Annotated in this window: 47 protein-coding genes and 4 pseudogenes (1 of these 51 only partly in view); 20 read left to right on the forward strand and 31 right to left on the reverse strand. The window is 72.3% G+C overall.

Going from position 1 to position 57,671, the window contains the following annotated elements; all coding sequences use genetic code 11:
• Positions 1–677, forward strand: a 677-nt coding sequence (locus ACFW22_RS06870) for a DUF2087 domain-containing protein (RefSeq protein ID WP_386400028.1), incomplete at its 5' end; no start/stop codon positions are given.
• 131 nt (positions 678–808) lie between these two features.
• On the opposite strand, the gene ACFW22_RS06875 is transcribed toward ACFW22_RS06870, so the two are convergent.
• The 9 genes from ACFW22_RS06875 to ACFW22_RS06915 all read right to left on the reverse strand — a co-directional run bounded on the left by ACFW22_RS06875 (position 809) and on the right by ACFW22_RS06915 (position 14,410).
• Complete coding sequence (locus tag ACFW22_RS06875; protein WP_386400031.1) at positions 809–2,158, reverse strand: acyltransferase domain-containing protein; 1,350 nt, start codon at positions 2,156–2,158, stop codon at positions 809–811.
• 34 nt (positions 2,159–2,192) lie between these two features.
• Positions 2,193–3,152, reverse strand: coding sequence for a class I SAM-dependent methyltransferase (locus tag ACFW22_RS06880; RefSeq protein WP_386400033.1), 960 nt, complete (start codon positions 3,150–3,152; stop codon positions 2,193–2,195).
• 28 nt (positions 3,153–3,180) lie between these two features.
• A complete protein-coding gene (gene panD, locus ACFW22_RS06885; RefSeq protein ID WP_386400271.1) occupies positions 3,181–3,597 on the reverse strand; it encodes an aspartate 1-decarboxylase in 417 nt (138 codons plus the stop codon).
• Positions 3,598–3,611: 14 nt separating this feature from the next.
• Complete coding sequence (locus tag ACFW22_RS06890) at positions 3,612–4,817, reverse strand: cytochrome P450 (RefSeq protein WP_386400036.1); 1,206 nt, start codon at positions 4,815–4,817, stop codon at positions 3,612–3,614.
• Entirely contained in the window at positions 4,814–6,076 is a 1,263-nt protein-coding gene (locus ACFW22_RS06895; protein ID WP_386400039.1) for a cytochrome P450, read from the reverse strand. Before ACFW22_RS06895 ends, ACFW22_RS06890 begins: the two co-directional genes overlap by 4 nt.
• A gap of 79 nt (positions 6,077–6,155) precedes the next feature.
• Complete coding sequence (gene fabD / locus ACFW22_RS06900) at positions 6,156–9,494, reverse strand: ACP S-malonyltransferase (RefSeq protein WP_386400041.1); 3,339 nt, start codon at positions 9,492–9,494, stop codon at positions 6,156–6,158.
• Positions 9,494–10,495, reverse strand: a complete 1,002-nt coding sequence (locus ACFW22_RS06905) for a methyltransferase (RefSeq protein WP_386400043.1) — start codon at positions 10,493–10,495, stop codon at positions 9,494–9,496. Before ACFW22_RS06905 ends, fabD begins: the two co-directional genes overlap by 1 nt.
• A gap of 22 nt (positions 10,496–10,517) precedes the next feature.
• Positions 10,518–13,643: an amino acid adenylation domain-containing protein gene (locus ACFW22_RS06910; protein WP_386400046.1), complete on the reverse strand. Its 3,126-nt coding sequence runs from the start codon at positions 13,641–13,643 to the stop codon at positions 10,518–10,520.
• A complete protein-coding gene (locus ACFW22_RS06915) occupies positions 13,640–14,410 on the reverse strand; it encodes a hypothetical protein (protein ID WP_386400049.1) in 771 nt (256 codons plus the stop codon). Before ACFW22_RS06915 ends, ACFW22_RS06910 begins: the two co-directional genes overlap by 4 nt.
• A gap of 1,109 nt (positions 14,411–15,519) precedes the next feature.
• On the opposite strand from ACFW22_RS06915, the pseudogene ACFW22_RS06920 reads away from it, so the two are divergent.
• Positions 15,520–15,578, forward strand: a pseudogene (locus ACFW22_RS06920) (hypothetical protein); the annotation flags it as partial.
• Entirely contained in the window at positions 15,561–15,998 is a 438-nt protein-coding gene (locus tag ACFW22_RS06925; protein WP_386400273.1) for a transposase, read from the forward strand. The pseudogene ACFW22_RS06920 and the gene ACFW22_RS06925, both read left to right, overlap by 18 nt.
• Here ACFW22_RS06925 and ACFW22_RS06930 read toward each other — a convergent pair.
• The 5 genes and pseudogenes from ACFW22_RS06930 to ACFW22_RS06950 form a co-directional block, all read right to left on the reverse strand.
• Positions 15,996–16,355: pseudogene (locus tag ACFW22_RS06930) on the reverse strand (transposase); the annotation flags it as partial. The gene ACFW22_RS06925 and the pseudogene ACFW22_RS06930 overlap by 3 nt on opposite strands.
• A 262-nt stretch (positions 16,356–16,617) precedes the next feature.
• The gene (locus tag ACFW22_RS06935) at positions 16,618–16,821 is read right to left on the reverse strand and encodes a hypothetical protein (RefSeq protein WP_386400052.1); all 204 of its coding nucleotides are present in this window, start codon (positions 16,819–16,821) and stop codon (positions 16,618–16,620) included.
• A 1-nt stretch (position 16,822) separates the two neighbouring features.
• Positions 16,823–18,241 carry a hypothetical protein gene (locus tag ACFW22_RS06940; protein ID WP_386400054.1) on the reverse strand — a complete coding sequence of 473 codons (1,419 nt, stop codon included), beginning with the start codon at positions 18,239–18,241 and terminating at the stop codon, positions 16,823–16,825.
• A 12-nt stretch (positions 18,242–18,253) separates the two neighbouring features.
• Entirely contained in the window at positions 18,254–20,410 is a 2,157-nt protein-coding gene (locus tag ACFW22_RS06945; RefSeq protein WP_386400056.1) for a CHAT domain-containing protein, read from the reverse strand.
• A 52-nt stretch (positions 20,411–20,462) separates the two neighbouring features.
• Entirely contained in the window at positions 20,463–21,842 is a 1,380-nt protein-coding gene (locus tag ACFW22_RS06950) for a M6 family metalloprotease domain-containing protein (RefSeq protein WP_386400058.1), read from the reverse strand.
• A gap of 222 nt (positions 21,843–22,064) precedes the next feature.
• Between ACFW22_RS06950 and ACFW22_RS06955 the strand changes: the two genes are divergently transcribed.
• The gene (locus ACFW22_RS06955; protein ID WP_386400061.1) at positions 22,065–22,739 is read left to right on the forward strand and encodes a TetR/AcrR family transcriptional regulator; all 675 of its coding nucleotides are present in this window, start codon (positions 22,065–22,067) and stop codon (positions 22,737–22,739) included.
• Positions 22,740–23,330: 591 nt separating this feature from the next.
• On the opposite strand, the gene ACFW22_RS06960 is transcribed toward ACFW22_RS06955, so the two are convergent.
• The 6 genes from ACFW22_RS06960 to sigK form a co-directional block, all read right to left on the reverse strand.
• Entirely contained in the window at positions 23,331–24,002 is a 672-nt protein-coding gene (locus tag ACFW22_RS06960) for an alpha/beta fold hydrolase (RefSeq protein WP_386400275.1), read from the reverse strand.
• 6 nt (positions 24,003–24,008) lie between these two features.
• A complete protein-coding gene (locus ACFW22_RS06965; protein ID WP_386400277.1) occupies positions 24,009–25,274 on the reverse strand; it encodes a class I SAM-dependent methyltransferase in 1,266 nt (421 codons plus the stop codon).
• Positions 25,275–25,345: 71 nt separating this feature from the next.
• On the reverse strand, positions 25,346–25,708 hold the full coding sequence (locus ACFW22_RS06970) for an NAD(P)-binding protein (RefSeq protein WP_386400064.1): 363 nt from the start codon (positions 25,706–25,708) through the stop codon (positions 25,346–25,348).
• Between the two features lie 146 nt (positions 25,709–25,854).
• Complete coding sequence (locus ACFW22_RS06975; protein WP_386400066.1) at positions 25,855–26,337, reverse strand: peroxiredoxin; 483 nt, start codon at positions 26,335–26,337, stop codon at positions 25,855–25,857.
• A 65-nt stretch (positions 26,338–26,402) separates the two neighbouring features.
• The gene (locus ACFW22_RS06980; protein WP_386400068.1) at positions 26,403–27,161 is read right to left on the reverse strand and encodes an anti-sigma factor; all 759 of its coding nucleotides are present in this window, start codon (positions 27,159–27,161) and stop codon (positions 26,403–26,405) included.
• Positions 27,158–27,751, reverse strand: a complete 594-nt coding sequence (gene sigK / locus ACFW22_RS06985; protein WP_386400070.1) for an ECF RNA polymerase sigma factor SigK — start codon at positions 27,749–27,751, stop codon at positions 27,158–27,160. Before sigK ends, ACFW22_RS06980 begins: the two co-directional genes overlap by 4 nt.
• A gap of 381 nt (positions 27,752–28,132) precedes the next feature.
• Here sigK and ACFW22_RS06990 point away from each other — a divergent pair, with 381 nt between their 5' ends.
• The 3 genes from ACFW22_RS06990 to ACFW22_RS07000 all read left to right on the forward strand — a co-directional run bounded on the left by ACFW22_RS06990 (position 28,133) and on the right by ACFW22_RS07000 (position 31,439).
• Positions 28,133–28,372: a chaplin gene (locus ACFW22_RS06990; protein WP_386400073.1), complete on the forward strand. Its 240-nt coding sequence runs from the start codon at positions 28,133–28,135 to the stop codon at positions 28,370–28,372.
• 734 nt (positions 28,373–29,106) lie between these two features.
• Positions 29,107–30,699 carry a molybdopterin-dependent oxidoreductase gene (locus tag ACFW22_RS06995; protein WP_386400076.1) on the forward strand — a complete coding sequence of 531 codons (1,593 nt, stop codon included), beginning with the start codon at positions 29,107–29,109 and terminating at the stop codon, positions 30,697–30,699.
• 89 nt (positions 30,700–30,788) lie between these two features.
• The gene (locus ACFW22_RS07000) at positions 30,789–31,439 is read left to right on the forward strand and encodes a fasciclin domain-containing protein (RefSeq protein ID WP_386400079.1); all 651 of its coding nucleotides are present in this window, start codon (positions 30,789–30,791) and stop codon (positions 31,437–31,439) included.
• A gap of 27 nt (positions 31,440–31,466) precedes the next feature.
• On the opposite strand, the pseudogene ACFW22_RS07005 reads toward ACFW22_RS07000, so the two are convergent.
• Positions 31,467–32,109: pseudogene (locus ACFW22_RS07005) on the reverse strand (DUF4394 domain-containing protein); the annotation flags it as partial.
• A 656-nt stretch (positions 32,110–32,765) separates the two neighbouring features.
• On the opposite strand from ACFW22_RS07005, the gene ACFW22_RS07010 reads away from it, so the two are divergent.
• The 3 genes from ACFW22_RS07010 to ACFW22_RS07020 all read left to right on the forward strand — a co-directional run bounded on the left by ACFW22_RS07010 (position 32,766) and on the right by ACFW22_RS07020 (position 37,380).
• A complete protein-coding gene (locus tag ACFW22_RS07010; RefSeq protein WP_386400082.1) occupies positions 32,766–34,316 on the forward strand; it encodes a DUF4331 domain-containing protein in 1,551 nt (516 codons plus the stop codon).
• A gap of 140 nt (positions 34,317–34,456) precedes the next feature.
• Entirely contained in the window at positions 34,457–35,734 is a 1,278-nt protein-coding gene (locus ACFW22_RS07015; protein ID WP_386400084.1) for a tetratricopeptide repeat protein, read from the forward strand.
• Positions 35,731–37,380, forward strand: a complete 1,650-nt coding sequence (locus ACFW22_RS07020) for a sulfite exporter TauE/SafE family protein (RefSeq protein WP_386400087.1) — start codon at positions 35,731–35,733, stop codon at positions 37,378–37,380. The genes ACFW22_RS07015 and ACFW22_RS07020 overlap by 4 nt, the downstream gene beginning before the upstream one ends.
• A gap of 75 nt (positions 37,381–37,455) precedes the next feature.
• Here the strand turns inward: ACFW22_RS07020 and ACFW22_RS07025 are convergent, their stop codons facing one another.
• Positions 37,456–37,833 carry a SpoIIE family protein phosphatase gene (locus tag ACFW22_RS07025; RefSeq protein ID WP_386400091.1) on the reverse strand — a complete coding sequence of 126 codons (378 nt, stop codon included), beginning with the start codon at positions 37,831–37,833 and terminating at the stop codon, positions 37,456–37,458.
• Positions 37,834–37,858: 25 nt separating this feature from the next.
• Here ACFW22_RS07025 and ACFW22_RS07030 point away from each other — a divergent pair, with 25 nt between their 5' ends.
• Genes ACFW22_RS07030 through ACFW22_RS07040 form a run of 3 tightly spaced genes read left to right on the forward strand, consistent with a single transcriptional unit; the run spans position 37,859 to position 39,428 of the window.
• Positions 37,859–38,257 (forward strand): flavin monoamine oxidase family protein, encoded by a 399-nt coding sequence (locus ACFW22_RS07030; protein ID WP_386400094.1) that lies wholly within the window; start codon positions 37,859–37,861, stop codon positions 38,255–38,257.
• A 55-nt stretch (positions 38,258–38,312) separates the two neighbouring features.
• Positions 38,313–38,543 carry a transposase gene (locus ACFW22_RS07035; RefSeq protein WP_386400097.1) on the forward strand — a complete coding sequence of 77 codons (231 nt, stop codon included), beginning with the start codon at positions 38,313–38,315 and terminating at the stop codon, positions 38,541–38,543.
• A 42-nt stretch (positions 38,544–38,585) separates the two neighbouring features.
• Positions 38,586–39,428 (forward strand): IS3 family transposase, encoded by an 843-nt coding sequence (locus ACFW22_RS07040; protein WP_386400100.1) that lies wholly within the window; start codon positions 38,586–38,588, stop codon positions 39,426–39,428.
• A gap of 24 nt (positions 39,429–39,452) precedes the next feature.
• Here ACFW22_RS07040 and ACFW22_RS07045 read toward each other — a convergent pair.
• A pseudogene (locus ACFW22_RS07045) lies at positions 39,453–39,560 on the reverse strand (potassium transporter TrkA); the annotation flags it as partial.
• 157 nt (positions 39,561–39,717) lie between these two features.
• Between ACFW22_RS07045 and ACFW22_RS07050 the strand changes: the two are divergent.
• Positions 39,718–40,383, forward strand: coding sequence for a 4'-phosphopantetheinyl transferase (locus ACFW22_RS07050; protein ID WP_386400103.1), 666 nt, complete (start codon positions 39,718–39,720; stop codon positions 40,381–40,383).
• 228 nt (positions 40,384–40,611) lie between these two features.
• Here the strand turns inward: ACFW22_RS07050 and ACFW22_RS07055 are convergent, their stop codons facing one another.
• From ACFW22_RS07055 to ACFW22_RS07065, 3 genes are read right to left on the reverse strand one after another with little or no spacing between them, the layout of a single operon-like run.
• A complete protein-coding gene (locus ACFW22_RS07055) occupies positions 40,612–41,544 on the reverse strand; it encodes an ATP-binding cassette domain-containing protein (protein WP_386400106.1) in 933 nt (310 codons plus the stop codon).
• A gap of 20 nt (positions 41,545–41,564) precedes the next feature.
• On the reverse strand, positions 41,565–41,783 hold the full coding sequence (locus ACFW22_RS07060; protein ID WP_032768750.1) for an MbtH family protein: 219 nt from the start codon (positions 41,781–41,783) through the stop codon (positions 41,565–41,567).
• Between the two features lie 4 nt (positions 41,784–41,787).
• Positions 41,788–43,119, reverse strand: coding sequence for a cytochrome P450 (locus ACFW22_RS07065; protein WP_386400110.1), 1,332 nt, complete (start codon positions 43,117–43,119; stop codon positions 41,788–41,790).
• 778 nt (positions 43,120–43,897) lie between these two features.
• Here ACFW22_RS07065 and ACFW22_RS07070 point away from each other — a divergent pair.
• Both ACFW22_RS07070 and ACFW22_RS07075 read left to right on the forward strand, forming a co-directional pair.
• The gene (locus ACFW22_RS07070) at positions 43,898–44,869 is read left to right on the forward strand and encodes a BTAD domain-containing putative transcriptional regulator (RefSeq protein WP_386400113.1); all 972 of its coding nucleotides are present in this window, start codon (positions 43,898–43,900) and stop codon (positions 44,867–44,869) included.
• 145 nt (positions 44,870–45,014) lie between these two features.
• On the forward strand, positions 45,015–47,054 hold the full coding sequence (locus ACFW22_RS07075) for a helix-turn-helix domain-containing protein (protein WP_386400115.1): 2,040 nt from the start codon (positions 45,015–45,017) through the stop codon (positions 47,052–47,054).
• A 186-nt stretch (positions 47,055–47,240) separates the two neighbouring features.
• Here the strand turns inward: ACFW22_RS07075 and ACFW22_RS07080 are convergent, their stop codons facing one another.
• Positions 47,241–48,503: an IS701 family transposase gene (locus ACFW22_RS07080; RefSeq protein ID WP_386400117.1), complete on the reverse strand. Its 1,263-nt coding sequence runs from the start codon at positions 48,501–48,503 to the stop codon at positions 47,241–47,243.
• Positions 48,504–48,946: 443 nt separating this feature from the next.
• Between ACFW22_RS07080 and ACFW22_RS07085 the strand changes: the two genes are divergently transcribed.
• Positions 48,947–49,363 (forward strand): fluoride efflux transporter FluC, encoded by a 417-nt coding sequence (locus tag ACFW22_RS07085; protein ID WP_386400120.1) that lies wholly within the window; start codon positions 48,947–48,949, stop codon positions 49,361–49,363.
• The gene (gene crcB / locus ACFW22_RS07090; protein WP_386400122.1) at positions 49,360–49,716 is read left to right on the forward strand and encodes a fluoride efflux transporter CrcB; all 357 of its coding nucleotides are present in this window, start codon (positions 49,360–49,362) and stop codon (positions 49,714–49,716) included. The genes ACFW22_RS07085 and crcB overlap by 4 nt, the downstream gene beginning before the upstream one ends.
• Before the next feature lie 15 nt (positions 49,717–49,731).
• Here the strand turns inward: crcB and pucL are convergent, their stop codons facing one another.
• The 3 genes from pucL to ACFW22_RS07105 form a co-directional block, all read right to left on the reverse strand.
• Entirely contained in the window at positions 49,732–50,649 is a 918-nt protein-coding gene (gene pucL, locus ACFW22_RS07095; RefSeq protein ID WP_386400125.1) for a factor-independent urate hydroxylase, read from the reverse strand.
• 225 nt (positions 50,650–50,874) lie between these two features.
• Positions 50,875–52,029, reverse strand: coding sequence for a winged helix DNA-binding domain-containing protein (locus tag ACFW22_RS07100; protein WP_386400128.1), 1,155 nt, complete (start codon positions 52,027–52,029; stop codon positions 50,875–50,877).
• Between the two features lie 72 nt (positions 52,030–52,101).
• Positions 52,102–53,697 carry an IucA/IucC family protein gene (locus tag ACFW22_RS07105; RefSeq protein WP_386400130.1) on the reverse strand — a complete coding sequence of 532 codons (1,596 nt, stop codon included), beginning with the start codon at positions 53,695–53,697 and terminating at the stop codon, positions 52,102–52,104.
• Between the two features lie 100 nt (positions 53,698–53,797).
• Between ACFW22_RS07105 and ACFW22_RS07110 the strand changes: the two genes are divergently transcribed.
• Complete coding sequence (locus tag ACFW22_RS07110) at positions 53,798–55,534, forward strand: IucA/IucC family protein (protein WP_386400132.1); 1,737 nt, start codon at positions 53,798–53,800, stop codon at positions 55,532–55,534.
• A 136-nt stretch (positions 55,535–55,670) separates the two neighbouring features.
• Here ACFW22_RS07110 and ACFW22_RS07115 read toward each other — a convergent pair whose 3' ends face one another.
• Entirely contained in the window at positions 55,671–56,660 is a 990-nt protein-coding gene (locus ACFW22_RS07115; RefSeq protein WP_386400135.1) for a PhzF family phenazine biosynthesis protein, read from the reverse strand.
• 414 nt (positions 56,661–57,074) lie between these two features.
• On the opposite strand from ACFW22_RS07115, the gene ACFW22_RS07120 reads away from it, so the two are divergent.
• Positions 57,075–57,671 carry the 5' portion of a helix-turn-helix domain-containing protein gene (locus ACFW22_RS07120; RefSeq protein WP_386400138.1) on the forward strand. 147 nt of this gene lie beyond the right edge of the window, so only the first 597 of its 744 coding nucleotides appear in the window; its start codon is at positions 57,075–57,077; its stop codon lies off the right edge, out of view.

The following is a 57,671-nucleotide window of genomic DNA, read 5'->3' on the forward strand; positions in this document are numbered from 1 at the left end:
CGGTCTCCACCGACCTGGCCAGCAACAAGATCACGCGGATGGGGCGCTCACCCGACGGTTCCGGCCGGCGCGGCGCCCGGGCGCCGCGCCGGTCCGTACCGGCAGGAACGCGGAACACTCTGATGACACCTGACGAATTCACCCTCGTGCTGTCCGACCCGACACTGCGCCGCGTCTTCTCCGCGGTCGCGCTCGGCTCGTCCACCTCGTCCGAGATCCTCACGGCCGCGGGGCTCGACACCCCGGTGGCGGCCAAGGCCATCGGGCAGCTGACCCGGACCGGTCTGCTCGTGCCCGAGGGGCGCGGCCGGCTCGTCGTCAACGAAGGCGCCCTGGAGGAGGCCGCGCAGACCGCCGCCCGCCGCCGGGAGGAGGAGGCCGCGGCCGAGCAGCCCGACGCCCGGCTGCGCGGCTTCGTACGCGACCGGGTGCTGGTGGGTCTGCCCGAGGAGGCCGACCACGAGGCGCGGTCCACGGTGCTGCGGCACGTGGGGGAGGTCACCTTCACCGCAGGCGAGGAGTACGACGAGCGCACGGTGACGGAGCGTCTGGAGCCCTGGTGCGAGGACGGCGTCCTGGACGCCGTGTCCCTGCGCCGGGCCCTCGTCGACCTCGGGGTGCTGCGCCGCGAGTCGGGGCTGTACGGCCTCACCGCCGCTCCGGTCGGCGCCGCCTGACACCCCGGGGCCCCCGCCCTGTCGGACGGGGGCCCCGGGGTCGTCGCGCGGATTCCGGACGGCTGCCGGGTCGCCCCTTTCGGTTCTTGTCGGCCGGGCCCGCGGGCCCGGCAGGATCCGGAAGGGGCGGCCTAAGCGGGGGCGGTCGGGCCCGCCGCCACCGGTGCCGGCCGGGGCCGGCGCACCGCGTCCAGTACGGCGGCCTGGTACGGGGTGAGGGAGCTCGCGCGCTCCTGCGGGAACAGCGCGGCCCAGTTCGGTTCCCGTCCGCAGGCGTACAGGGTCCCGAGCGAGGCGAGCATGGAGCGGACCTCGGCCCGCCGCCTGCCGGACGACAGCAACCATCCCTGCCGTTCCCCGTGTTCGAGGGTCTGGCGAACCGGGCTCAGCAGTACCGGATGGGCGCTGACCTCAAGGAACACCTCATGACCCGCGGCGCCCAGACGTTCCACCGCGGCCGCGAACCGTACCGGTTCCCGCACGTTGCGCATCCAGTAGGCGGCCCCGAGCCCGGCGCCCCGCACCGGCTCGGCCGTCACGGTCGAGTACATCGGCAGGCGGGTCGGGGCCGACTCCAGGGTGCGCAGGGCGGCGTGCAGGTCCTCGCGCAGCTCGTCCACGTAGTGGCTGTGCGAGGCGACCGTTCCCTTGATCACCCGGCAGTAGACGTCCCGCGCCTCCAGCTCGCCGACGAGCGCGGCGAGCGAGTGCGAGTCCCCCGCCAGGACGGTGGAGCGGGGGCTGTTCTCCCCCGCCACGCTGATCCCGCCGCCGCTCGCCTCGGCCACCGCCCGCGCCTCGGCGGGTGAGAGCTCCGTCGTGGCCAGCGCTCCCTTGCCGGAGATCCGGCGCAGCAGCGCGCTGCGCCGGCAGGCCACCATCAGGGCCTCGCGCAGGGTCAGTCCACCGGACGCGTGGGCGGCGGCGATCTCCCCCATGCTGTGCCCGACGACCGCGTCGGGCGTGATCCCCCAGCTGCGCCAGAGCTCCGTGAGGGCGATCTGCAAGGAGACCATCGTCGGCTGGAGGACGTCCAGTTCGCCCAGCCGGGCCTCCTCGGCGGACAGCTGCAGCTGCTCGACGACGGAGAAGCCGGCGAACTCGCTCACGAGCCGGTCACAGCGGTACATCTCCTCGCGGAACACCGGCTGCTGCGCCAGGAGTTCACGACCCATCCCGTACCACTGGGCGCCCTGCCCGGCGAAGACGAACACCAGCCCGGGGCGCCGGGCCGTGGTCTCCGCCGGCACCCGCCCCGCCTCGCCCGTGCAGGCCCCTTCGAGCTGCGTGCGCAGGTCGTCGTAGGAGTCGACGGCGAAGGCGATCCGGTGGACGCCGCTCGTGCCCGTCGCCGCCTCGTGGCAGTACCGGGCGAGTGAGGGCAGTTCGCGTCCGGCACGGATCCTGTCGATGTGGGCGTACAGCAGGACCTGGAGCAGGTCCTCGGTGTCGGCGGCGACGGCGAACAGCCGTGGACTCACGCTTCCCCCTTTCGGTTTCGGCCCGGGCGGCGGGTCATCGGCGGACGGCGATCCGGTGGCGGTAGCTCTCCATCGGCAAGCCGCTCATCCACGGCACGATGCCCAGCTTGCTGAGCGCCTTGATCGCGGGCGACGGCTGGTAACCCGCGAACATGCCGCCGAACATGAGGATCTGGCTGTGCGCGGCGATCTGGCGCACCAGCGGGTTCATGCGCTGCTTGCCGAGGGTGGTGCGGAAGTGGCTGCCGGGTGCCATCCGGCGGCGGACGGCGGCGCGGACCCGGTCCGAGATGTCGTGGTCGGCCGTCCACTCCAGGCCCGCGGTCTCCTCCGCCGTGCGCCGCATGGTCTCCGTGCGCTGTCGGGTGTAGACGTCGATGTGGCTGAGGAAGCCGCCGGGGCGCAGCACGCGTGCGGCCTCGGCGAGGAACCTGCCGAGGTCGGGGTAGGTGTGCGAGCTCTCGATGTTGACGAGCACGTCCACGGATCCGTCCTCGAAGGGCAGGTCCTCCGCGTCGCCGTGGACGAAGGCGAGCGCGTCGCCCCGGGACAGGGTGGCGGTGGCCCGTGCGACGGCCTTCGGTGACAGGTCCAGGCCGGTCATGCGGGCGCCGGGGGCGATGCGGGAGAGGAGGTTGAGGCCCTCCCCCATGCCGCAGCCGACTTCGAGGACGTGGCGTCCGGCGTAGTCGTCGAGGTCGATGGGGAGCTCGCGCAGGGCGAGGAAGTAGAGCTGCTCGCTGAAGCCGTCGGTCCAGGGCTCGCCGAAGCCGGGCACCCGGGCGCGGATCTCCTCGACGAGGGCGGGGTCGTGCATGCCCCAGTTCCACAGGGCCCCGTGGCCGGAGAGGGTGGCGGCCATGTCGTAGATGGTGGCGCTGGCGGACTTCATGCCGGCGGCGTTCTCGCCGCGGCGGGCCGTGCCGGACTCGTCGAGGTTGATGTCCGCGAGACCGCTGGTGAAGGCGGTCATGACGTCAGGGGTGGCACTCATGTGGGTCTCCGGTGAGCGGGGTGGGTGGTCAGGCGGTGACGGTGTCGCCGCGCACCAGACCGAATCCTTCGGGCACTGCGGCGGGGTCGGTGCCGGTCGTGACGGGTCGGTTGTCGGCGTCGACGAACACGACGCTCGGTTCGTACGAACGGGCGTGCTCCTCGCTCATGGAGGCGTAGGAGATGATGATGACGAGGTCGCCGGGGCTGACGAGGCGGGCCGCGGCACCGTTGATGCCGATGACGCCGCTGTCGGCCTCGCCCTCGATGACGTAGGTGCTCAGGCGGGCCCCGTTGTCGATGTCGACGACGTCGACCTTTTCGCCGGGCAGCAGGTTCGCGGCGGCCATCAAGGTGGAGTCGATGGTGACGGAGCCCACGTAGTGCAGGTCCGCCTGGGTCACCGTCGCGCGGTGGATCTTGGACTTGAACATCTCTCGGTACAGCACGTTCTCTCCGTTCACCAGGTCACCGGTAGCTCTTGGACGCCGTAGATGATCGCGTCCGGGCGGGTTCGGACCTCGGCGGCGGGCACGCCGAGGCGCAGTCCGGGGAAGCGTCCGAACAGGGCCTCGAAGGCGACCCGCAGTTCCAGTCGGGCGAGTTGCTGGCCCACGCACTGGTGGACTCCGTGCCCGAACGCGAGGTGCGGTACGGGCTCGCGGGTCACGTCGAGCACGTCCGGCAGGGTGCAGAGCACCGGATCGCGGTTGGCCGCCGCGAAGGAGAGCGAGACCGCGTCCCCGGCCGCCATCCGCTGCCCCTCGAACTCCAGGTCCTCGCCCGCCGCGCGGATGCCGCCCGCGTGGACGACCGTCAGGTAGCGCAGCAGCTCTTCGACCGCCCGCTCGGCCAGCGAGGTGTCTGCGGCCAGCGCGGCCGCCTGCTCGGGGTGCTCCAGCAGGGCGAAGGTGCCGAGGCCGATCATGTTCGCGCTGGTGTCGTATCCGGCGGTCAGCAGCACGCTGCCGACCGTGACGAGCTCCTCGTCGGTGAGCCGGCCCTCGGTGACGAGGGTCGCGAGCAGGTCGTCCGCCGGTTCGGCGCGCTTCGCCTCGACCAGCCCGCGCAGCAGGCCGGTGATGGCGTGCCAGCCGGCGATGGCCTCCTCGGCACTGGAGTGCACCGCGAAGAGGGCCTTGATGGCCCGGGCGAACGCCGGGCGTTCCGACACGGGGACGCCCAGCAGCTCGCAGATGGCCGACGCGGCCATGGGCTCCGCGAATCCCGTCACCAGGTCGACCGGGCCCTCGCCCTTGTCCTCGGCCATGGCGTCCAGGTGGCCCCTGGCGAGCTCCGTCAGCCGGGGTTCCAGGGTGCGGGTGCGGCGCGCCGAGAACCAGGCGGCCACCGCCCGCCGGTAGCGGGTGTGCTCCGGCGGGTCCATCGCCGTGAACATGCCCGGGGCCGGCTCCGTGCGGTCCGTCGCCATGGGCAGCGGAATGGGCGAGCGCAGCGCATCCCCCCGGGAGCTCATCCGGGGGTCGGCCAGCAGCTTGCGGACCTGGGGGTAGCCGGTGACCAGCCAGCCCACGTGCCCGTCCGGGAACTCCATGCGGGCGACCGGGTGCTCCGCGCGGAGCGCGCCCAGTTCGGGTGCGGGGTCGAAGGGGCACCGGCCCCGCTTCATCGGCAGGCCCGGGACCGTGGGAACGTCGTCGGTCATCGCAGTTCGTCCTCCGGGGACAATCGGACGGGAAGCCGCTGCATCGAGAGCAGGTAGCGCGGCTCGATCTCCTGCGGGTCGACGGCCAGCGACAGGTCGGGAAAACGCTTGAACAGTGCGGTCAGGGCGACCTCTCCCTCGATCAGGGCGAGGCTGGCGCCCAGGCAGTAGTGCGCGCCCCGGCCGAAGCCCAGGTGCGGGTTCTGCTCGCGGGTGACGTCGAGGCGTCCGGGCTCCTCGAAGACCTCGGGGTCCCGGTTCGCGGCGGCCAGCACCACCTGGATGGCCTCTCCTGGCTCCACCTTCACTCCGCCGATGTCGACGGGCTCGGTGGCGAAGCGGCGGAAGGTGTGCTTCACCGGCGCGGTGTGGCGGACGAGTTCGGCGACGGCCCGGCTGCCGAGGGAGGGGTCCTCCTTCAGCAGCTCCAGCTGGTCGGGGTGCTGGAGCAGGGTGAAGACCCCGAGCGCGACGAGGTTGCGGACGGTCTCGTGACCGGCCTGGACGAGGACCATCGCCAGGGCGGTCAGCTCGTCGTCGGTCAGCCGGTCGCTGTCCTCCTCGTGGACCTGCACGAGTTCGGAGATCAGGTCGTCGCGCGGCGCGGCCTGGCGGGCGGCGATCAGTTCCCGGGTCACCCGGGCCATGCCCCGTACGGCCGGGGCGAACTGCTCGGGGTTCGGGCGCAGGGCCTGGGCGAGGGCCTCGCTCCACTCGCGCCACTGCTCGCGGTACTCCTCGTCGACGCCGAGGAGTTCACAGATGACGATGATGGCCAGCGGGTGTGCGTAGTCCGCGATCAGATCGGGCTCGGACTTGCCGGCGAGGCCGTCCAGCAGGCGCTCCGCCACGCGTTCGACGGCCGGGGTCAGGGCCAGCATCCGCCGGGCGGACAGGGCCCGGGTGACGAGGCGGCGGACCCTCATGTGGTCCTCGCCGTCCATGGTCAGCAGGGTGGAGTCGAACATGTCGACGATGTCCTCCGGGATGCCCCGGCTGAGCATGCTCTCGCGGTGGGAGTCGCCCGGCGGGCGGCTGCGCAGGGTCGGCTCGCCGAGCACCGTCTTGACGTCGTGGTGTCCGGTGACCACCCAGACGTCGCTGCCGTCGGCGAACTTGCCGCGGCAGACGGGCCGGGGGCTGCCGAGCCAGCGCTCCCCCGCCTTCGGGTCGGTGATGAACTTCGGGTCGGACAGATCGAACTCGCTCGCCAGGTCGTCCGATGCGGTGCTGGGTTCCGGTGCGGGGGTCTCGGTCATGCGGTCTGCCTCGCTCGTTGCTGAAAGTGTCGGTCGTGCGGGTGCTGCCGTGTGCGTGGTCGCGCCGGCCCTTCGGAGGTCAGGAGCTGCGGCTGCGGAGCCCGCCGCCCACGACCTCGGCGGCCTCGGTCATCAGGCGCTCGGCGAGCACGTCGGCGTGCCGGTCCCGCCAGGCGTGCAGGGGGGTGCCGGCCAGCCACCGGTTGCAGGCGCCGAGGGCCGGTCCGCAGGGGATCTGGTAGTCGGCGACGCGGTCCGGCGTGCCCTCGATCGCCCAGGTGGCCGCCTGGGCGCAGTACCAGCGGAAGACCAGTGCCATGCGCCGCTTGGGGTCGAGGACGGACTCGGCGGAGTTGCCGAGGCGGGCGAGGACTTCCTCGAAGGAGGCCCCCAGGTAGTCGCGCTCCACCTTCCCGCGCACCGCGGCGGGCACCGCTTCCCACGAGTCGTGGTTGCGCCACAGGTCGTGGAGCTTTCCCGCGCGGGCGTGGAACAGCACGCCCTTGCGCAACACCCTTGCCCGACCGCCCAGTTCGAAGAGGTCTCCGTAGGGCGCGAAGGCGGTGTCGTGTACGTCGGCCTCCTGCAGGAGGTCCTTGGCCGCCGCGCTGGTCCCGCTCTCGGCGGTGCACGCGTTGATGGAGCCGGTGAGGACGAAGTCGGCGCCCAGGACGAAGGAGGCCGCCGCCGACTCGGGGGCTCCGATGCCGCCCCCGGCCCCGACGCGTACGGCCCCGGCCACTGCGCCGAGCTCCGCGCGCAGCCCGCGCAGCGCGGGCAGCAGCGCCCACAGGGTCGCCATGTCGGAGTGGTCCCCGGCGTCCCCCACCGCGCAGACGTCGTCGGCCAGCGCGATGCGCGCGCCCGCCTCGGCCTCCTCGGGGGTGAGCAGCCCCTCCGTCACCAGCCGGCCCACGAGCGCCGCGGGCGGCGGCTCCAGGAACAGGCGGGCGGCGTCCGGACGGGTCACCTTCGCCAGGATCTTGCGGGGCACGTGCACGCTGCCGTCCGCCCGCACCCGGGCGCCGGTCAGCCGGTGGCGTACCAGGGCGGGCGTCGCCTCGACGTGGGTGGAGGCCTCCACGAACCGGACGTCGTCCCGGATCAGTGCGTCGACCAGCTCGGACTCGGCCCGCGGGTCGAAGGGGTCGTGCGTGACGTTGACCCCGAACGGCGCCCCGGCCGGGACGCGTGCGCGGATCGCGGCGACCGCCGAGGCCACGTCCCGGGCCGGGAGCCCCGAGGCGCCGTAGTAGGAGAGCAGTCCGGCCCCGGCCATCCGGGCGACCAGGTCGACGGAGCCGACGCCCTGCCGCATCCCTCCGGCGGCGTAGGCGAGGCGGACGCCGTAGTCCCGCCGAAAGCCCTCCGACCCGAGCGACCCGACGGAGCCCGTCGCGGGGCGTACGGGTGCGACCGGCGCGGGCCCGGTACGCACGGGCTCGGTACGGACCGGTCCGGACGGCAGCGGCGCGGCGGACCCCGCCGGCCCGGCAGCGGGAAGTGGGGTCGCCTCGTTCCGGATCCGCTCGATGAGTTTGGTCAGCACCTGCCCCGGACCGAGCTCGCGCACCCGGAAGTCGCCCTGGCCCATCAGGAGCCGGACGCTGTCGGTCCAGCGCACCGGCGAGGCGATCTGCCGGCGCAGGGTGTCGGCCACCGCTCCCGCCGCGTAGGGCCGTCCGTCCACGTTGGCGATCACCGGGATCTTCGGCGGCGCGAAGGCGGTGGCGTCCAGCAGCCGGCCGAACTCCTCGGCGGCGGCGGTCATGTACCGGCTGTGGAAGGGCGCGCTGACGTTCAGCGGCGCGCACCGCGCACCGGCCGCCTTCAGCGCGGGCAGCGCCCGGTTGACCGCGTCCGCGGGACCGGCGATCACGGTCTGGGTGGGCGCGTTGTAGTTGGCGATGTCGATTTCGGAGAGGCCCTGGTCGCGCAGGACCTGCTCCACGAGCGCGGCGTCGACGTACGAGACGGCAGCCATCGTGCCACCCGTGACCTGCCCCATGAGCCGGCCGCGCTCGGCGACCAGGCGCAGACCCGTCTCGAAGTCGTACACCCCGGCGGCGAACAGGGCGGAGAACTCGCCCAGGCTGTGCCCGAGGACGTAGTCGGGCAGGCGCCCTCCCTCGCCCACGGCCGCCAGCCAGGTCAGGGAGTTGACCACGTACAGCGCCGGCTGGGTGTAGCGGGTGTCGCGCAGGTTGCGGCCCCGGTCCTCCAGGCACAGCTCCCGGACGGAGTAGCCGAGGACGGCGTCGGCGCGGGCGACGAGGTCGGGGAAGCGGTCGAACACCTCCCGTCCCATGCCCTTGGCCTGTGCGCCCTGTCCGGGGAAGACGTGGACGTCGAGCGTCGGGGCGGCGGCGGACCGGGGCGCGGCGGTCGCTGCGGCGGCGGACCGGGGCGCGGCGGTCGCTGCGGGAGCGCTCACGGGGTTCACCTCGATTCTTGCGGGGGTGGCGGCGAGGCGGGGGCGCGCGTCGAGGACGGCCCGGTACAGCACCTCGTCGCGGGCGTACGGGGACAACAGGGGAAGCACGCGGGAACCGCTGCCCTCCGGCAGCGCGGCCCGCACCAGGTTGGCCATGGACCCGGAGGGCCCCAGGTCGAGGAAGAGCAGGTCGTCCCGTTCCAGGAGCGGGCCCAGTGCCCGGGTCAGGTCGAAGGGTTCGCGGAGCACCCGCCACAGGTGTGCGGGGTCGGGCATCCGCACGGTCGTTCCGGTGGTGCCGGAGATCAGCGGGAGCGTGGCCGGCTTCATGGCCAGGTCGCCGATCAGTTCCTTGAACACGCCCTCGACCGGGTCGATCAGGGGCGAGTGGAAGGGGAAGAGGACGGGCAGCCGCTGGCAGAGCGTGCCGGTGGCATGGAGGTGTCGTTCGATCCGGTCCAGGACCGCGTCGGTGCCGGCCAGGACGAAGTTCTCCGGTGAGTTCACGGCGGCGACGTGCGCCCCCGCGAGGGCCGGGTCCCGGTCGGCGAGTCCCGCGTCGGCCAGGACCGCGAGCATCCCGCCCCGCGGGCACTCGGCCTCGAAGACGTCGACCTGGCGGAGCAGGGAGCGCAGGCACTCGTCCGGGGCGACGGCGCCGGCGACGGCCGCCGCCGCGACCTCCCCGAGGCTCGCGCCGAGCACCGCGCCGGGTTCGAACCCGTGGCTCCGGAGCATCCGCGCCAGCGCGTACTCGACCATGAAGATGGCCGGCTGGGTGAGGGAGAACTGCGTCATCGGGTGCTCGGGGCCGCGGCCGGCGCCGTGGATCGCCTCGATCACCGAATCGCCGCGCACCTCGCGGACCGTCGCGTCCAGGGAGTCGAGGGCTTCGCGGAAGGCGGCGTCGGCCCCGTAGAGCCACTTGCCCATGCCGTGGTATTGGGAGCCCTGCCCCGCGAACAGGAAGACCGGCGTGAGCATCAGGAGACACGCAGGGAGGATTCGAACACCTTGTGCTGTGTGGGTAGTTGCCCGACCGACTCCACGACGAAGCCGGCCTCTTCGAGGGCGCGCCGCAGGGCGGGCTCGTCCAGTCCGGTGGTGCCCTCGTCGCAGGCCACGGCCTGGAACATCGCCCGCCAGCCGTCGATGTCGTTCTCCACCAGCGGCTCCACGACGAGCAGCCGGGCGTCCGCGGGGCTGTCGGCCATGGCGGTGGCGACGGTGCGCAGGATCCGGACGCAGTTCTCGTAGGTCCAGTCGTGCAGGACGTTCTTGAGCAGGTAGCGGTCGGCTCCGGCGGGGAGCCCGACGAAGAAGTCGCTCGGGGCGAAGTCGATGCGGTCGAGCACGTCCTCCTGCGCGACCCGCTCCAGGGCCGTGCGGCCCCTGGCGCAGACGCTGGCCCGATCGGCGACGGTGCCGCGCAGGTCCGGATGGGCGGCCAGCAGGCCGGGGAGCAGTCCGCCGCTCCCGCCGCCCACGTCGACGACCGTCTTCACGGCGCCGAAGTCGTGCAGGCCGAGCAGGCACTGGGCCACCGGCGTCGCCAGGTCGACCATGCCCTTGTCGAACAGGTCGGCCGTTTCGGGGTGGGACTCCAGGTAGCCGTAGAGGGACTCCCCGAACACCTCCTGGAAGCCGGACTTGCCGGTCTTCACGGTGTGCATCAGGCCGGCGAAGGCGTCGTCGTACAGCTCGGCGGCGAGGATGGCGAAGTGGCGCTGGGTGAAGGGGTGGTCCGCGCGCAGCGGCGCGTAGGCCTCGGTCAGCCGGAACTTCTCCCCGTCGCGTTCCAGGACTCCCGGCACGGTGAGCATCTGGAGGAGGCGGTGGAGGACGTCGGGGTCGGTCCCGGTGCGCTCGGCGAGTTCGGCCGAGGTCATCGATCCGCCGTCGAGGACGTCGGCTATCTCCAGTCGGGCGGCGACCGCGAGGGCCCGGGCGAACCAGCCGCTGACGGCGAGCTTGAGGATTTCCATGGGAGCGTCTCTTTCGGTTCCGTCAGGCGAGCCGGCGCAGCCGGTCGGCCAGGGCGGCGGGGGTGGGGGTCTCGAACACGTCGGTCAGCGCGAGCCGGACACCGGTGATGTCCTTGAGCCGCTGGGCGAGGGCGACGGCCAGCAGCGAGTGCCCGCCGTTGGCGAAGAAGTGCGCGCCGGCGTCGAGGTCGCTGCGGTCCAGCAGTTCGGCGAACAGGCCGACGACGGTGGCCGTGAGGTCGTCCTGGGCTCCGGCACCGCCTTCGCCGCCGTGGCCGCCGACGGCCGGGCCGGAGTGCCGGGCGGCCTGTTCGGCGAGGGCCAGGTGGTCGACCTTGTCGCTGCCGGTGCGGGGAAAGGCGTCCACGGCGATGAACCGGTGCGGGACGACCGAGCGCGGGAGCTGCCCGTGCGCGTGGTCCCACAGTTCGTCCACGGCCTCGGGACGGCCCGGCACCCGGACGAAGGCGGCCAGGTAACCGTCCGCCCCGGGATCGCCGACGACCACGACGGCCGCCGCCTCGACGTCGGGGTGGGCGAGCAGGACCGCCTCGATCTCGGCGGGTTCGATCCGGTTGCCGCGCAGCTTGACCTGCCGGTCCATCCGGCCGAACAGGTCGATCCTGCCGTCGGTCCGCCAGCGGGCCACGTCTCCCGAGCGGTGGAAGCGCCCGTACTCGGCGTTCTCCCCGAAGCGTTCCGCGGTCAGGTCGGGCCGCTCGTGGTAGCCGGAGGCGACGCCGACGCCCGCGACGCACAGCTCTCCGCGGAGGCCGACCGGGAGGGGCCTGCCGTACGGGTCGGCGATGAAGATCCGGGTGTTGGCGACGGGTGAGCCGACGTCCACCCTTCCGTCGTGGCCCTCCGGTACGCGGCCGGCGGTCGCCCAGATCGTGCTCTCGGTGGGGCCGTAGACGTTCCACAGCTCGGCTCCGGCGTCGAGCAGCCGGGTCGCCAGTTCGGCGGGCAGGGGTTCGCCGCCGGTGAGGAGGACGCGTCCGGCCGCCATGTCCGCGGCCTCGCGGGCGACGAGCCGCCACGTCGTGGGCGTCGCCTGCAGCAGGCCGATGTCGTGGGCGGCGACGGCAGCCGCCAGCAGGGTGCCGTCGGTGCGCGCCTCGTCCGGGAGGACCACCGTGTGGCCGCCGTGGAGCAGCGGCATCATCAGTTCGAGCGAGGAGGTGTCGAAGCTGTACGTGCTGAGCCAGCCGGTGGGGCGCGTGGAGCCCGCCACGCCGAAGCGCTCGGCGTAGTCGACGATGTGGTTGACGAGGCTGCCGTGCCGGATCGGGATGCCCTTGGGCTTGCCGGTCGAGCCGGAGGTGTGGATCACGTACGCGAGGGCGTCGGGGTCGACCTTCACCGCCGCCTCGTCCACCGCCACCTGGGGTACCCGGTCCCCGTCGGTGGCGAGCACGGAGACGTGGCCCTCCGGGGCGGTGGTCCCGGCGCCGACGATGACGACGCGGGCCCGCGTGTCGTCGAGCTGGTGGGTCAGGCGCTCCACGGGGTGGTTCGGGTCGAGCGGCAGGTAGGCGGCGCCCGCGAGCCAGGTGCCGAACACCGACGCGGCCAGCGTGGCGCCGCGCGGCAGGAGGAGCGCGACGACGTCGCCGGGACGTACGCCGGCCTCGGCCAGCTGGGCGGCCGTGTCGACGGCCGCGGACCACAGGGCGCCGTACGTGGCCGTGCGGTCGCCCTCCCGTACGGCCACGGCCGTGGGGTCGGCGGCGGCGCGGCGGGCGAAGCCGGTGAGCACCGACGGCAGGCCGATCGCGCGGTTCGTGGCGTTGGCGGCGTCGATGACCTCGTGGTCGCGGGCCGACCAGGACGGCAGGGAGGCGATCGGGGTGTCCGCCCCGGTGCCCAGCGCGACCAGCAGGGCGTCGTAGCGCTGGACCATCAGTTCGACGTCCGACCGGTCCAGCACCCCGGTGTAGAACGCGGCGCGGACCGTGGCGGTCTCCTGGTTGGCCGAGACGAAGAATTCCAGGTCGAACTGGCTGAAGCCGTTCTCGACGACGAGGAGTTCGGCCTCGGCACCGGCGAGGGTGAAGGTGCGCTGGTCCTCGACGAAGGGGACGTAGTTGAAGACGTGCTTGAACAGGGCGTTGCGCCAGCCGGACCCGTCGCGCTCGACCATGTCGAGCACGTCGTCGGTCGGTACGTCCTTGTGCGCCATCGCCTCCATGAACGTCCGCCGGGTCAGGGCCGTGAGGTCCCGGAAGGTGGCGTCACGGTCGAGCAGCAGGCGCAGGACGACGAGGTTGCTGTGGTAGCCGACCGCGTCCACCGCCTCGCGGGGGCGGGTGTTGACCGGCGAGCCGATGGTGAGGTCGGGTCCGGCGCCGTGCGCGGCGAGGAGGACCGCGTAGGCGGTGAGGAGGACGACGGACTCCGGTGCCCGCAGCTCGCGCTGGAGGCGGCGCACGACCTCGTGGGCCTCCGGTGACAGGACGTGGGTGACCTCGTCGCCCCGGAGGGTGGTGACGGGCTGATCACGCTGTTCGCACAGGAGTTCCAGGCCCGAGGAGCGGAAGCCGGCCATGCGTTCCTGCCAGTAGCCGCGGCTCTCGGGGGACGGCGCGGGTTCGCGCAGGGCGGGCACCTCGGCGGGGGCGGGGTGCCCGCCCTCCAGCACCGCCTCGTAGAAGGTGACGAACTCGGCGCGCAGGATGGCCGTCGACTGCACGTCCGACACGGCGTGGTGGAGGGCCAGGCACAGCACGTCGGCATCCGGCCCGTGCAGCAGCAGGGCGCGTACGAGGGGGCGGCCGTCCGGGGTGAACGGGCGGGCCACGAAGGCCGTCAGGACGGCCCCTTCGTCCTCCGCGCCGCCGTGGTGCTCCGCCTCCTCCAGTCCGACGGCCAGGGACGGTGCGACGGCCTTGGTCAGCTCGGCGCCCTCGCGGTGGTAGACCGTGCGCAGCACCTCGAAGCGCTCCGTCAGGAGTCGCAGGGCGTGCGCGGTGGCGGCGGCGTCGAGACGGCCCCGTACGCGCAGGGCCAGCGACAGGTTGTTGGCGCCGCTCCCGGGGACCAACTCGTCGAGGAGCCAGAGGGTCGTCTCCTTGCGGCTCGCCGGTGCGCGCCCGGCCGCGGGACCGGAGCCGCCCCGGACCGGAGCGGCCGTGGTTTCGGCGCTCACGCGTGCTCCCCCGGGCGGCCTGCCAGGACTCCGGCCACGGCTTCGGCGATGGCGGGGGTGCGCAACAGGTCCCGGTGCTCGACCTCGAAGCGCCGCTCGTCCGCGACCTCGATGGGGGCGACGCCGGGCGTGGTGCGCATCCGGTTCAGTCCGCTGGTCACACTGGCGGAGGTGACGACCGTGGCCCCCTTCCAGCCGGGGCGCGGGTCGAGCCCGGCGGCGGTGGCGAGGTAGGACATGAACGAGCCGACCAGCTGGACCAGCTCGCCGGCGTAGTCCTCGTCGAGCCCGGCCCGCCGCAGCGCCGTGGTGCCGATCGGGTGGAAGGCCGCGTACAGTCCGGCGGCGAAAGCGGCCGGGGCCGTGTCGGGCTGCGCGGCGAGCCGCTCGGCGGCGCCGGACAGCTCGGCTATCTCCTCCGGGGTCAGCACGGTGGTCATGTTGCCGACGACCCGGCCGAACTGGAGGTGGACGGTGGGCACGTCGACCAGTTCGGGGTCGAACAGCACCACGCGGGGGGCGGTCGGCTGCCGCTCGCCGATCTTCTCGGCGAGCACACCGGCGAAGACGGAGCCCGCGCAGTAGCCGAGCACGGCGCGGACCGTGCGACCGGAGGCGGCCACCTCGGAGAGCCAGGGCTCCAGGTAGCTGTCGTCCAGGGCGTCGGTCTGGGGGTCGCGGACCGGGGCGACGGTCTGCCACAGGTCGCAGTCCAGCTTCAGACCGGGCGCCAGATCGGCGAACCCACCCTCATTCCTTCCCGTCACCGGAAAATCGGCCGCGAGCACGATATCGGCGTCGGATCGTGCGTCCGAAACGACATTCCACACGGTGGGGTTGGGCATATCAAGATCCCCTGAAAGTCAAAGTTTCATCGATTTGTTTTCTCGGCCATCTCCAGCCAGACCAGGCCAGATCCTAGGGTCGCCCATCAGTGCTGTCCACAAAAAATAATTCGCGGACCGCCGACCATCCGACCGGGGAAACTCCGAGCCGCAAGGGAATCGCGCCAAGGAATTTCAGACACGAAGCAAGGAGTTTCCGCCAACCCGCATCGCTACCCGGCCCCATTTTCAGGAAATTTCATAGGGCACGCACCTCTTCGAGCGAGCGGGGACCCGCCTTGACGGCCGACCCGAGCCCAGGGGGAGAACTTCCCGGACATCCCGATTTGCCGTGTGACGGCCGCCATACGGGACGACCTCCGACGGGAACGGCCGACTCCGGTGCTTCCGTCACGACAGGGACACCGACCGGGCCCCGTGGAGCGGCGGAAACGAGGACCACGGCGGGCGGCGCACCCCGCACGGCCGCGAGCCTGCCGCTTCGCAGGAATCAGACGCCGAGCCCCCGGTCCACCCGCGGCCCGCAGCCGGTCGCCCGGACCTCCGCCGGCGCCGCCCCATGGCGCTGTGCTCGACGGACGGCAGCCAACCAGAAGACATTCAGCCAGTTCACATCGCGGCAGGCGCCACCCACAGAATTCTTTCGCCGAGGCGTTCGGGCACACACCCACCGCATCGACGACCAGTGACGTCCGAGATGCCCGACCGATCGACGCACGCAAGCAGCGCAGAAAAAGCCTTCCGAAATCACGCCCCGCCCGACTTCGACCACCAGACCGTGAATCCGAAATAGATGGTGTCCCGTCGAGTGGTGTAGCAGCGATCTCCGCGTAGCCCCTGGTCATGAGGCGGCCATCGCGCAACTCTCCGAGTAGAGAAGCTCGTTGAGAGAGGTGACGCGATGGCCTTGTCCCAGCACGACTTACTCCGGCTGATGGAGTCACTGCGCACGGCGGACGGAATCGCGTTGATTCAGGGTCCTGGCCCAGCGGATCCTGCAGGAGCTCATCGAGGCCGAGGCCACCGCCCACATCGGCGCGGAGCCCGGCGAACACACCGAGACCCGTACGACCTGGCGCAACGGGCACCGCGAGAGGGTGCCGACCATCCAGGCCGGGGACCTGGACCTGGCGATCCCCAAGGTTCGCACCGGGCCCGGCTCGACACCGTCGCCGACATGCTCGGCCGCCAGTTCCCGAAGGTCAGGGCCATGCTCCTGGAAGCGGAGGAGGACCTGACCGCGTTCGCGGACTTCCCTGATCGGCACTGGAAGAAGACCCAGTCGACCAATCCCCTAGAACGGATCCCTCGCGAGATCAAGCGGCGGACCGACGTCGTGCAGATCTTCCCCGACCCCGACGCCCTCGAACGCCTCACCACCGCCGTGCCCATCGAGATGCACGACGAGTGGATCGCCTTTCCCCGCCGCTACCTCCCCGAAGGAAGCATGGACAAGATCTATCCAGCTGAAGATCAGCCCGACCCGGCTACACCGCTACGAGGGACATGACCGCAGGGAGTGCAGCTCGATCTCGGCGGCGTCGTCGGCGAGCCAGGCCCGGACGGCCTTCGAACGGTGGGCCGAGTGACGGTCGAAGATCAGGTGGACCTTGCGGTCGAAGTGCCCGGCGAGCCGGTCCAGGAAGCGGCACATGACCTTCGCGTGGAAGGTCTTGGTGAAGGACATGAAGTGCATCCGGCCCTTGGTGCTGGTCGCGGACATTGCGTTCACGGAGAACCGGTTCCCGGTGCGGCGGACGACCGGAGTGATGCCCTTGGCGCCCCAGGTGCGGCCGGTGACCTGGTCCGAGCGGATCCCGGCCTGATCGGCGAAGAGGACCTCGGCGTTCTCCGCCCTCGCCCTGGCAAGGAGGCCCTTGTCGAACTGGCCACCGCCGAGTGGGGCGACTGGCATGGCCACCGCCGCCTCCACGTGCCAAGGCCAAGGAACGGTTCTGGTGCGACAACTGGGCGGTGGGGGGCGGGGGCTGTTCGCGCTGCTCCTCGCAGAACGCCTGACGGGAGCAGCGGCACGGGTCGGTGCGGCTTGGCCACGCCTTCCTCGTCGTGCTGCGTGACCTGGGTGAGCAGGTCGCCGGCGGTGCCGGGGTACTCCTTCCAGAGGTCGATCAGGCGTTGCGCGAGGTCTGGCCGCCGGGCAGCCGGCGGGGTTCGTCGTCGGGCACACCACGTAGGACCACGTAGGACGCGGCCGCGCCGGAGAAGGGCACGGCGCGGCCCTCCACCAGTTCCGCGGCGATGAAGCCGTCCGGGGACGGTTCGCTGCCGCTGGAGTTCCTCGCGTCGCTTCCTGTCCTGCTGTCGTCCCCCACCTCAACCGGCGGCGCCGTCCGGGTCGGCGACCACGAACACCTCGGACAGCGGTGCGGTGTCGGCGGTCGCGCTGACGAGCAGGTCGTACGTGCCCGGGGGCAGTGGTTCGAGGCTGAACGTCCGGCGCTGCCGCGCCACCGTGACGGGACGGTCGTTGACTGGCTGTCCCGTGAGCCGGTCGGTCACGGTCAGGCGCGCCCGCACCTCGGGCAACCGGCCTTCGCCGAGGGCGCTCTCGGCTCCGATCTCGCAGACCACGGGCTCGCCGGTGAGGTACAGGTCATCGCCGAGGTAGCTGAACCAGGAGGTCGCCGCTGCCCGCAGGTCGTCGATCCGCACCTCGTGCAGGGACCGGAGGATGCCCTTGAGGTGCTCGAGCATCGCGTCCTGGTTCTGCAGGCTCGCATGCCGCTGCGGGACGAACGTGCGGGCGTTCTCGGTGCCCGACAGGGCGGCGGACAGCTTGGGCACGGTGCCGTCGCCGCTTTCGTCGTGGCCCCCGCGGGTCAGCAGGGTCTCCACCTTCCCGTCCACCAGCCGCGCGGACTGCCGGGTGGGCTGGTCCATGCCGACGATCGGGTGGTAGGGCACCTGGTGGGATTCCCAGGCGGGATCCTGGCGGTTGGCGGCGGCGGCCGTCTCCATCTCGCCGAAGAAGTCGGTCAGGTGGGCGGTCCAGCCGGGCTGCCAGCCGGGCAGCCCGGCCTTCACCGGGGTGACGGGCCCGTCGTCCGACCCGTACACGCATTTGTAGACGGGGACGAGCTGGTGCAGGGCGGTGAGGGAGCGGAGCAGCCGGGTGAGGTCGTGCTCGAAGGGGCCGATCCGCTTGGCGAAGCCGTTGGCCAGGAACTCGACGGCGTTGAGTGATCCGTAGTACGGCGTGCCGAAGGTCACGACGGCCCTGGTGTCCTTCCAGCCGCCCATCGCCTCGACGAAGTAGCGGGCGACGAGACCGCCCATGGAATGGCCGATCAGGACGAGCTGGGCGGCGTCGTTGCCGCTGGCCCGGCGCCAGTCCTTCAGCCAGCCGTGGCTCCGGTCCCTCAGCCGGCGCGCGGAGGCCCGGTTGTCGCGTCGCCAGTCGTAGGGGAACGGGAAGTAGTTCACGCCCTCGTGGAGGTCGAACCGCGAGGTGAGGAACCGCTCGATCCGGCTGTAGCCGTCGATCTTCCACAGGCCCGGCAGCGTGTGCAGGTCGGGCACCAGCCGTTCGGCGACGACGCCGTCACCCAGGTCGTCGGCGTGCCAGTCGTCGTCCTCCAACTCGATCGAGTCCAGGGAGCGGCCCAGGCTGGTGAGCGCCCCGAGCACGGCCGTCAGCGAAGGGGCCCACACCTCCTTGCCGTCCTTGGTGAGCACGCTTCCGGCGATGCCGGGAAGGAGTACGACGACGTCGCTCATCGGGATCCTGGCCATGAGTGGACCTTTCTAGTCGCCCCTCGCGCTGACGAACGGATCGGTCGGATCGCCGTAGTGCTGGTAGGCGGCCCAGGTGCTGTTCCGCTGCCGGTCCGGCGCGGCGTCCGGCGGTTCGTGCCGCGCGGAGGCAGGGGCGTACGAGGAACCGTCGTGCCCGCGGTACAGCGCTCTGCGCGCCGCGTGGACCGCGGAGCCGATGGTGTGCTCGGGCTCTCCCGGCCCGGTCTCGAGCAGATGCGTGTAGAAGGTCGTGGCGAACGACGTCGCCTGGTCGTCGGGAACGCGCCACCCCGCTCCGAGATAGTGCGCGACGCCCACGCGCAGGAACTCGCCGGCCAGGCTCGGCACCAGGAGGGCCTGCGGACTGCCCCAGGGCGTGCCGGGCAGCGGCTCGGTCGACGGCGCGGCTCTGCCGGCGCCTGCGAGGCGGGAGGTGGAGCAGGCGTTGGCCACCACGATCCGCGGGGGGTGTTCGAGTTGGACCAGCTCCTGGGCGGTGAGAAGGCCGTCGGCGAAGACCCACCCCGACCGCACTCCGGAGGCCGAGGCGTCGAAGGAACTGTGGCCGCAGTAGTGGACGATGTGCTGGCCGCCGGCCAGCAGGACGCGCAGCACGTCGAGGCGGGTCGCGGGCAGGATGCCCGCGACCCGGCTGGAGTCCGCCGCTCCCACGAACAGCGTGACCTCGACCCCCAGGCGGCTGAGCTGGGTCGATACGGCCAGGGCCTCGTTGCGTGCTCCGGGCAGCTGGAAGCCCTTCTCCGGATCGCCCGGGTCGCCGATCACCAGGGCCTTCAGCGGACCCGCGTCGACCTCCTCGGTGATCACCCGCGAGTACGGGGTGCGCAACTGCCGGGAGAGCGGGGTGCGGACGGCCAGCGGGTCGTCCCTCTCGCCGCTGTGCTGCTTGACGTCGGCCAGGAACTCCCAGGGGACGAGGGCGGTCTCCTGGTCCAGCTCCATCAGTACGGCCGCCTCGTCCGTGAGGAGTTGCTGGAAGTCCGGGGGAACCACGAACCGGGACAACAGGTCCGGCAGGTCCCTCGCATCCTCGGCACTCGGCTCGGTCAACCGGTCCACGAGCTGCCGCAGCAGGTCCCTGTCCACCGGGACGAGCCGTTCCGGCACGGTGGCCCGCTCCGTCAGAGCCGCCCAGCGCAGTCCGCCGACGCCCGACAGGGCGGACACCCTCACCGGTACGGCCCCTTCCGTGGCGTCCACGGTCCGGCGCACCCGCAAGGTCAGGTCGGTCCGGTCGACGTCGGCGAGCCGGCCCAGCTGTTCCCGGACCCGGTCGCGGATCGTGGGGTCCAGACCGGCCAGTACCTCACCGAGCAGGTCACCGGTGGCCGGTGGCCCCCCGCCGCCCGGACGCCCCGGTTCGCCGGGCGTCGTGCCCGTCCGACCAGTGAGCCCGGTCAGCGCCGTGAGCGCGTACACCGCCGCGGACTGGGGCGACAGGCTGCCGCTGCGCTCCTCCCGCAACCGCGGTGCGATCCGTACGGACGTCTGCTCAGCGGCTGCTTCGGTCAGCGCCCGCACGAGCTGCTCGGCCCGCAGCCGGTCGATCTCCACCACGAGCACCTCGGTGAGCCGAGACGCCACCGCCGACGGCGCCTGCGAACGCAGCGCGCCGCCGAAGCCGTGCACGAGGGCCCGCGCCGCCTGGGCGACGGTGAGATTGCCGGTGCCCGAGCCGATGAGTACCGTCGCGAGGGTCTGCACGTGGCCGAGGCCCATGACCTCGCCGAGCAGGGACCTGTGCAACTGCACGGCGCGGCGCTCCGTCAGGGTGCCCATCGGGCCCATCCCGACGATGGCGGCGGAGCGAACCCTGCCCGCCCGGCAGGGGAAGTACGTGACCTCTCCCAGCTGGGCGTCGATCCAGCCGAGCTTGGTGTGCTCGGTGATCAGCCGGCGCGGCCCGCCGGAGATGGCGATGTCCAGGGCGAGTTCCGCGGCCGCGGGCAGAACCGCCTGGTAGTGCCCCGCGACATGCAGATCCGCCGGAACCTCCGGCAGGTCCCCCCAGACCACGGTCACGGTGAGCGGGGGCCGCCCGGCCGGCCGTGCCGTGCCGGAGGTCGGAGCGGAGGGGAGCGGGGACCAGGCGTGGTCCGTGGGCGCGTCCTCCAGCAGATCGGCGATGGTAACGGGGGTGCTCACCGTGCCCTTCCCTTCGCGAGGGAGTTCCGTCTGAGCGGCCGGTCGTCCGGCCTCACTCCATGTGGATGTCGACCGCCATCTCGTCGTCGGCGGGGTTGCCCTCGACCTCGAGGGTGACGCCGGACCACGTGCCGTCGGGCAGGTTGAGCGCCGGGTTCGTCGTCTCGCCGATGATCCTGTTCCCCAGAGAGGGGTACAGGTCGGTGGAGTCCCCCCGGTTGCCCAGGCCGAAGATCGCGCCCAGATCGCGTCGGCCGTCGGCCTGCAGCAGCTCGATCGCGAGCCGGTCCTCGTCGTTCACGTCGGGGATCGCTTCGTCGACCGTGTAGACCGAGATGCCCTCGTCCGGCAGGAAGGCGTCCTGCCCCCGGCGTCGCCGGTACTCGACGAGGACGTACTGCATCTCCGTCATCCTGTCCTCGTTCTGGATGAAGAGCAGGTCGCCGCCCTCCGCGGCCGGCGTGAGCACCACGTCCTTCGTGCTCCTCCTGACGCGCTTCGGGGTGGCCCAGCCGTGGAACATCCGCAGCATGCCGTTGGGGAACACCGGTGTGAGCCCGGAGTTGCCCCAGGAGCCCGACGCCATCAGGCAGTAGTTGCCGAGGCCGTTGGACTTGGTCGCCCTCAGCTCGCCCGTGTCGTAGTAGTCGGCCCAACGCGCCGCCAGATGGCCCCACTCATGCGCGCAGACGCCCATGGCGCAGTCCTCGGGCACGGTCAGGAACGTCTCCACGGTCAGGTTCTGGCCGACCGGGACGCCTCCCGGCACGCCCCACTTGAGGCTCCAGATGTCGTCGCCGCTCTTGGTCTTCTCGGCTCCGGGGCCCGCGTGGACGACGAACAGGGCCGTGACCATGTTCTCCTCCAGCGCGTCGAAGGGCGTGAAGTCCACCCCCTCGTCCTTGGCCAGGTGCACCGCGTCCCGGGCCATGCCCTGTGCGTTGCGGGGGAACCTGTTCATGCCGGAGTTGCCGTCGGCGTAGAACGAGAGCGGTCGCGGCAGCCGGAACCAGCCGTGGACCTCGCCCTGGATGTCGATGCCGGTGTCGCCCAGTGACCGGAAGCCGCTCACGGTGCGGTAGAACTCGCGCATGCTGCCGGTCGGCAGGGAGTTCGTGCTGAACAACAACTGTTCGTAGTGGCCCGGACGGTGGTCCGGTTCGTGCGGCTCGTCGGGGAAGTCGACCAGCAGCACGAGGGTGCGGATGACGCCCTTGAGCGGTTTGTCGGGTCGTGTGATCAGACGCCGTCCCGTGACCGGTTCGGCTCGTACGGCGCCGTCGTCGAGGCCGACCAGCCTCTCGCCCCGCCGGTCGGAGCGCCAGGTGTAGTAGTACTCCTCGAACGTGGTGCCCTCCGGCAGCCGTCGCGATGCCAACAGGTCCAGGTAATTGGCGTAGAGCTGGGCCAGCGCGTCGGGGGACAGCGGCACCGGGCAGGGCCCGGCGCAGGTCGGATCGTGTGGCCGGGGGAGTGTGTTCGTGTGTCGCATCGCGACCACTCGCTTACTCGGTTGATCATTGAGCGTCGTGCGGAACCGACGCTGATGACGTCCACGTAGGCCGTCCGTTTATTCTGTACACGTACAGACTCCACCCGTCCCATAACGCCGTCAAGCGCAGCCGGCTCACGCCGGGGACCAGGAGGTGCGGCCATGGCCGCCCGTAGTCGACTCAGCCGCGACCGCGTGCTCGAAGCGGCGCTCCGCGTGGTGGATCACGAGGGCCTCGACGCTCTGAGCATGCGCCGGGTGGCCGAGGACCTCGGCGTGGAGACCATGGCCATCTACCGGTACACGCCCAGCAAGGACGACCTTCTCGACGGCCTGGTCGAGTACCTGTTCCTCGAGCTCGAGGAGGTGCTGGAGGGCGCCACGCCGCCCGGCCCGCGGGGCGACGCCGCGCTGTTCTGGCGGGAGGCGCTCCTGTGCATAGCGCAGGCGATGTACCGGGTCGCCCTCGCCCACCCCCACGTCGTGCCTCTGGTGGCCACGCGCCCCTTCACCGTGCCCCTGTCGCGCCGGCCCCCGGCGGTGCTGCGGGCGCACGAGCGCCTGCTCGCCCTCCTGGGCGCGGCCGGCCTGGACGAGGAGACGACACTGGCGATATACCGGGCGTTCATCTCGTGGGTGCTCGGCTACATCGTCATCGAGCTGCGCGAATTCGTGGACAACCCCGACGAATCCGAGCCGGCCTTCCGATTCGGCCTGCACCGCCTCCCCGTCAAGGAATTCCCCCGTCTGCGGTCCCTCGGCCCGGCACTCGCCGTCCGCGGCGGGGAGGAGGAACTGACCGCCGGCCTCGACGCGATCCTCAGCCGCTACTCCTGACGCGCGGCGAGTGGGGTTCTCTCAGCGAAACGATCTCCATGCAACGGCGTGCCCCACCCGTCCCCGAACGGGCCGGACAGGCGGTAGCTGGATCCGAGCAGACGTAAAGTCCCTGGTAGGACAGGTCCCACCACAAGATCATGTCCGTGGCCACCAGAGGCTTCACGTTGATCACTCATGTTGCCATGCTCGACGTGCCGCGCCACGTCGTCGAGTTCCCTGCGCGACTGCCGGGCGCCCACCGCCGCCGGATCGGCACTCCGAAGGCCTCCCGCGCGCTGGGGCCGTTCCGGCAGGCGGTTCTGGTGCTGCGCTGGTCTCGTGGGCGCGGCTGCGTGCCCGCCCTGGCCCGCGACTCCGGTGTCTCGCAGGCCACCGGCTACCGGTACCTGCACGTCAGAACAGACACTTCGCGTCGATACGCGCATGTTCAACACCCTGGTGCGGCACGTGCGAGCGCACCGCTGCCGAGCCGAAGCAGCGATGGCGGACCCTCCCGTACGTCACGCTCCGCCCCAGCCGGATCGGCGACATCGTCCGAGCCGCACTCGTCCTCAACGGGATCTGGAAGTGATCACCGTTGAGGAAACCTCAGTGGCCGGGCAAGGTGATGTCGGAGGCGTCCATCGGGTCGGCGCTCCAGGCCGTCTCGGCGTACCGGGCGCTGCAGGGTGGGGAGGTCAGGCCGAGTACGGCTGCGGCGGAGGTTGTGGTGAGGCGGTGCCACAGGCGCGCGTCACGGATCATGGCGTGGCGGCCCCGATGCATCCGGACGCCGCGTACGCGGGCACCGGCAGCACGAGCACGGGTGAGGTAGTTCCAGGTGTCCGTGGCGGAGGTGATCCGGTCGGCTTCGTCATGGAGGGCCATGATCATACGGTCTGCGAGGTGCTCGGTCGGCTCGCCGGGTGGGCACCAGGGTGCGAGGGCGACAACACCGCGGACCTGCGGATCGTCGGCTGCGCGCAGTGCCGCCCTGGCACCCATGGAATGCCCGACGAGTACCACGGGCAGCGGCCCGGCGACATGCCGTAGTTCCTTCAGGGCTTGTCTGGTGTCCTGGACGGGATCGGCCCGGTGCCCGTTCCAGCCGCGTAGCCGGTAGCGGACGGAAGCGACCAGATCAGGCGACGTAGCGCCGCCGGTGAGCGGAGTGACGAGGGGTGCGTCCGTGGGGCCTGCCTGGCTGCCGTCCCACGCGCGGATCCGGACGGGGAGGGGGCGGGACGAAGTGGCCGAGGAGCTGCGCGAGTCGGTCGGCAGCGGGCTTCAACGGGGGGTTCCTTCGGTGAGGAGGAGCTGGCGGACGTCGAGGTAGCGGGAGCGGAATCCGGCTTCTGAGTAGGCGAGGTAGAACTCCCACATGCGCTGGAAGGCGGTGTCGAAGCCGAGGCCGGTGACGGCCGGGCGGTTGGCGGTGAACCGTTCGCGCCACAGGCGCAGCGTCTCGGCGTAGTGGTCGCCGAATCCGTCGTCGGCGACCGTGCGCAGGTCGGCGGCGGTGGAGTGTTCGGCGATGGCCGTTCGGGAGGGGATCAGGCCGCCGGGAAAGACGTACTTGCTGATGAAGGTGTGGGTACCGGCGGTGTGGAGCATCTGTTGGTGGCCCATGGTGATGGCCTGCAGGGCGATTCGGCCGCCGGGGGCAAGGGCGCGGCGCAGGGCCGTGAAGTAGGCGGGCCAGTATTCGGCGCCGACCGCTTCGATCATCTCGACGCTGATCACGGCGTCGTACCGGCCTTCGATGTCACGGTAGTCGCGCAGTTGGACGTCCACCCGCTCGGCGAGTCCGGCCGCGGCCATGCGGTCGCGGGCCAGAGCGGCCTGCTCGGAGGAGAGGGTCAGCGTGGTGACGTGGGCACCGCGGGCGGCGGCCCGCAGCGCGAGTTCGCCCCAGCCGGTGCCGATCTCCAGCAGCCGGGTGCCTGCGCCGACCCGGGCGAGGTCCAGGAGCCGGTCGATCTTGCGGTGCTGGGCGGATGCCAGGGACTCGGGGCGGGCGGGGAAGGCGGTGAAGATCGCGGAGGAGTAGCTGAGGGTGGGGTCCAGGAACGTGGCGAACAGGTCGTTGGACAGGTCGTAGTGGCGCCGGATGTTGCTCCGGGAACCGTCGCGGGTGTTCCGGTCGGCGACGGGGCGGGCGGACACCCACAGGCGGCGCAGCCGCCGCAGCGGAGCGGGAACCAGCTCGTCGACGTGCCGTGCGAGGACGGTCAGGACGCCGGCCGGGTCCTCGCTGTCCCACTCGCCGGCCATGTAGGACTCTCCGAAGCCGATCAGGCCGTCGCGGCCGATGCGTCGGTGGAACGCGTCGGGGTCGTGCAGGGTCAGCTGCGGGCCGGCCGTGTCCGCGTGGGCGCCTACGGTTCGCTCGGTCAGGGCCAGCCGGTGCAGGGCGCGGTTCACCAGGAGCCGGGCGATGGTGGTCCGCGCCGGAGCGGCGGAAGGCAGTCGGGCCACGTCCGGCCACCGGTCAGCGTCTGCGTGCTCACGGCGGACGGTGGGCGAGGCGTCTGCGGGCCTGCTGTCCGGGATCCTCTGGGAAGGGACCCCGACGGTGCGGCCCTCGTGTGGGGAGCCGGGCTGCGAGGTGAGGGCGGGGCGGGTCACGGCAGCGTGCCTTTCTGCGGGGTGGACCGGGGACGGGGGTGTACGGGCAGGCCGCGCAGCAGGTGGATGTCGTGGCGGCGGATTCCGGCCCGGATGGTGCCGGAGTCGCCGCCGAAGTGGTCGCACGCGTCGAAGCGGGCGAGCGGACGCACCGGGCGGGGCGGTACGGACAGCCGGTCGAGGTCCGCACACCACGGGTAGGTCCGGTGCCGGAAGGAGCGGCGCAGCGGTGCGGTGCGGGCGTGGGTGTGTGCGTGACCGCCGAACCGCCCGTCCGCCGCGTACAGGGCGACGTGATGCGAGCGGGCGAGGAGGTGGGCAGCAGTCAGGCCCGCCGCCCCCGAGCTGATGACCGCCACTGTCCGGCCTTGCAGCACAACCGCTCCCCACCACTCGACGCGCCGCCGGGCTGCTGCGCTTCACCCGTACTTCGCAGCGGCCCGACGGCCGGATTGGAGGAGATCCGTGAGCGGCGCGGCGCCCCCGGGGAAACGGTTGTGCGGGTTCAGGCGGACAGGCGGGCGAGCTGTGCGGCCAGGGTGGCGGCAGGGGGGTAGGTGGCGCCCACGGCGGTGACGTGCTTCCAGTGCAGGCGGCCGGTGGCGGTGAGGATGAACACCGCCCGGCGCAGCCCGATCAGGGGCGCGGTGATCCCGAAAGCCCTCGCCACGGTGCGCCCGTGGTCGGACAGCAGGGGCATGCGCAGGTTCCGGTCGCGGGCGAACCGTTCGTGGCTGTCGAGCCCTTGGGGGCTGATCCCCCACACCGTGGCCCCGGCGTCCTGGAGGCGGCCCAGGCCGTCGGAGTAGGAGCACAGCTGAGCGGTGCACACAGGGGTGTCGTCGCCGGGGTAGAAGGCGAGGACGAGGGGCGTGCCGCGCTGTTCGCACAGGGTGTAGTCGCGCCGGTGGAAGGTTTCGCCGTCCAGGTGCCCGCCGGGCAGCCGGAAGTCGCCGACGGTGTCCCCGATCGTGGGGGTGTGGGCCATGTGGGACCTCGATTCGTTGCTCGGTTCGCTCACCCTGGGGCGGTGTCGCGCGGGAGGTGCCGGGATCAGACGGGAAGGGTCATCAGGAGCAGGGGGTCGGTGGTGGGCTCGGGGGAGCCTCCGGCGGGTTCGAGGGTGAGCCCGACGGCGCCTGCGTCGGCGGGGTTGCCGGTGAGGATGACGGTGCCGTCGTGGTCGATGAGTCCGGCGGGGCGCATGGTGCCGTCGTGGTCGAACCACAGCTGGTAGGTCTTGCCTGCTCCTGGGGTGGGGAGGTGGGCAGCGGTGAAGACGGCCTTGTTCTGCCGGTCGGAGGCGACGACGGTGGTCAGGGCTCCGTTGGCGGCCCGGCCGTGCACGGTGCGTGCGTCTGGGGCGGCCAGAACCGTGCTGATCGTGTCGAGTTGCCGCTGGGCCTGACGGGCCTGTGCCCGGAGGTCCCGACCGTTCTGCGTCTGCCACACGACGGTGCCGCCGAGGGCGGCGGCGGCCACGCTGGCGGCCAGCGCCAGGGGCACGGCTCGGCGGCGCAGCATGCCTCCGACCGCGGGCGCGGACGCGATGGCCGCGGTGGCGGGCACGCGGGGCGGCAGTTGACGCACTCCGTCGATGGCCGCCATGACCTGCGCCTTGGCCGTAGCGGGCGGTGGCTGGACGACGGCTGCGGCCATGCGGGCGGCGGTGGCCTCGAATTCGGCGGCTTCCTGCCGGCATGCCTCGCAGGCTTGGAGGTGGGCGTCGAAGGCTTGGCGTTCGCCGTCCTCGAGTGCGCCGAGGGCGTAGGCGGCGGCGAGGGTGTGGGAGTCGGTGGCGTGGTGTTTCATGTGGTCACCCCCATGCAGTCGCGGAGCCGGATGAGCCCGTCGCGCATGCGTGTCTTGATGGTGGGAAGAGGAGTGCGCAGGGCTTCGGCGACCTCGCGGTAGGTCAGCCCCCGGTAGTAGGCCAGGGTCACGGCTTGGCGTTGGAGTTCGGTCAGGCCGCGCAGGCAGCGGCGGACCTGCTCGGACTCCAGGCGGGTCTCGACCTGTTCGGCGACCTCGTCGAAGGCGGTGGTGTGCTCGCGGGCGGCCTGGGCGTGCTCTCGGTCGGTGGCGGCCTGGGCGGAGCGGACCCGGTCCACGGCCCGACGGTGGGCAATGGTGGCGGCCCAGGTGGTGACGGAGCCTGCGTCAGGCTGGTAGCGGGCGGCCTGACGCCACAGGTCGATCATGACTTCCTGGGCGACCTCCTCGGACTGCGCCCGGTCGCGTACAACCTTGACCACGATCCCGAACACCATCGGTGCCAGGGCGTCGTAGAGCACGGAGAAGGCCTGCTTGTCGCCGTGGGCGACGCTTTGCACGATGCCGGCCAGGTCGCCGCGGACCGGGTGGGAGGGACGGCCGGTGTTAAAGGGGATCGGTTGGTTCACCTGCGGGGCTCCGGCTGTGGCCAGAAGGCGAAGCGGCCGGCTGGTGCGGCCGTCGGTGGTCGAGGCGTCCATCGCATGCCGTTCCTCGTGTCGTCGCTGCTACGGGGCCGGACCGCCCCCGAGGACGGTCCGGCCTGGCAAACCTGTGCATCTTTCTCGCCTCTGTTCTTCGTCACCGACGGACCTGCGGATGGGAGGAGGCTTCGTCACCCGCGCAAGCCGGAACTGACCCGTTGGGGGGAACCGACGGGATGAGGCCAAGCCGCCGGGAGGGCTGTGGCGAAGAGCGGGTGTGAGGGAGCCCGAAGGCATTCACGGGATCTCTCACCGGCCACGCGGGACCTCCGCGCGGCCGGACACCCTCACGGGAGGTACGAGGACATGGTCGATGTACGACGAGGTCTGGCCGTGGCCCTGGCGGCCGGCGCGATCCTGGCGGGCGGCGCGTCGGCGGCCTCGGCCGACGCGGGCGCGCAGGGCGTGGCCGCCGGCTCGCCGGGCGTGGGATCGGGCAACCTCATCCAGGTGCCCGTCCACATCCCGGTCAACGCCTGCGGCAACACCGTCAGCGTCATCGGGCTGCTGAACCCGTCCTTCGGCAACACCTGCATCAACGCCTGATCGCCTGCCGCGGGAACAGCTCCGGTCAGGCGCCGTCAAGACGGGGAGGCGCCGGCCGGTGACCCGAACCGGCACGGCCACCGGGCGCGGCCCTGAGGACACGCTCCGTGTGGCTCCCCTGCCGGGTGGGTCGGCTGCGGGTGGCTGTCGGCACAGCCACCCGCAGTACCCCTCTTCCCCCCGTCCTGCCGGGTGATCACCGCGACGACCTGCTTCCCCGCCGCTCGACCGGCTGACGAACAGGTCCGCGCCGAGAGCCCGGACGATGTTCAGACCGCGCCCGCCCGAGCCGATCCGCCGCGTGCCGCCCCGCGAGCGGCGGTCCGACAGGCCGGGTGAGCCGTCGCTCACGGCGATGCCCTCCCGCCCCGGCTCCAGACCCACCGTGCGCGCAAACGGACCGTCCTCGGGCAGGACCGCGTTGGTGACAAGCCCGGAGACGAGCAGCACAAGATCCTCGGCAACCGCACACGGGCAGAAGCCCGGCTCCGAAGCCGGCATCCGTTCCACGCTCCGGCGAGCGTGCCGGGCGCCCGTACGCCCGTACGCCCGTCCCGGATGGGGGTCCGCGGGCTTCCACCGGGCCACCGGCCCTCCCACCCCCGCGCTGCTGCGGCCCCGCACACGGGCGAAACCGGCCGGACCGCGGAGGCCGCGCCCGTTGCGCAGGGCAACACCCGTGAGGAGTTCGCTCTTTCGGAGGTCGCACCAATCCGCCGGATGGAGGCTTCCGAATGCCGGGTGTGACCAGCTTCCGAAGCACCCTCTCCCGCGCCGCACTTGGCGCACTGACCGGCGCTCTGGCCGCGTTCACGGCACTGGCCGTAGCCGAGTTGGTCGCCGGACTGGTGCGTCCGGCGGCCGGGCCCGTGACGGTCGTCGGAGGCGCCGTGATCGACCGGACGCCCGCCGCGGTCAAGGACTTCGCGATCCGCACCTTCGGAGAGAACGACAAGACCGTCCTGCAGCTCGGAATCCTCGCCGTCCTCGCCCTCATCGCCGTCGGCCTGGGCATCCTCGCCCTGTCCCACCGGCGGGCCGGAGCCGCGGGCGTGCTGCTCTTCGGGATCGTCGGCTCCGCCGCCGCCCTCAGCCGCCCGGACTCCACCGGCATCGGCGACGTACTCCCCTCGATCACCGGAGCTCTTGCCGGTGCGATCGTCCTGTACGTCCTTGCGTCGAAGGCCGCCCCAGCCCCCGCCCCCGTTGACGCGGACAGCCGGGCGGGTGCCGAAGGGTGGAACAGGCGCGGTTTCCTCGCCGCGGCGGGCGTGACCACCGTGGCGGCGGCCACGGCCGGGGCCCTGGGCCGGTACTTCACCAGCCGCCAGGGCCAAGGTGCCGTCGCCTCCCGCAACAGCCTGGTCCTGCCGGCGCCTTCATCACCGGCACCCGCGCTCCCCACGGGCGTCGAGCTCAAGGTCGCCGACATCAGCCCCTTCACCACACCCAACGCGGACTTCTACCGCGTCGACACCGCCCTGACCGTTCCCAAGGTCGACGCCGGAACCTGGCGGCTGCGCATCCACGGCAAAGGCGTCACCCGCCCCCGCGCCTACACCCTCGACCAGCTCCTGGCCCGCCCCCTCATCGAACGCGACATCACCCTGACCTGCGTCTCCAACGAAGTCGGCGGCCCCTACATCGGCACCGCCCGCTGGCTCGGCGTACCCCTGGCAGACCTCCTCCGGGAAGCGGGAGTCCGGCCACCGTCCCAAGGCGGGAAGGCGGACCAGCTGGTGGCACGCTCGGTGGACGGGATGACCCTCGGATCCCCGGTCGAGGACGTCATGGACGGCCGGGACGCGATTCTCGCTGTAGGCATGAACGGGGAACCCCTGCCCTTCGACCACGGCTTCCCCGTCCGCATGCTCGTCCCCGGCCTGTACGGATACGTGTCCGCCTGCAAGTGGATCACCGACATCGAGCTGACCACCTTCGACGCATACGACCCGTACTGGGTCAAGCGAAAGTGGGCCCGCCGGGCACCGATCAAGACCCAGGCGCGCATCGACACCCCCAAACCGTTCGCCCGCCCCGCCGCCGGGCCTGTCACCGTCGCCGGTGTCGCCTGGGCCCAGCACCGCGGCATCACCCGCGTCGAGATCCGTATCGGCGACGGGCCCTGGCAGGACGCCGACCTCGCACCCCAGGCCGGCATCGACACCTGGCGCCAGTGGTCCTACCCCTGGAAGGCCACACCCGGCGGCCACACCATCACCGTCCGCGCCACCGACGGCACCGGCCGGGTCCAGACCGAACAGCGCACGCGGACCATCCCCGACGGAGCGAGCGGATGGCACAGCGTCTTCGTCACCGTCCCCTGAACCACCCGAGCACGAGGCAGATGACCTCTCGGGCAGCACAACCAACTCCCTGAAACCCCCTAGAGAAAAGCCTCAAGGAGCAATCGATCATGAACAGCATGAAGATCCGCCGTACCGCGATCGCCGTCACCGCAGCCGCCCTGCTGCCCTTCTCCCTGGCCGCGTGCTCCGACTCCGGCAGCGACACCAAGGCCGCCCCCGCCGCCACTGCGGACGACGCGGCCAAGACCAGCGAGAGCACCCCCGCCGGCGACTCGATGACCGGTGACCAGCCCTTCGGCCCGGCCTGCGCCGGAGTGCCCAAGGAGGGCGCCGGTTCCTTCGACGGCATGGCCAAGGACCCGGTTGCCACGGCCGCCTCGAACAACCCGGCCCTGTCGACCCTGGTCGCCGCGGTCCAGCAGGCCGGGCTCGTCGACACGCTCAACAACGCGAAGGACATCACCGTCTTCGCCCCCACCAACGACGCCTTCGCGAAGATCCCGAAGGCCGACCTCGACAAGGTCCTGGCCGACAAGGCCACTCTGACGAAGATCCTCACCTACCACGTCGTGGGCCAGAAGCTCACCCCGGAGCAGCTGGAGAACGGGAGCTTCGAGACCCTGGAGAAGGGCATGGTCACCACGAAGGGCTCGGGGGAGTCCTACAAGGTCAACGACACGTCCAACGTGGTGTGCGGCAACGTCAAGACCGCCAACGCCAATGTCTACATCGTCGACACTGTCCTGATGCCCAAGTAACCCTCACCAGCGGAGCAATCCGCCCACGGCCGGTGGCCCTGCGTCGTTCCCCGAAGGGCGCAGGGCCACCGCCATGACCGGCCCTTGCACAGGGAGATCCGGTCGGCCATCGTGTCGAGAGCGAACAGGGTGGCCGCGGTGGCGGCGTTCAGGTCGTTGTTGGTGTGGGCGGCGCCGGTGACCCCATGGCGGTCGACGGCGGCGTGGTGGGGTGGGCGAGCGTGCCGTCGACCGTGGTCGTCGGCGGGGCGGCCGCGTCGTCGATGTCGTGGCGCAGGTTCTGGTCGGTGTCGGAGGTGACCCGCAGCCGGTCGGCGGCGGGGTTGAAGTCCACGCCGAACGCGGTTCCGGCCAGCGCGACAGTCGGCTGGGAGACCTTCATCGCCTTGGCGTTGGAGGTGCTCGGGGTGCAGGTGCCGCCCTTGTCGCCGACACCGTGGAGCTCCTCGTTCTGGACGCGGAATCCGATGCCGACGAGCTTGGTGTCGCCCGACAGACCCGAGACCTTGCCCAGCGACCAGCTCTTGGTCGGTTTGGCGACGTCGAACTCGACCAGGCGCTGGTCGCTGGTGAGTCCGATCGCGTGCGGCGGCGCGGTGCAGGGGCTGCGCCTGCTGGGCTGGGACGAGGTACCGCCCCGCTCTCCGGCCGCCGTCCTCGTCTCAGGCACCGACCACGACCCCACCCGCCCTGACGCAGCGGTGTACGGGGGGGCGGGGCGGACCGCAGTGACCTGCCTCGGCCGGCCGAGGAACCAGACCTGTTTCAAGCCGGCCAGGCACGCACTCCGACATCGCCCCCCGGCGCTCCGCCAGGAGACGACCGAGGGGCCCCGGCCACCTCTCAGGACCGGCCGCGCGCCCGCCGGCCATCACGCGGCACCCTTCCGCTTCCACCCATGCTTCGGACGCACACGCTCGGGCCTTGTTGCAGCGAGCACGTTTTTGCGAGTTACACGCAAGAGTGGGCTGCGCTCTCGATCGGGCTAACCGAGGGCGACGTGTCGCCACTCTTTGTAGTCGACCGCCCTGTGCATCACGACGGTACTGACCTGCACGTTTTCTATCTCGTTGGTGTCGACGGGGCCGTAGGGGGCGGGCCTTGCGTCCCGCGGCACCTCCTGCGCGTGGTTTCCTTCGGCCTGCGCAGTCTTGCGCGATGGTGTGTCCGAGCTCGGTCAGTCCCCGTTGCCTTTCCTGACCCGGCCCGGATGGCGCGAACTCCCTGTTCGCCGCGGTGCCGACCGCCACCCAGGCCCTAAGTGCCACCGCGCCCTGCCCGAGAGCAGTGCCCGGTAGGCACCTTGCTGGGAAGGAACCCCCTCTCGTGAAGGCAACACCCGCGGCGTCCGGTCGGCGCCGGCTGCTGGACCACTCCCTGCTCGTCCTCGGCTCCGGCGCCCTCGCGACCGCGCTGGCCGTCCTCACCCTCGGCCCGGGCGTCAGCTCCGCCTCCAGTCACCGTGAGGCTCCGCTGATCGCGGGCGATCCGCGGGCCGACAACACCGACGTCTACGCGTTCACCAGCCCCGACAAGAGCGACACCGTCACCCTGCTGGCGAACTGGATCCCGTTCGAGGAGCCCAACGGCGGCCCGAACTTCTACGCCTTCGGTGAGGACCTCCGCTACAACATCAAGATCGACAACACCGGTGACGGAAACGCCGACGTCACCTACACCTGGCGGTTCAAGAACCAGACCCGGGACGCCGCCAACCAGTTCCTCTACAACACCGGCCAGGTCACCACACTGGACGACCCGGACCTGAACTTCCGCCAGGTCTACGACCTGATCGAGACCTGCAGGGGCAAGAGCAAGGTCCTGCTGTCAAACGTGCCGGCAGCACCGTCGCGGGTGGGGCCGGCTTCGATGCCGAACTACGCCTCCCTGCGCGCCCAGGCCGTGCGCAGTCTGCCGGGAGGCGGGAAGGCCTTCGCCGGGCAGGCCGAAGACCCGTTCTTCGCGGACCTGCGGGTCTTCGACCTTCTGTACGGCGGGGACCTGTCCGAGCGCGGACAGGACACCCTGGCGGGCTACAACGTCAACTCCGTCGCCCTGCAGATCCCCAAGACGCGCCTGGCACTCAACAACAACGCGTCGCGCAACCCGGTCGTCGGGATCTGGTCGACGACCGACCGCAAGGGCGTGCAGGTCTCCGACTCGCGGAACAAGCGCGGTGACCAGTGGAAGCAGGTCTCCCGGCTGGGCAACCCGCTGGTGAACGAGGTCGTTGTCCCGCTGCAGTACAAGGACGCGTTCAACACGCTCAACCCCAGCCAGGACCGCACCGTCCAGCCGGTCGTCGACAAGGTCCTCGACCCGATCCTGCCCAAGCTGATCCAGAAGGTCTACGGCGTCCCCGCCCCGCCCGCCCCCCGCAACGACCTCGTCGAGATCTACCTCACCGGGATCTGCAAGGCGTGCGGGCCCATCAAGGCTGACCTCAACGCCCACCGGCTCAACCGCGACGCCAACCCCCGCAAGATCGTCCCCGCGGAGGAACTGCGCCTCAACATGGCCGTACCCCCGGCCGCGAACCCGAACCGGTACGGGGTGCTGGCCGGAGACCTGGCCGGGTTCCCCAACGGGCGCCGTCTGACCGACGACGTCATCGACATCTCCCTGCAGGCCGTCGAGGGCGCTGCCCAGACCGGACAGCTGGTAGCGGCCCTCGCCGACGGCGACAAGGTCGACGCCAACGAGGTCCCCTTCGGCACGTCGTTCCCCTACCTGGCCCTGCCGCACACCAAGTCCGTCAACAGCGGACCGTCGGGGATGACCACGTCCAAGGAGAAGTCCGCAGCCTCCCTCGGAGGGGTAGGGGCCGCCCTGATGGTGGCGGCCGGATGGCGGATGCGCCGCCGCGCCCGCGCCTGATGTGACGTCACCGCTCCATCGAAGGCTCTGGGGCCGGACCGCACCCGGCCCGGCCCCGGAGCCCGTCACCTCACGCAGAACAGGCAACCCCTTCTCCGATGCACCCTGATCCGCACACGTCGCCCCACCGTCGCCGCCGGTTGAAATCCATCGCCGTCACCCTTGCGCTGGGCACCGCGATGTTCGCCGCCGGTGCCGTTCTCATCGACACCGGCAGCCCAGACCCACCCGCCATCGCTTCCGGAACCTCCGGGGCCAGGCCCGCCGGCAGCGTCCAGGCCCTGACGGCGCGCCTGGAACGGCTGCCGGGCGACTGGAACACCTGGTCAGCCCTCGCCATGGCCTCCATCGAACAGGCCCGCACCAGCGCCGACCCCGCCACGTACGCCAGGGCAGAGCAGGCCCTGCGCCGCTCCCTCGACCTCCAGGCCCGCGGCAACACCGGCGCCGAATCCGGCATGGCCGCACTCGCCGCCGCACGCCACGACTTCGCAGAAGCCCTCACCTGGGCGACCAAGGCCGTCACCAGCGACCCCTACAACGCGGCCGCCTACGGCGTCCTGGCCGACGCCCACACCCAACTCGGCCACTACCGGGACGCGGAAGCCGCGGTGCAGAGGATGAACGACCTGCGCCCCGACGCCGCCTCCCTCGCCCGCGCCTCCTACACCTTCGAACTGCGCGGCGACACCCTGCGGGCAGCCGACCTCATGCGCCGCTCCCTGACCGCGGCCACCACTGACAGCGGACGGGCCTTCGCCCACACCTGCCTGTCCGCGCTCGCCCTCGAAGGCGGTGACGCACACACCGCCCTGAAGGAAGCCGAACAGGGACTGCGCGCCAGCCCAACCGACGCCGCGCTCCTGGACGCCCGGGCCCGCGCGCAGGCAGCCCTGGGCCGCAACGGGCAAGCACTCGCCGACTGGCAGCGCGCCGTCGACATCGTGCCACTGCCCCACCTGGTGCTCGCCCTGGGCGAGATGCACCAGGCGCTCGGGCACCCGCCGCAGGCCGACGCCCAGTACGCCCTGCTCACAGCACAGGACACCGTGCGGGCTTCCGAGGGAAGTCCGCCCGACACCGATGCGATCCTCTTCGAGGCCGACCACGGCAATCCCGCCCGCGCCGTCACCCTGGCCGAACAAGCCCTGCGGAGTCGGCCGTTCGTCGCCGTCCACGACGCGTACGCCTGGGCCCTGCACCGCGCCGGCCGCGACGAGGAGGCCCTCACCCACGCCGACCAGGCCCTGGCCCTCGGCACCCGCCAGGCCCTGTGGCACTACCACCGCGCAGCCATCCACCACGCACTGGGCAACGACACCGCAGCGCGAACAGACCTGGACGCCGCCCCCGCACTCCATCCCCTGCACGCCCACCACGCGCGTGACCTGATCGAGCGAATCGGCACCCGCCCATGACACTTCTACGCACCGCACTCGCAGCCGCCGGCCTCCTCACCGCCTTCGGCTGCCCCACCGCCGCTGCCACAGCCCCCACCCACCCCCTGGGCAACTTCACCGTCAACTACCACACCGGCCTCGTCCTGCACCCGGACCGCATCGACGCCACCGTCGTCGTCGACCGAGCGGAGATCGCCGCCCTCCAAGAACGCCCCGTCATCGACACCGACCACGACAACACCCTCACCGACACGGAGACCAGCCAGTACGCCCGAACGCGGTGCTCCGTGCTCGCCGGCCAACTTCACCTGCGCACCGCCGCCGGCCCCGCCCACTGGGATCCAAGGGCTGCTGCCCTGACCTGGGAAACGGGTGAAGCGGGCCTGAAAACCAGCCGGCTCTCCTGTACTTACTCCGCCCCGGCCGCTCTCCGGCACGGCGGCGACATCACCGCCCGCACGGCCTACGACACCACCCGCATCGGCTGGCGCGAGATCACCGTCAAAGGCGTCGGGCTGCGGATCACCGGCACGACGCTGCCGGCCACCTCGCCCACCGGAGAACTCCGCCACTACCCCCCGGACCCGCTCGCCGCCCCCTTGGACCAGCGCACCGCCGAACTGCACGCCGCCCCCGCCGCCGGCACCGTCACCACGCCTGCCACCGGCGCCCCGGCCGGGCAGGCCACGGACCGGGTCGCGGGCTGGTTCGACTCCCTGATCGCGCGGCGCGAACTCACCGTTCCCGTCGGCCTCCTCGCGCTCCTGCTCGCCCTGGTCCTCGGCGCCTCCCACGCGCTGCTCCCCGGGCACGGCAAGACCATCATGGCCGCCTACCTGGCCGGACGCCGCGGAACCCGCCGCGACGCCGTCACCGTCGGCGCGACCGTCACCCTCACCCACACCGCCGGCGTCCTGATCCTCGGCCTCGCCCTCCCCGCAGCCACCCACCTCGCCGGCGAGACCGTCCTGGCCTGGCTCGGTGCCGCCAGCGGACTCATCGTCACCGCCATCGGCCTGTGGCTGCTGACCGCAGCCCTGCGCAACAAACCCGCCCACGGACACCATCACCATCACCATCACGGCAGTCCTCACCACCATGACCACGGGCACCCCCACACCCACGACGACCGCGATGGCCACGACCATCGGCCCCACGCCGCGACCGGCGGGGCCAGCCGGTCCTCCGCCAGGCTCCCAGAGGCCCGCGACAGCAAGGCGCAGGTCCCAACCCCGTCAGGCGCCGGCACCGTGACCGCCCTGGCCGCACCCGAGCCCCACACCCACACCCACACCGACCCGCACCACACCCACACCCACCCAAGCGGTCGCGATCGGCGAAGGTCAGCCGGGCTGATCGGCATGGGCATCGCGGGAGGCCTCGTGCCGAGCCCCTCCGCCCTCATCGTCCTCCTCGGGGCGGTCGCCCTGGGCCGCACCGCCTTCGGTGTCCTCCTCGTGATCGCCTACGGCCTGGGCATGGCCACCACCCTCACCCTCGCCGGCCTGCTCCTCCTCCATGTCAAACACCGACTCCAAGCACGCCTGCGCAGCCACCGCACCCGGCACCTCGCGCGCCGGATGGCTCGCCTGGGCCCCTTGGGCACCTCCGTACTGGTCGTCCTCGTCGGGCTCGGCCTCGTCCTGCGGGCCGCCACCTCGTGATCGCTCGGCCCGCTCAGAGGCGCACGACTACGAGGGCGATGTCGTCGCGGGCGCCGCGGCTGGCCCCCAGCCGGGTCAGCCGAGCCTGCGCGAGGTGCTGCGGGCTCGGACTGAGCCGAAAGCGGTGAGGGCATCGGTCAACAGTGCCGGGCCGGCGTCGATGTCCTCGTCGTGACGCTCGACGAGGTCGTCGGTGTACAGGACGAGCGTGTCCCCGGGACGGTAGCTGGTGCCGGCCTGCGAGCGGGGAACGTGCTCGGGCCGTGCGCCCAAGGGCGGTTCGGTGGCCTGGTCGAGCAGTTCGAAGGTGCGGTCGGGGTAGAGCAGGAACGGTGGGGAACGGCCGGCGCTGGAGTAGGCGATCAGCCGTGAGCGGGGATCGACCAGGGCGGTCACCGCGGTGGCGGCCAGGACTCCCTCGACGGAGCGGGCGGACAGGTCGAGGACGTTCATCGTCCTCGACAACCCCGGCCGCGCCGTGTTCGACACCACCGCCCCCGACGGACCCGGCCACCTGTGCACCCTCGTGGCAGGCCCCGAAGCCCGCGCACTCGACCACATGGACACGGACGCCCGCCGCAACATCCTGCTCGGCCCCCTGGTCCCGCACCTGGGACCCGACGTGATGAAAACGGCGAGCTGGCACGAGAAGGCCTGGCACCTCGACGAACACGCCGGCGGCGGCTACATCGCGCTGCCCGAAGCCGGCGCCTCCGACGACGTCATGCCCGTGCCCCACACGCCGATCGGCAGCATCCACTGGGCCGGCGCGGAAACAGCCGCCGAGCACCCGGGATACCTCGATGGCGCCATCACATCAGGCCGGCGCGCCGCACAGGAAGTCATCGACTCACTGCCACAGCCCGAAACCCCCTGATACTGACCATCCCCTCGTAGCGTGGAGCCCGTGATTGCAGGGGAAGTTGGGATTCATGGGGTCCAAGAAGAAGCCGCCGTACGACATCGAGTTCCGTGAGGGTGCGGTGCGCATCGTGGTCGAGACCGGGAGGCCGGCTGGGGATGTCGCCGAGGAGCTCGGCATCAACCCGGGCACGCTGCACAGCTGGGTGTCGCGGTGGCGGCGCAACGGGACGACGTCTTCGGACCGGCCCTTACGACCGACAGCCGCCAGTGGCGGCGGTGGCGGTCGCCTTCATCGGTAACCAGAGGGTCGAGCATGGTGTCCCGCACCGGGTGTCCTGCCGGTGGTCGGGGTGAGCGAGGCGTGGTTCTACAAGTGGCGCCGGCGTCCCGACGAGCCGACGAAACGCGAGGTCAGGAGGGCGAGGCTGGAGGGGCGGATCATCCACTTCTTCACCGAGTCGGGCGGCACCTACGGCTCGCCGAGGGTCACTTTGGACCTGTGGGCGGAGGGCTGGCAGGTGTCGGTGAACACCGTCGCGGAGATCATGGCCGAGCTGGGTCTGCAGGGTCGCAAGGCGCCCAGGCGGCGGTCGCTGACCCGGCAGGGCAAGCGGAAGGCCGCTCCTGACCTGGTGAATCGCCGTTTCGACGCGGTGGCCCCGGACGTGCTCTGGTACGGGGACATGACGGAGATCGAGACCGGTGAGGGCACGATCTATCGGGCCACGCTCCTGGATGCGTTCTCGCGCCGTTGCCTCGGCTACGCCATGGGCGAGCACCATGACGCGGCTCTGGTCGGAGCGTCGTTGAAGATGGCCATCGCGACGCGTGGCGGCCGAAGGGACGGAACGATCTTCCACGGCGACAAGGGAAGTGAGTACACGTCAGAGTCGCACAACACCCTGTGTGACCGCCTGGGCATGATGCAGTCCATGGGGCGGGTGGGGTCGGCACTGGACAACGCCGCCGCGGAGTCGTTCCACTCGCTGCTCAAGGTCGAGTACCTCCACCGGCACCGGTTCGCCACCCGCACCGAGGCCCGCCTGAAGACCGCCACCTGGATCACCGGGTTCCACAACCCGCGACGCAGGCACAGCGCGGCCGGCGGCCTGCCGCCGGAGGAGTTCGAACGGACCATCACCGGAGCACGGAAGAAGATCGACCAGAGGTGCAAGGCCGCATAGGAGAGGTCTCTACGAAACCAGGGGATTGACAGTGCGGGTCCCGTCGCGGTGCGCGATCACCGACAGCTGCCGGTGCTCCCGGGTGGTGAGGTCGTACTGGACTCCGATGCCGGGCAGGGGTGTCGTTCTCATCCCCGGAGCAGGCACAGGCCGTCCCTCCTGTTTTTCGTGGGCGGTCATGGTGTGCGGCCATGGTGTCATCCGTCCGGAATCCGGGATCGGGCCGTGGGTAGTCTGGGAGCCCCGTCGGCCCTGGTAGGGGGCGTCGACCCGGTGCGGTGAGGACGTCGTGATCGAGGAGCTGATACCCGCGCCCGCGAGCGCCGCCCACGCGTTCCACGACTGCGACTCGGCCGTCAGCGCCCTGTTTCCCGAGGAGGCCGCCGCCGTCGCGCGCGCCCTGCCGAAACGGCGTCAGGAGTACGCAGTCGTCCGCGTGTGCGCCCGGCGCGCGATGAGTGCCCTGGGGGTCGCGGCGGTGGCGCTGGTGACCGGGGAACGGGGTGCTCCGCGGTGGCCCGCCGGTCTCGTGGGGAGCATGACGCACTGCGCCGGGTACCGCGCGGCGGTCGTCGGCCGGGCCTCCGACTACCGCGGGCTCGGCATCGACGCCGAACCGAACGCGCCGCTCGACGACGAGGTGCTGGAGTTCGTCTCGTCGCCGCGGGAGCGGGCCCGGCTTCGCGCGCTTGCCGCGTCCGCGCCGGAGGTCTGCTGGGACCGGCTGCTGTTCAGCGCCAAGGAGTCGGTGTTTAAGGTCTGGTATCCGCTGACCGGGCGCGAGCTGGACTTCGGGGACGCGGACGTCCGGATCGACCCGGAGGCGGGGACGTTCACCGCGGACGTCGGCCTTCCCGACGACGGCCCGGACGGCGCACACTTGAAGGTCCTCGAAGGGCGCTGGCTCTGCCGCGACGGTCTCGTGGTGACGGCCATAGCCCTCCGGCGCGGGTGAGCGTACGGCGTGGCCCGACGGCGCGGCATAGCCCTCCGGCGCGGTGACCGGCCGGGCGTGGCCCGTCGGCGGCCAGGGCCCCGGAAGCCGACCGTGCTGAAGAGGCCGCCGACGCGGGCGCGGTGGGCGGGGCGGGGGCTCAGCCCGCGGTCCGGCACCTCCGGGCCCACGGCAGGGGCGACGCGCGGGGGGCGGTCGCGCCGCCGCCGGGGCCCGGAGGGGCCGGGGTCATTCGGCCGGCCGGCCCGTCAGATGTGCGAAGACATCGTCCAGGGTCGGCCTGCGTACGGTGAAGTCGCTGACCTGGATGCCCGCGTCGCGCAGGGCGACGGCGACGTCGGCGACGTCACCGAGCCCGTCGTCGAGCTGCACGGCGATCGTGCCCTTGGCGGCGTCCACCGTCGTCAGCGTCGGGCCGAGGGCGGCGAGGACCGCGCCCACGTCCGACGGCGCCGGCACCGTCACTTCGAGCCACTCCCGTCCGACCTTGCGCTTGAGGACGTCGGGGGTGCCGTCGGCGATCACCCGGCCGGAGTCGACGACCGCGATCTGGTCCGCGAGGAAGTCCGCCTCCTCCAGGTACTGCGTCGTCAGGAGCAGCGTGACGCCGTTGTCCACCAGCTCGCGGACGAGTTCCCACAGGGCCGTCCGGCTGACCGGGTCGAGCCCCGTGGTCGGCTCGTCGAGGAACAGCACGGGGGGCGAGGTGATCAGGCAGCTCGCCAGGTCGAGCCGCCTCCGCATGCCGCCGGAGTAGGTGCGGGCCGGCCGGTGGGCCACGGCGGTGAGGCCGAAGCGCTCCAGGAGCTCGTCCGCGCGCCGGCGCGCCGTCCGGCGGCCGAGGTGCAGCAGCCGTCCGAGCAGCGCCAGGTTCTCGTGCCCGGTGAGGATCTCGTCGACGGCCGCGTACTGGCCCGCGAGGCCGATGCGACGGCGCACCTCGTGCGGCTGCCGGGCCACGTCGAAGCCGGCCACTTCCGCGTGCCCGCCGTCCGGTGCCACGAGCGTCGTGAGCACCTGCACGGTGGTCGTCTTGCCCGCCCCGTTGGGGCCGAGCAGACCGAGCACCGTGCCGGCGCGCACCTGGAGGTCGATGCCGGAGAGCGCCTCGACGTCCCGGTACCGCTTGCGCAGGCCCTCGGCCCGGATGGCCGTGTCCACGTCTGCCGCCCCCACCGCGCTCAGCGCACCGGGTCCGGGGCCTGCTCGCGCAGGCTGCGCGGGCGCATGTCCGTCCAGTGCTCCTCCACGTACGCGAGGGCGGCGTCGTGGCTGCTCTCGCCGAGCGCCTCGGTCCAGCCGTCGGGCACCTGGGCGAAGGCGGGCCAGAGGCAGTACTGGGCCTCGTCGTTCACCAGGACGAGGAACGTGCCGTTCTGGTCGTCGAAGGGGTTCGGCATGGGGTCACTTCCCATCTGTCGCGGACTCGGGGGTCCGCTCGACTATGGCAGGGGGTGCTGACACCGGGCTGATGCCGGTGCCGTGCGGGGCGGGGCGGTCGAGGCGGACCGGCAGGCCGGTGTAGCCGTACACGAAGTTCGAGTGGAGCGGGCGGGGGCTGCCGAGGAGTTCGATGTGCCCGACCTTGTCCCGGAGGGCGCGGAGCATCGCCTCGACATGGGTGCGGCCGAGGAAGGCTCCGATGCAGAAGTGCGGTCCGTGGCCGAACGCCACGTGCTTGTTGGGCGTACGGGCCAGGTCGAAGCGCTCCGGGTCGGTGAAGACGTCCTCGTCGAAGTTGGCGGAGCTGTTCCACAGGGTGACCACGTCGCCGGCGGTGATCGTGCGGTCGCGGATCTCCACGTCGGTGAGGGCGCGCCGGCCGAAGTGCATGGCCGGGGTGGTCCAGCGGAGGACCTCCTCCGTGGCGGTGGCGGTGTCGACGAGCCCCTCCTTCAGCGCCTTCCACTGGTCGGGGTGTTCGGCCAGGGCGATGACGGCGCCGACGGATGACATCCGGCTGGACTCGTCGCCGCCGAGGATCAGGCTGTAGCAGTTGAAGACGATCTCGTCCTCGGTGAGGAGCCGCCCGTCGACGGTGCCGGTGGCAAGGGCGCTGATCACGTCCTCGCCGGGGTGCCGGCGGCGCTGGGCGGCGAGGCCGGAGAAGTACAGGAGGATCTCGTTGCGCGCGAGCCACTCCTCCTCCGCCCCGTGCTCCTCGCTGGTACGGGAGAGGGTCATGGTGTTCCAGTGGACGAGCTGCTCGCGGTCCGCCACCGGCACATCCATGAGGTCGCCGATGGTGTTGATCGGGATGTGGTCCGCGAGGTCGACGACGAAGTCGAACGCGCCCCGCTCCAGCGCCTCGTCGAGCAGGGCGGCCGTGCGGACGTTCACGCCCTCCACGACCGGTGCGAGGACGCGGGGGGAGAAGGACTTCAGCATGAGGTTGCGGATCTCGCGGTGCCGGGGCCCGTCGGTGACGGCGAGCATCTTCCCGGACGCCGAGTCCTCGCCCTGGAGCAGGGTGGCGAGGACGTTGCCGCGTTCGGACGTGAACCGCTTGTCGTCCCGGTAGACCGCGACGACGTCGGCGTGGCGGGACAGCACCCAGAACGGGGGCGCGCCGGGGGTGGCGCGATGGTGGTGGACCGGTCGTTCGGCGCGGAACCGGGCCCAGATCGCCCTCAGGTCGGGGCGGGTGAAGGTACGGGGGTCGGTGAGGTCGACGCTGTCGGGGTCGGGGATCTCCGGTCTCGCGGGTTCGGCGGGCTGCGGTGCGGTGGGTCTCATGGCGGGTGCTCCCTTCGGAACACGGCGGAGAGGGGCGGTGGGACCGCGGCGCACGGCGGGGGGTGGGGCGGTGTGGAGCAGTGGTACGAGGGGTCGGGGGGGGGGGGGCCCCGGCGCCCCCCCCCCCACCGCCCCGCCGTCGTGAGCACCAACCACTCTTGCCGGCTCCTGCGCCGGCTCTTCGCACCGGCTCCTGCGCCGGCTCCCGCACCAGCGCCCGTGTTCCCTTCCCGCGCCGGACTTCCGTCCGCCTCCCCGGGCGGCGCCGTCCCCGTGTCCACCGCCGGGGGCCCGGGCGCGTCGCGGCCCCCGACGTCGACGAACGCCCGTGCGGAGGGCCGGCGGTGGTCCGAGCCGTGTGCGACGAGCTCCGGCGCCGGTCCCGCGGTGCGCGCGGCCCCGCTCCCCTTCTCCCCGCCCCCCGCGGCGGTCGCGGTACCCCCGCGCGGCCCCGAGGATCCCGCCGAAGTGATCCGGAGAAACATACTCCACTAGCTGTTTTTGGCGCGAAGTCGCGGCTGCAGGCCCTTGCGGCATCCACAAGGACCTTGCGAAAGCGTACCCCCGAGTCCTGAAACAGTCTTTCAGCATGCATATGATCTGCGCCACTGACGAGAAGTCGACTCCTTTAAATGGGGGCAAAGGGGGTGGATCACCCCGATATCCCGAGCTCGGATTCCGTACCCTCCGGTTTCTTATTGACATGACTACGGGGGTCTTTTCTAATCAACGAGAGTCATCCCGCGCGCAGACACCGCACAGGCACTGAGGGGGCAAGGTGGACGTCCGGATCCTGGGAGGACTGTCGGTACGGGAGAACGGAGTGTCGATCACCCCGACGGCAGCCGCGCCCCGGCAGTTGCTCGCCCTGCTCACGGCCAGCGCCGACCAACTCGTTCCGGTGACGGTCCTGACCGAGGAGCTGTGGCCCTCGGGCGCGCCGCGCGGTGCCCGGGCCGAACTCCAGGCACACATAGCGGAGCTGCGGACCCTCATCGCGGGCGCCCTGCGCGGCGCCGACCCGGCGGAGCCCCGCCAGGCTTGGGCGGACCGGCCCAGCGCCGAGGCGATCCTCGTCTCCCAGCCCGGCGGCTACCGGCTCGACACGGGCGGGGGCGTCCACGACGTCTGGCAGTTCGAGCGCGCCGCCGGAGCCGGCTACCGGGCCATGGAGGCCGGCGACCTGTCCCGGGCCGCGCTCCGCCTCGGCGAGGCGCTCGCCCTGTGGCGCGGTGACCCCTACGCGGGCGTGGCCGCCGGCCCCCGGCTGCGCAGGGAGATCGAGCGTCTCGAAACCTCCCGGCTGAGCGTGCTGGACCAGTGGATGGAAGCCCAGTTGGGCCTCGGTCGGCACGCCGAACTCGTCTCCGAACTGACCGGCCTCGTCTCCCGGTACCGCACCAACGAGCCCCTCCACGCCCACCTCATGGTCGCCCTGCTGCGCTGCGGACAGCCCGACCAGGCCCTCGCCGTGTACGAACGGCTGCGCGTCGCCCTCAAGGGCCAGAGCGGCATGGAGCCCTCGGCGCGGCTCCGTCGGCTCCACCGCTCGGTCATCGCCGTGCGGGACACCGCCGGTCGCCCCGCGTACGGCGTCCGCACCTCCGCCCGGTACGCCCCCGCCCCGTCCGTCCCCGCGCAGTACGCTCCGACCCCCTACGTCCCCGCGCAGTACGCTCCGACCCCCTACGTCCCCGCGCCGTACGCCCCCGCGCGCGACCGTCTCGTCCCGGCCGGATCCATCAACTGACCTGCTGACGGAGCGGCAGGTCAGCCATGGGGAACGAAGTGCGGCACGTCACCGTTGACCCACTCCCGAAGCCGAATTATTTTCGGCAAGCAGTACGGGTTTCCTCCTAGGTGCCCGATTTCGCTCGACTACGGGGGTAGGGGCCATGACCTTGCACGGCGCGGACGGAGCCGGTGGTGCCGACGCGCTGCTCACCATCCTCGAACTCCTCGCCCGGCAGGCGCCGCCCGCCCGCTTCGAGGCCCTCGTCGACGAGGCCCGCCGCAGTGGACTCGGCGACGGCGAACTCCACCGCCTGGAGCGGGCCGTGGAACTGGCCGGCACGATCGATGCCGGACGCGCCCACGACGCCCGCCGCGAGGCCGGCCTCGCCGCCCTCGCCGACACGGCCCGTGACCTCACCCTCTCCTACGACCTCGACGGCCTGCTGCGCGTCATCACCCGCCGCGCCCGGCGACTCCTCGGCCTCGACCTCGCGTACGTCACCCTCCGCGGCCCGCACGGCGCCTGCTACGTCCACACCACCGAAGGCTCCCGCGCCGCGACCGGAACCGGCCGGGGCGACGGCCCCCGCCTCGCCCCCGGGCTCCGGATCGCCGAGGGGTACGGACTCGGCGGTGCGGTCCAGCTGCACGGCGAGCCCGTCTGGACCGCCGACTACCTCGCCGACGAACGCTTCGCCCCCTCCGGCTCCCTGGACGCCGGCGTCCACGCCCCGGCCTTCGACGAATCCGCCGAGTCCGCCCTGCGGACCGAGGGGCTCCATGCGATCGTGGCCGCGCCGCTGCGCAGCGGCGACACCGTCATCGGAGCCCTCCACGGCGGGGACCGGCGCGTCCGCCACCACACCGCCGAGGAGATCGCGCTCCTCGCCGCGCTCGCCGACCTCGCCTCGCTCGCCGTCGAGAAGGCCGGCCTCCTCGACCGCACCCGTGCCGAAGTCTCCGAACTGGAACGGGACAGCGCCCGGGCGCGCTCCCGGCTCACCCGGATGCGGCACGTCAGCGAGGCCCACAGCCGCATCATGAACCTGGTCCTCGCCGGCGGCGACCTGTGCAACGTGGCCAAGGCGGCGGCCGACGCCCTCGACGCGACCGTCCTGATCCGCGACCCCGGCGGACGGTGCCTCGCCACCGCGGGAGACGCCCCCGGCCTCGACGAGGAGGCCGTCGCCAAGGCCTCCCTCGACGCCCACGCACACCGCCGCCCCGTCCTCGCCGACGACGTCACCTGGGTCGCACCGGTCATCGCGGGCTCCGAAGACCTCGGCGTCCTCGTCGTGCACGCCGCCGGCGGACTCACCGGCGAGGACGAACGCCTCCTCGAACTCGCCGCCCAGTCCGTCGCCTTCCTCCTCCTGATGCGCCGCTCCACCGCCGTCGCCGAAGGGCCGGTCCGCGACGAGCTCCTCGACGACCTCATCGCCGACCCCCCGCACGCCCCGCAGCAGATCGCCCAGCGGGCCCGCCGGCTCGGTGTCGACCTGCGCCGACCGCACGTCCTCGTGCTCGCCCGGCCGGAGGGCGGCGAACAGGGCCGGGCGGTGGTGTGGGCGTCCTCCTACGCGTACCGCCTCTCCGGCCTGAAGACCGTGCAGGGCGGCTGCATCGTGCTGTTGCTTCCCGGCATCGACGCCTCGGCCGCCGCCAAGGCGGTCGCCGCCGAACTGTCCCCCCTGCTCGGGCACCCCGTTTCCGTGGCGGGCGCCGGGCCCGCCCAGAGCCCGGACGGCGTCGGGCGGATGCACCAGGAGGCCGGACGCTGCCTGGATGCGATGAGCGCGCTCGGCGGCACCGGTTCGGCCGCTTCGATGCAGGACCTCGGGTTCCTGGGACTGTTGCTCTCCGATGACAACGACGTCGACGGCTTCGTCGACGCGGCGATCGGTCCCGTCCTGGACTACGACGCCGAGCGGTTCACCGACCTCACCCACACCCTGGAGGCGTACTTCGCCTCCGGCGGCAGCCCCACCAACGCCGCCGAGGCGCTCCACGTCCACCCCAACACCGTCTCCCGCCGACTGGAGCGCATCGGCGAACTCCTCGGCCCCGAGTGGCAGAAGCCCGGCCAGGTGTTGGAGGTGCAGCTGGCGCTGCGCCTCCAACGCACCCGCGAGGTCCTGGCCCGGGGCCGCGTCACATCGGATCCGGCACGCCAGCCGGGTCCACCGGAACGCACGGCCTGACCTTCGGAATGCCCCCCGGCATCCCGACCCCAGAACCGTCCCGCGTTCCCCGACGGGCGCATCCCGACGGCCACGGCACCCCGCCCCGTGGTCGAACCACCCGGACGAACGGGGCACCGGGACGCCCGTCCGCCGTGCGGTGCCCCGCATCCGACGCGCCGGCCGCCGCGGGCCGAGGCACGGCCCTCAGCTCGCCGAGCGCCGTGCTGCGTACCCCGTGCCGTACCCCGCTTCCCAGCCGCCCGACATGATCGTCGCCGCGTGGGCCGCCGAGGCCAGCGTGATGTGTCGGTGCCAGCCGCGGAACGAACGGCCCACGAAGTCCCTCAGCCCCGCTTCTTCGCCGACCTCGGCGAAGTCCCGCTCCACCCGACGCCCCAGCTTGGTGATCCGCACCAGCGAGCCGACCGGAGAGTTGGTCAGGTCGCTGATCCACACCCGGGCGGGCGCCCGACGCGGGTCGTCCCACTCGCCGACCAGCACCAGGGGCCGCATCCGCTCCCCGCCCGGCACGGGCAGCGCCACCCGGACGGCCGTCGCGAGCGAGGTCCGCGAGGTCTGCACCCCGGCCACCGTGTCCACCCAGCTCACCGGCCTGCGCAGCCCCTTGAGCGACTCCAGTATCTGTACCGCCGACATCGGGCCCGCACCGAAACCGGGCAGTGCGCGATCGGCGATCGCGAGCCGCGCCCCCGCACCGATCCGGGCCACCACCGGCACCCCGGCCCCGGCGAGCCGCGTCAGGGCCGCCCGCCCCGCACCGCCCCGGATGTCGAGCAGCACCGGCTTGCGGGTGACCTCGGGCCAGCGGGCCGTGTCGAGGGCCGCCGCCACCGCGCACTCCTCCAGGGTCTCCTCGCCGGCCTCCTGGGGGACCTCCGCGCGGTCGCGCCGGGTGCGGTCGTTCACCCAGGGGTCCGGAAGGAAGAGCCGCCAGTTCACCGGCACGCTCAGCTCGTCGCTCGCGAACCACACCCCGAACGCCTGTTGCCCGTGGAAGATCTGGCCGCGCTCCGGGTCGAAGCGCCGGTCCACCCCCACGGAGTGTTCGCCGGCCTTCGGGATCGGCATCGGCCGGACCACCCAGGCCTGCGGGCAGCCGTTCCGCTCCAGGTGCTGGGCGAGCGCGGCCCGCATCGGCTGCCAGTCCCAGGTGGAGCTGGAGACGAAGTGGTGCAGGCTCTGCTCGGCCGCCGGCCCGCCGATCTGCGCGGCGATGTTGCGGATCGACTTGCGGCCCTGCGCGGTCAGCAGGCCGTGCAGGTACTGCTCGGCCTTCAGTCGCTGGTCGCGGCGGGAGAAGCCGGAGAACAGCGCGGCACACAGCTCGGCGTAGACGGCCTCGCGCGAAGTCCCCGCGCCGCCGGACGGCCTGGCGGCGCCCAGCGCCCCGGCCTGTGGAACCGACCTGGTGACGGCCCTGCGCTTGGTTGCGACGGATGTACTCACGACACTCCTGCCCGAAGGTTGCGCAGCTCCCTCCCGCTGCTCCGCCAGCCTCGCGCAGCGCCCTCCACAGGGGCGAGGTGTACCCGGCACCCGAATCGGCCGCCAGATGGTGGCCGGACCACCTACTCGCCGGTTTTTGCAGGTCAGAGCCATCGTCGAAGGCCTGCCTCCAGTCATGGTCGCGGTGTCGGTGAACTCTCCGGACCAGAGGCGCACCAGCCCTCGGGCTGCTCCCGTCCGGACCCCGGCGATACCCCGAGGGGGGATCTGACAGACTCTCCGCCCCCGCTTTGACCCGTCGCACGGCGTGGCCGGACCATCGCAGAGCGAGGCTGCACGGGCCGGACCCGGTTAAATGCCCCAGGCCGGGACGCCCGCCCGTGCGCCTCGCTTCCGCACGGGCCCGCGCGGAGCCCACCCACCCGTCTCGTAGTCTTGGCCGCATGGCGCTGCGCAAGGATCTGCCGGTCGTCGGCGCGGTCGCCGCCGGCGGCGCCCTCGGCGCGGTCGCACGCCACGGCGCCACCCTCGTCTGGCCGACCCCGGACGGGGCCTTCCCCTGGACGGTCCTCGTCGTCAACGCGGCCGGCTGCGCACTGCTCGGCGCCCTGATGGTGCTGCTCACCGAAACCATCACCGCGCCGCACCCGTTGCTCCGGCCCTTCCTCGGCACCGGCGTCTGCGGCGGGTTCACCACCTTCTCGACGGCCGGCCTCGACGCCCAACGGCTGCTGGCCGCGGGCGACCCGGCCCGGGGCCTGCTCTACCTGGGAGGGACCCTGCTCACCGCCCTCGCCGCCGTCTGGGCGGGCATCAGCCTCACCCGGGCCGTCGCCCGGGGCCGGGTGGTGCGCGCGTGACCTGGCTGCTCGTCCTCGTCGGGGGCGCCGTCGGCGCCCCCCTGCGCTACCTCACCGACCGCGCCGTCCGGGCGCGCCACGACTCGGTCTTCCCCTGGGGCACCTTCGCCGTCAACGTCCTGGGCTCGTTCGCCCTCGGACTCCTCACCGGGGTCGCCTCGGCCCGCCTGCACCTGCTGCTCGGCACCGGCCTGTGCGGAGCCCTGACCACGTACTCCACCTTCTCCTACGAGACCTTCCGGCTCTACGAGGACGGGGCGAAGGGCTATGCGGCGCTGAACGCGGCCGGGAGCCTGGCCGCCGGCCTCGGAGCCGTGTGGCTCGGAGTCGAAGCGGCGGCCCGGCTCGGCTGAGGCGGTGCGGACGGCTCAGGCGGTGATCCAGTCGCTGGTCGCGATCACCGGCTGCACTCCGTCACGGTGGACGGTGCCTTCGATCAGGCCGTACATCCGGTCCGCCGCGAAGTACACCTCGTTGTCGTTCTTCATCCCGAACGGCTCCAGGTCCACCAGGAAGTGGTGCTTGTTCGGCAGGTTGAGCCGGACCTCGTTGACCGTGGAGACGTGGTCCAGGATCCGGTCCGCCATGGCGTGCAGGGTCTGCTGCAGCGAGTAGCTGTACGTCTCCGCGAACGCCTCCAGCATGTGGCGCCGCACCTTCGCGTACGAGGCGTCCCAGTCGTGGCCCGCGTCCGCCGCCGCAGCGGCCGAGTTCGCCCAGCGGGCGGTCACCTTGGTGGCCAGGATCCGGTCGTACGCCTCCTGGAGCGTGGTGTACCGGTCCTTGAGGAAGCCGTGGAACTCGGAGTTCGTCGAGTTCATCACCGTCAGCTCCTTGAGGCCCGAGAGGACCTGCAGGCCGCTGCTCTCCGAGTAGGTGATCTGTGCCGTGCGGACCTCCTGGCCCTTGCGCACGAAGGAGTGCTGTTCCTTGCGCGTCGGCACCGAGATCCGTTCCCAGGCGTACTCCTCGATCCGGACCTGTGCCTCGCGGATCACCGTCTGCCCGTTCACGAAGTGCTTCGCCAGCAGGATCCCGAAGGCCTCGGGGGAGGTGACGCCGTGCTCCTTGGCGAAGGCGTAGACCGTGTTCTTGGTGGTGTCGGTCGGCAGGCAGTTGGCGTTGTCACCGGTCAGATGGACGTCGCGGTACTCACCGCGCAGCGCCACCGACACGTTCAGATCGCGGATCTCGTGCCAGGAACCGTCGTTGCCCTGACGGTTGATCTTGACGATGCGGTTCTCGGCCTTGCCGTACTGGTTCTGCGCCAGGACGTGCTTGCTCATGTGCTGCTCAGCTCCTGCGGGTACGTGGATACGGATATCCCGTACGCCCGGCGTCCAGCGCGCCCCCGTCGTCCCGGAGGTGCGCTCCCCGCCGTCCGGCCCGTGAACGGCGGACCGCCCCGGGACTGACGAGCATCCCGGTCCGTAGGTGTCGGCTCGAAGATAGGTCCGTTTCCCGCGGCTGGCAATGGGCGGCCGGCCACCGCGACGCCGCGCGGGGCGGTGTCACCGGGTCGGCAGCACCCGGGACTCGACCGCCGGGAGGCCCTTGTCCCACCAGTGTCCGAAGCGCCGGTAGACGTGTGGATCCCGGGCCGCGAGCAACCGCCCCAGCGACTCGGCCTCGGCCGCGAGGGCCTCCCAGACCCCGGCCGGGAGCGGATGGAAGGCCGAGGCCTCGATCCCGCCGTCGACCGGACGCCAGACCCCGGCGACGTACCCGTCCACGAGCAGCGTCGGCAAGGCGTCCCCGTTCATCCGGATGACCTGCTTGCGGTACGCGGCCGGAAGGATCCGGCCGCGGTCCGCGTACGCCAGCAGCGTGCTGTCCCACATCGCCATCAGCCGGGGCGGCGCCGCCACCTCCTCGTCGGGCCGCACCGCCCCGCGCACGTCGTACAGCACCGTCCCGTCGGCCCCCTCGAACCGCTCCAGCTCCCCTCCCCGTTCCAGCGTCTGCACCGCCCCGCGCACCAAACGGCGCGGCACCGTCGTGAACTGCGCCATGTCCGGCACGGATGCGGGCCCGAAGCCCTCCACATAGCGTCGGAGCAGCGCGGTCAGGCCCGCCGCGGACGCCTCCGGATCGCTGAGCACCGGCAGTTCGTCCGCCGCCACGAAGGCCTGCGCCGCACCGAACGACCACGGCGGCCCCGTCGGCGCGTGCCACAGCGGCGCGTACTGCCGCACCATCCGCCAGGCCACGGACTCCACCGGCCCGCCCCGCCCCGCTTCGAGGCGCTCCCGCAGCTCGGCCCCGGTACGTGCGCTCCCCGCGTACGCGAGGAGGTCGGGTAGCAGCGCATCGGCGTCGGCAGCCGTGAAACCGGCCGCCGTGAACCGCGGATCGTGCAACCGCGACCCCCGCAACGTCGGTTCCATGCCCTCCCGGAACGCCCGGTAGTCCTCGGCGTGCACGAGGTGCAGGGTGATCCGCATCAGCGTCGACCTGACCACCCGGAACCCCTCCACGGCACCGTCCAGGTGCTCCGGGGCGAAGTCCGCGACCCGGTTCCACAGCGCCACGTAGGGCGAGCCGGGGTGCTGTGCCTGCAGCCCCACCACCCGTCGCACCGCTTCCTCGACGCCGATCGGGGCCCGCTCCAACAGCAACTGCCGTGCCAGGGTCGACCGGTTGAGGGCCCGCGCGGTGATCACCATGGGGCGATTCTGCCGCTTCGGGACCCGGCGTGCACACCACGGCACCGGGGCGGGGCGGAAGGCCGCACGGACTCACACCGGAGGGCGCCCCCGCCCCCTCCTCCGCAGCGGATTGGGCACGGGCGCGTAGCGGGCCTCGGCCCCGTCCGCGTCGAGCCAGCGCAACAGCAGGTTCGTCTTGGCCGGCACGTGCGGTGAGCCGAGGAGCGCGTCGACCTCCGCGGAACAGCCGTGCTCCGCCGCGTGCCCGGCGAACACCGCCCGGGCCAGGGGCCACAGTTCACCGGCGAGCTCCGGGTGGCGGTCGGTGATCGCACCGGCGATCTCGGAGAGGTTGTTCGTCACCAGGCAGTACGCCAGCCGCTGCCAGCCGTGCACCGCGCCCAGCGCCGGAGCGGGCGCCCGCGGCCCGTGCCGGTCCAGCAGGCCGAGGTGCCGCTCGGCGACCAGCCGCACCCCCTCGTGATCCCGGAAGAGCGCCTGTACGGGGAGGCCGGTGCCGTCCACCCCGACCAGGACGTTCTGCAGGTGGCACTCCAAAACCAGCCCGTGCCGCTGCCAGGCGTGCAACACCGGCGGCACCACCTGATCGAGGTAGCACCGCCACCAGACGAGGGCCCGCTCCGGGGTCAGCCCGTCGAGCGGATTGCCCGGAAAGCCCTCGCCGATGCCGGCCGCGAGGAGGGGCGTCACGCCGGCGCCGAGACGGGGCCGCAGCCCTTCGCGCGCGATCACCGCGAAGCCCTCGTAGGCGTGTTGGCCGCCGAGGTCGGCGGTGCGGTAGCCCCGGTCGGCGAGGAAGGCCGCCGACGGCAGGGAATCGAAGACCGGAGCGAGGAGGTCACCGATGGTCCGCAGCCACAGCAGGTCGCGCAGCTCCAGCCGACGGTTGCCGTTGGTGATCCGCACGTCCAGGCTCATCTTGCAGAAGAAGTCGGCCTCCGGCAGGTACACCGTCCGCACCGAGGAGGTCGGTACGGCGCGCCCCGGGCGCGGGGCACTGGCACCGAGCCGCACCAGCCGTCCGTCGCGGAAGGCCGGCAGCTCGCCGAGCAGGTCCAGTTCCCACGGGTGGATCGGCAGCGGTAGGTAGCCGTCGGGCACGTCGCCCGCGGTGAGCGGAGCGAGGAGGGACAGGTCGCCCTCCTCCGCGAGGACGTCGGCACGAACGCCGAGCAGCTGCAGGGGGAAGTGGGCGTACGCCTCCGGAGCGTACGGGAGCCAGCTCTCGGGGCCCCCCGTCCCGCGCGCCTTCGGCGCCGGGTGGTACCGGTGTCCCGCGAGCAGTGCCTGTTCGGACCGCAGATAGGGATCGTCCGGCGGACACGCGGACGTGCGCGCGTCCTGGAGCGCCGCGATCACGTCCCTGCTGTCGGTCATCTCGGTGACCATGGTCCGGTTGGTGACGCCGGTGCGCCGGCCGAGCTCGTCGGAGGCCAGCGCCACGAGGGCCTCGAAGGTCAGCGGGAGCCACCCGCCGTCGGTGCGCACACAGGGCTCGGTGGGGCGTCGACCGGCCCGGACCCGCAGCAGACGGCCGGTCTCCGGAAGCCGGTGGACGACGTGGTCCGCATCCGGACACGGAGCGGGCTCGGCCACTTCCCGGACCAGACAGTTCAGGAGGGCGGTGGCCGACAGGGCATCCGCCCGGCCCTTGGCTTCCGTCACGACAGCGCCCCCTCGCGGTACGTCCGTGCCGCCGTGCGCAGTTCGCGCCGTCGGTGGGCGGCTCCCGATGGGGACATCCTGCGCAGGGTAGTGAGGCTTCATGCACCGCGATCCGGATTGCGCCAAGAGCGCCCGTCAGATGTTGCGCGCCCCTGAGGCGGCCTTCGCCACCGACCTGGCCGCCGTGGCCCCCCATCTCCTCGCCGGCTACCACCAGGAGCTGCCACCGGCCCGGGCTGCGGTCCTCGGCCGGCTCTGGCGCGCACTGCTCCACGAGCCGCTGCCGGGGGTGGCGGCGCGCCGCGGGGACACCGGCCGGGTGGAGCTCGCCGACGGCCGGGTCCTCACCGGGCCGCCCCGACTCCCCCACGACCTGCCGCTCCCCGGAGAGGACACGACCGTACGGCTCGACGGCCACGCCCACGACCATCCGGCCGCCCTCCTGGCCGCGCTCGGACTGCCGGGCGCCGACGCCCTCGTCGCCGAGCTCGACCACGGCGTCCCCTCCCTCGCCCTGTCCCGGGCGGGGGCGATCCGGGCCGCTCCCGCCCGGAAGGACGGCGGCCGGCCGCCGGCACAGATCGAGCAGGACGTCGTCGACGGGCACCCGTACCACCCGTGCTGCCGCAGCCGCCCCGGCCTCTCGGTGGCCGAGCAGCTCGCGTACGCACCCGAGCACCGCCCCGTCGTGGGGCTCGACCTGGTCGCGGTCCCGACCCGACGGTGCCGTGTCGTGGGTGCCTGGCCGGACGGGCTGCGGGACGGCGACCGGCTGCTGCTGCCCGTGCACCCCTGGCAGAGCGAACACGTGCTGCCGGGGCTCGGACACCGGCCGGCCGTCGTCGGCGCGATACCGGCCCACCCCCTGATGAGCCTGCGGACCCTCGCCCCGCTCGACGGCGGACCGCACCTCAAGACGGCGCTGACCACCCGGATGACCAGTGCGATCCGCGACATCTCGGCGAGCGGCGTCGAGAACAGCGCACCGCTCTCGCACCTCCTCGCCCGGGTCGTGGCCGATCTCGCGGAACCTGGCGGTCCCCACGGCCGGAACGGCTCGGGAAGCCCCCTGCGGATCACCCGCAACCTCGCTGCCGCCTCCGCCGTGGTGAACGGCGAGCCCAGTGCCGACCTCGCCGTCCTGCTCCGCGAGTCACCGTCCGCCGCCGCACGCCTCCGACCGGGGGAGACCGTGGTGCCGGTGGCGGCCCTCGCCGCACGCCCCGCCGGGGACGGGCCGCCCCTGATCCGTGCCCTCCTGGCGTCGTCCGGGGCCCCGGACGCGACCGCCGACTGGCTGACCGCCTTCTGCGACCTCGCGATCCCCCCGCTGGTACGGCTGTTGAGCCGTGGGGTCGCACCCGCGGCCCACGGGCAGAACCTGCTCGTCGTGCTGGACCCGGGTGCCCGACCCCGACGGCTCGTCTACCGCGACCTCGCCGACGTCCGGTTGAGCCCGCGCCGCCTCGCCCGGTACGGCTTCGACGCCTCACCCGTCGGGGGCCGGGTCGCCAACGACGATCCGGGCGTCCTGCGCACCATGCTGTTCGGCCACCTCTTCGGCACTGCCCTCGGTGCCCTGGTCTCCGCCCTCGCCGACCGGGACCGGGCCGCCGAGTCCCGGCTCTGGTCCCTCGTCGCCACCGCCGCCCGCCGCGCCTACGACGACCTCCCCGCCACCCCGGAGAACCGGGCCGACCGCGCGGCCCTCTTCGCCCCGGAACTGAAGGTGAAGGCCCTCACCCTGATGCGCCTGCGGGGCGTGGACCAGGACGCCTGGATCCCCCTGCCCAATCCCCTCGCGGACGGCGCACCCCGCGGCGAGCACCCCCGCTAGCACCGCTTCGGGCCGGGGCGCGTCCCGCACCGCTTCGGACCGGGGGCGTCCCGCGCCGGTGCGGACGGGGTGCACGGCGCCGACCCCGCTGGGTTTCCGGAGCGAACGCCGGGCGGAGGGGAACGGACGGAAGGGCCTACGGCAGCGGCCGGGCAGGAGCGACCAGGACGGCGCCGCCCAGTTCCACCAGCACGCCGGCGCCCCCGGCGCGCGTGGCGGCGGTGATGGTGGAGGGCTGGCCCAGGCCGTCCCCCATGTCGACGGAGATCCGGTCGGTGCCCCGGCCCGCCAGGTGGGCGGCGAGACAGGACGTGCTGTTGGCGTTGGCGACGTCCTCGGGCACGCCGATCGACGGGGCGAACATCCGGGCGGCCACCCTGCCGGAGGGCGTCGGAACGGAGTACGCGTAGCAGCCCAGGAGGCCGAGGCGATCGCATGCGGTGCGCAGGCGCTCCATGTCGGGTTCGAGGGCGGCGAGTTCACCCGGAGTGGCCACGGGCACCAGGAGTCGGGGTCGTCCGACGGACGCGATTCGCATCCCGGCCGGCATCCCGGCCGGCGTTCCGGCCCGCGTATCGGTGGGGAGGAAGCCCCCGGCGGCCCCGGCGGCCCCGGCGGCCCCGGCGGAGTGCGGGACGGTGGTGCGCCTGCGGAGGGCGTTCCCCTGCCCGCCCGGCACGGATGCGGGCCCGTCCGGGGCGATTCCCAGGGCGGGGAGGAGGAGCGCCGACTCGTCCCCCGTCGGCTCGCGCAACTCCACGGTCCCCGCCTCGAAACCGACCCGGATGCACGCCCCTTGGCGCACGGCCCAGCCGGTGAACGCGCGCTCCGCCGTCCGGAGGGAGAAGCGGTGTGCCTCACCGCCGGCCCGCGCGGCGAGGTATCCCAGTGCGGCGATCGTTCCGTGTCCGCAGGAGGGCAACTCCCCTTCGGAGGTGAAGAACCGGAGCGAGGGGACGCCGGAGCGGTCGCCGCTTCCGCCGCGGGGCGAGACGAAGACGGCGTGCGAGGTGCCCAGGGCCCGGGGGATCCGCCGACGTGCGTCCTCGTCGAACGGCCCGTCGTCGAGGACGGCCGTCGGACTGCCGCCCCTGCCGTCCCGCACGCACGCGTGCACGACCGTCACGGTTCTTCCTTCGTCGAAGGCCACACCCCGTCCGTACCCCGTCGGCCCCCAGCGTCAACCAGGGGCGCGTGCCTGCTCCGGACCCCGCGGACGGCCCGGGCCTGCTCCGGACCCCGCGGACGGCCCGGGCCGGGTGCGGCCCCGCGGACGGCCCCGGCCGTGCGGTCGAGGTCTCGGAGCGCCGGGGAGCCGCCCGCAGCCCGACCGCACATTGCTTTTCGCTCTTTGGAAAGCATGTGTTGCACTCGTACTCCTGGTGGGAGCGTCTTGCGCCTCGAAGCCTCAGGCCTTGGAGTAACGAGGCAATTCCTCAGGGAGCTCCCTTTCCGTGAAGGAGCGGAAAGGATCACTCGTTGCAATGAGGTGAGAGGGGTGGCTAGGCTGGGGGCGTCACGGACCGTGAAGGAGGTCACGATGCCGGGAGGCAGGCTCACCCAGCCCGAACGTCAGCAGATCGCGCTGGGCCTGGCCGACGGCCTCGCGTACGCGGAGATCGCCCGACGCCTCGACCGCCCCACCTCGACCGTCACGCGCGAGGTCATGCGCAACGGCGGCCCCACCGCCTACCGCGCCGATCTCGCCCACCGGGCCACCGAACACCGGGCGCAACGGCGCCGACGGCCCGGTTCCCGGGGCACGGAGGAAGCGCCTCAGCCGCACGGACGCGATGCCGAGGCCGTGCGTGCGTACGAAGAACTGTTCACCAGCGTCGTCATGGCTTCGGGCATGCCCAGGATGACGGCCCGGGTGATGGCCTGCCTCACCCTCACCGACAGCGGCAGCCTCACCGCGTCCGAACTCGCCCAGCGGCTCCAGGTCAGTCCCGCCTCGGTCTCCAAGTCGATCGCCTTCCTCGACAGCCAGGGCCTCGTCCGTCGGGAGCGCGACGACCGCCGCCGCGAGCGCTACGTCGTCGACGACGACGTCTGGTACCAGGCGATGATGGCCAGCGTCCGCTCCACCGACCAGATCGTCGAGACCGCCCGCCAGGGCGTCCACGTCCTCGGCCCC

The sequence above is a fragment of the Streptomyces sp. NPDC058872 genome (assembly GCF_042743065.1).
Classification (GTDB): Bacteria; Actinomycetota; Actinomycetes; order Streptomycetales; family Streptomycetaceae; genus Streptomyces.

What these genes read in the sequence shown, in the direction of transcription:
- ACFW22_RS06880 (WP_386400033.1), bottom strand. Translation starts at nt 3,152, where the DNA reads ATGAGTGCCACCCCTGACGTCATGACCGCCTTCACCAGCGGTCTCGCG.
- ACFW22_RS06890 (WP_386400036.1), bottom strand. Translation starts at nt 4,817, where the DNA reads ATGACCGACGACGTTCCCACGGTCCCGGGCCTGCCGATGAAGCGGGGC.
- ACFW22_RS06895 (WP_386400039.1), bottom strand. Translation starts at nt 6,076, where the DNA reads ATGACCGAGACCCCCGCACCGGAACCCAGCACCGCATCGGACGACCTG.
- fabD (WP_386400041.1), bottom strand. Translation starts at nt 9,494, where the DNA reads ATGCTCACGCCGGTCTTCCTGTTCGCGGGGCAGGGCTCCCAATACCAC.
- ACFW22_RS06905 (WP_386400043.1), bottom strand. Translation starts at nt 10,495, where the DNA reads ATGGAAATCCTCAAGCTCGCCGTCAGCGGCTGGTTCGCCCGGGCCCTC.
- ACFW22_RS06940 (WP_386400054.1), bottom strand. Translation starts at nt 18,241, where the DNA reads ATGGCCAGGATCCCGATGAGCGACGTCGTCGTACTCCTTCCCGGCATC.
- ACFW22_RS06955 (WP_386400061.1), top strand. Translation starts at nt 22,065, where the DNA reads ATGGCCGCCCGTAGTCGACTCAGCCGCGACCGCGTGCTCGAAGCGGCG.
- ACFW22_RS06975 (WP_386400066.1), bottom strand. Translation starts at nt 26,337, where the DNA reads ATGGCCCACACCCCCACGATCGGGGACACCGTCGGCGACTTCCGGCTG.
- ACFW22_RS06980 (WP_386400068.1), bottom strand. Translation starts at nt 27,161, where the DNA reads ATGAAACACCACGCCACCGACTCCCACACCCTCGCCGCCGCCTACGCC.
- ACFW22_RS06990 (WP_386400073.1), top strand. Translation starts at nt 28,133, where the DNA reads ATGGTCGATGTACGACGAGGTCTGGCCGTGGCCCTGGCGGCCGGCGCG.
- ACFW22_RS06995 (WP_386400076.1), top strand. Translation starts at nt 29,107, where the DNA reads ATGCCGGGTGTGACCAGCTTCCGAAGCACCCTCTCCCGCGCCGCACTT.
- ACFW22_RS07000 (WP_386400079.1), top strand. Translation starts at nt 30,789, where the DNA reads ATGAACAGCATGAAGATCCGCCGTACCGCGATCGCCGTCACCGCAGCC.
- ACFW22_RS07020 (WP_386400087.1), top strand. Translation starts at nt 35,731, where the DNA reads ATGACACTTCTACGCACCGCACTCGCAGCCGCCGGCCTCCTCACCGCC.
- ACFW22_RS07025 (WP_386400091.1), bottom strand. Translation starts at nt 37,833, where the DNA reads ATGAACGTCCTCGACCTGTCCGCCCGCTCCGTCGAGGGAGTCCTGGCC.
- ACFW22_RS07035 (WP_386400097.1), top strand. Translation starts at nt 38,313, where the DNA reads ATGGGGTCCAAGAAGAAGCCGCCGTACGACATCGAGTTCCGTGAGGGT.
- ACFW22_RS07060 (WP_032768750.1), bottom strand. Translation starts at nt 41,783, where the DNA reads ATGCCGAACCCCTTCGACGACCAGAACGGCACGTTCCTCGTCCTGGTG.
- ACFW22_RS07065 (WP_386400110.1), bottom strand. Translation starts at nt 43,119, where the DNA reads ATGAGACCCACCGCACCGCAGCCCGCCGAACCCGCGAGACCGGAGATC.
- ACFW22_RS07075 (WP_386400115.1), top strand. Translation starts at nt 45,015, where the DNA reads ATGACCTTGCACGGCGCGGACGGAGCCGGTGGTGCCGACGCGCTGCTC.
- ACFW22_RS07085 (WP_386400120.1), top strand. Translation starts at nt 48,947, where the DNA reads ATGGCGCTGCGCAAGGATCTGCCGGTCGTCGGCGCGGTCGCCGCCGGC.
- pucL (WP_386400125.1), bottom strand. Translation starts at nt 50,649, where the DNA reads ATGAGCAAGCACGTCCTGGCGCAGAACCAGTACGGCAAGGCCGAGAAC.
- ACFW22_RS07100 (WP_386400128.1), bottom strand. Translation starts at nt 52,029, where the DNA reads ATGGTGATCACCGCGCGGGCCCTCAACCGGTCGACCCTGGCACGGCAG.
- ACFW22_RS07110 (WP_386400132.1), top strand. Translation starts at nt 53,798, where the DNA reads ATGCACCGCGATCCGGATTGCGCCAAGAGCGCCCGTCAGATGTTGCGC.